Source organism: Gordonia sp. SMJS1 (assembly GCF_029866425.1).
In the GTDB taxonomy this organism is placed as follows: Bacteria; Actinomycetota; Actinomycetes; order Mycobacteriales; family Mycobacteriaceae; genus Gordonia; species Gordonia hongkongensis.
Map to the genome: position 1 here is coordinate 1033958 of NZ_CP123381.1, position 57671 is coordinate 1091628.

Here is a 57671-nt window from a genome sequence, read left to right on the forward strand (position 1 = left end):
CCCGCTTGGTTCACGTGATCTTCAGTTTCCACGCACCCAGCAATTCCGAAGTGAGTTCGCGCGACAGCTTGATCGAGTCGGCGTCCTCATTGTCTACCGCCGAATCGAACTCCCGAAGACGCTGCGTCCCCAACGCTCGTCGGAGTGTGGTCGTCGTCCGTGATCGCAATCCGCGTTGCGCCCGAACAAGCTGGTAGCGACCGGAGTCCCGGTGGGGAATCGGACCGGCCGCCGCAGCATAGGTGACGACCGGAGCCGACACCTCTCCGGAAGAAGAGAGGAACAGCGCTGTGTTCATCGAGAATCCGGCATCGTCATCCTGTAGCTGCATCGCCCAAGTCTGGAACTTCGGGATCTGTTCGACGCTTTCCTCTATTTCTCGGCGTTCTTCGTCGGTCAGATCGTCGTCGACGGTGTGCACTAGAATGCCGTTAGGTCGGATGCCCTTGACAAGCGCGGTTTCCGCAAACGTCCCCGTCACACCGGGCACTGCAGCCCGGGCGTTTTCGTCCCACACGCGCCGCAGCTCGTCAAGGCGTGCCGCGCTGATAGGGTCCGCGTCTCGCAGCGTGTCTTCGACAAATGTGCGTGCTTCTCTGACGACGGTCTTTTGATCTGTCAGGATCATTGCCTCTGACGATCGTTGGGAGTTCGCCGAAGCATTGGCAGAGCCTACGATGGCCCACTCCGCAGTGACGAAGACCTTCGCATGCAGCTCAGCCAGAGAACGGACGTCCACCCCTCTCGACTGCAGAGTGTGGATGGCTGCAGGAGACGTTGCGTGGGACGCGACCGCCTCTCTGCTCGCATTGATGACGAGCTTGTCGCCGGCAGCCAAATGTCTCAGGAGATGCGGTCCATCGATGCCCAGGAAGGCAACCGCGCCCCTGCGTGGCCCACGCCGGCGCAGTGTGGTCGAGATCTTCGGCCAGGGCTTGTCGCCAAGGAACTGAACCGTCACGCATCCGACTGTGCCACAAGGTGCACGTCGGGGGTGCAGGGTTTCGCAGAGCGCTACACCTCGGGGGCGATTCGCGCAGCGAAATCGCCCCCGTCGGCATATCGAAGCCGGCCTTCAGCCGCCCGCGCACTTGTTCTGTGTCAGAACGGTGGCGGGTTGTTTCGGTCCCACTCGACTTGTTGTCGACGATGGGTGTCGGTGCGGTGGGCGCGTTCGTCGGTGAGTCGTTGCCGCGCTGGATGATCGGGTGGCTGGGTCTTCAACGACGCGAACAGGTCTCGCCCGGTGTACGGGTTGCCCAGGTAGGTGTGGCCGGTGGGGGCTTCGAACCACACGGCGAGGTACTCGTCCTGGGAGTCGCGCCACCTGCCAAAGGTTTTGATGCGGTGGTGGAACCGGCACAACGGTTTCAGGTTGCGCTCGCTGGTTTTCCCGCCGTGGTCGGGGTTGGTGTGATCGAACGGGTGGGTGTGGTCGAGGTCGACGGTCCACACCGGTTGGTTGCAACCGGGAAAGGTACAGCACAATTCGCCGGCGCGGACGAGTGCCTGCAGTTTCTTGCTCGGCACGTAGGTGCGGGCGGCTGCCGCGGCCCGGGCGTCGGCGTCGGCCGGGTCGGTGCGTACCCCGGTGGTGATGAAGGTGTGAACCGCGTCGGCGAAGAGTCGGCGCATGGTGGGGGCGTCGATCAGCCCGTGGCCGTCGAGCAAGCCGGGTTCGTTGTCGAGCCCGACCAGCGTCGTCAGGTTGCCCACGATGTGGTAGGTCGGTCGGGGTGCGCGGCAACTGGTGCAGGTGCACGTGCAGTCGCCGGTCGGCTCCGGGACCGGCGCGTTGTCGTCGGGTTCGGTTGCGGCGGTGTCGGTCACGTCCGGTACAGCAACGGGGGTGAGCTCGGGGTCGGGTGTTGCCGCTTGGGCGGGTTCGGGGGTGTCGAGGTTCTGCTCGGCTGGTGGGGGTGTGCAGTCGGCGCACCGGCAGTCCAGGGTTTGTCTGCCGTGGGCGAGGGCGATGAGGGCGTCGGCGCGGCGCTGGGGCATGGTGCGCGGGTCGCCGGTGTGCACGCCGGTGGCCATGGCGGTCAGTTGGGCGTTGAGGGCGGCGGCGTCGGTGTGGGGGAAGTGTCCGGTGATGCGCGACTGGCCGGGTTGGTGTCGGTCGGGCCGGATGTTGATTCCGCGATCCCGTTCGGCCTGGTTGTTGCGGCGCTTGACTGCATCAGGTGCATGCCTGTGCACGATCTGGTCGACCAGTGCGGTGAACCGGGTGGTGGACATGGGGTCGCGCGCCAGGATTGCCTCGGCCAACGCGGCGTCCACCGTAGGCATGGTGGCGTTGTCGACGAAGTCGGTGCGTTTGAGTGCGATCAGGAATCGGTCGCGGTCGATTCGTCCGCAGGCCAGGGTGGTGCCGGTCAGCGGAAGTCGGTACCGCATGGCGTCGCCGGTGCGGATGAGGTCGCGGGCTTCGGCGGGGGTGAGGTTCAGGGCGGCGCCGAGTTCGGCGGTGGCTTGTTCGAATCCATTGGGCCCGAACTGTTCATACGGGTCCGCACCGGTAACTGCTTGTGCTGTCCTCTCGAGCAGTTCGTCGATGGAACCTGCCTCGCCGGAGTGAATCGCACTGCGGTGCAGTAGGTATTATTCTTCGCTTTGTTCGTGGAGCAGGCTGGCGGTGATCAGTGTGCGGCAGGTGTTGGCGGCGTTCATCGATGCCGAATAGACGGCGGTGCTGATCAGGGCTTCGGGCGAGAGGCCGGCGAGTGATCCGAACACGTCGACACCCTCGTCGGGGAGATCCCCGCCGGGGTCGATGGTGCCGAACTCGAATGCCATGACACCACCATACGAAAGGGGTCTGACAAAACCTGTCGGCACGATTTCGGCGGATCATCAGGCACGAGAACTACTTTCGGTAGTAGACGCTGGGTCAGCGATGGTGGATTGCGCGTCGCGCGACCTCGATGGCCGTCGGGCTCAGCGTCACCCCTCGGAGTCCCCGTTCCGGGGACGAGACGGCTTCGAGGAACTCGTGGATTCCGTTGTCGAGGTCGTAGAGGTCGTTACTTCGTGGAGTCGGGCGCGTCCGTGCCCTGCCAGCGATACGCGGTGAGCAGCGCGCCGATCGTCTCGAGGGGCATCTCGTCGCCGGGTTCGGAGGCGGCGGCGAAGAAGAGCATCAGCAGGCTCGCGTCCTCGGTGAACCCATCCATCTTCTGGTTCAGCAGCCGGTCGGCGAGATGGTCGGCCAGTGCCTGCGGATCGTCGGCGAGTTTCGTTCCGACTCGGGTCGGCAGTAGGCGGCCTTTGTGCTTGCGTAACAGCCCCATCCGAAGCAGGGACTCACGGAAGTACAGCACCGGTGTGCTCTGGACTTCTCGGTTCTTGGCGCCGATGAAGTACTTCATCGTCGGCAACACCTTCGACGCCGCGACCACGTCGGCTGGTTTCAGGTAGCCAGCGGAGGTGAGTGTGAAGCCTTCATCGCGCGCGCGGCGCAGGAACCACAGGTAGGGGAGCAGGTCGGCTTCGAGCTGGTCGCCCGTCGCAATCGTCGATGAGGCTGCCAACCGCGTTGCGCTCGCCGTAACGGCTCCGGAATCGTCGAGAGGTTGAACCCGGTACAGCAGGTCGCCGAGCCGTGCATCGATTCCGGCATCGACGAGCGAGAGGATGGGGTCACTGAGTGCGGCGTTCACCTCGCCGATGTCGAAATGCGCGGGGTCGTCGACGACCTCGGCGAGTGACTCCGCGTCGGTGATGCCGCCACAATCCTCCGGAGGCGCAGCACGCCGACCGTCGACGCACCGGGCCCACGGTGTGTCCTCCGACGCCTCGTGAACGCTTTCGACCTGGGCTGTCAGTTCCCAGCTGTCGCCGTAGTCGTAGACGTAGCGCAGGACGTCACCTGGTTCGTGGAGCGTCTCGTCGAGGCGAACCTCGGCGACGGGTGTGCCCACCTCCTCGCCTTCCCGAGCGTCGAACGGGCACAGGAACAGTTCACTCCTGCGGTCGAATGGGCTGCCGCCCAGGGCAAATCGATAGAGGTGGTAGTCCAGCCACCCGAACGCCGCTTGAATGATCCGGTGCAGGTCCTCCAGGGAGATATCCGAGCGGACGTCGAGGCGGCGCCAGATGGGGGGTCGCGCGTCGTCGAGATCCACGCGGATGCGGAACACCACGGTCTCGGCGAGCGGTTCCTTGCGCTGACGAATCGACGGTGGCCGCTCGAACCTGTCCGCGGCGGCAGCGCTGAGCTGGTTCAACAGCGTGGGGAGTTCGTTCGGTTGCAGGCCGGCAAGCATCGCCTCGAACTGGCGACGCAGTCCCTCGGCATCGGACGATTCGTGGCCAGGATCGTGCATGCTGCCCAGCGTAGGCCAGGCCCCGTTTCCCGCGGTGTCCGTTTCCCTCCCGCTTACCAGGTCCGGCAAGCGGGAGGGAAACAGTCGGGCGGGAGGGGAGCCGCCCCGCGGGGAAGTGTTTACGCGTACGCCGGCCGGAACGTCAGCCGGGCGTTCTGGGCTTTGGCGGCGTCGCGGAAGTTCTTCATCGCGCGTTCCATGTGGAAGCCGTTGGTGACGATGAGCGCGCCGGTTCCGCCCATCCGTTTCAGCATCGCCACCGTGTTCTGGGCGTTCTGCACCGTCGAGGTCGACGCGACCTCGTTCACCATCTGCCACGGCGGGATTCCGCGCCGGATCAGTCCGAGGTTCATGAACTGGGCCTCGGTGACGGGCAGCCAGTGGGTGTCGCCACCGGAGACGATCATGCGGTTGAACGGGTGCTTCTTGCCGAGGTTCGCCGCGACGTCGAGACGACGCTTGAGGACATCCGGAGTTTGCCCGAGAACGCCGAACTTGGCGCCGAGTACGACGATGTACCGGGTCCCCGGACTCTGCCAGAGGAAGTTGCTGTTGGGGGTCCCGAGTTCGGAGCTACCGAGGTCGACGCTGCCGAAATCGGTACTGATCGCGGCGTTCTCGACCTACGCCACCGGTTCGGAGGGTGCGACGGCGACCGCCACCGAGGCGGCAGTTGCGATTGCGGCCGCGGCTGCCGCGGTCGTGAGGGTTCTACGACGCATGGTGACCGAGTGTAGGGATCAGTACGGTCGTACAGGTATCGGGTTGATAACACCTGCATCACTAGTCACATACGTAACATGACCCTTCGTGGCTCGTCGCTTGCGCTCCTCGCACCTCAGGGAGCGGAGGGAGGACGCAGCTCGCACCGGATCAGAAGGTGTCAGGTGAGCGCGATGTACTTCACCGAGAGATACTCGTCGATTCCTTCGCTGCCGCCCTCGCGGCCGATGCCGGACTGCTTGATGCCGCCGAATGGTGCTGCTGCATCGGAGATCACGCCGCGGTTCACCCCGACCATGCCCGAGTCCAGGCGGCTCGCGACGCGCATGCAGCGCTCCAGGTCGCGACTGTAGAAGTACGCCGCCAGGCCGTATTCGGTCGAATTCGCGGCCTCGATCCCCGCGGATTCGTCGTCGAAGGTGCTGATCACCGCGACGGGCCCGAAGATCTCCTCACGTGTCACCGGTGCGTACGGGTCGACGTTGTCGAGAACCGTTGCGGGATAGAAGAAACCCCGACCTTCCGGACGTTCGCCGCCCAGTCGCACACGGGCACCGTCGGCCACGGCCTGCTCGACCGCCTCGGCGACCTTGTCCCGCTGATCCGCGTTCACAAGCGGCCCGAGACTCACCCCGTCGGAGTAACCCGGCCCCATACGGACCTCCGACATCTTCGCCACGAGTTTCTCGGTGAATTCCTCGGCGACGCCCGCCTGCACCAGGAAACGGTTGGCGGCGGTGCAGGCCTCGCCCCCGTTGCGCATCTTGGCGGCGAACGCGCCCTCGACCGCGGCGTCGACGTCGGCGTCGTCGAAGACCAGGAACGGGGCGTTGCCGCCGAGTTCCATCGACGTGCGCAGGACGCGATCGGCGGCCTGGCCGAGCAAGCTGCGACCCACCGGCGTCGACCCGGTGAAGCTGATCTTGCGGATGCGATCGTCGGTGATCAGCGTCGACGACACGTCGCCGCTCGACGTGGTGGGCAGCACCGACAGCACACCGGGCGGGAGGCCGGCCTCGGCGAACGCCTCGGCGAGCGCCAGCATCGTCAGCGGCGTCTCGCGGGCCGGCTTCACGAGCATCACGTTGCCCGCGGCGAGCGCGGGTCCGATCTTGCGCGTCCCCATCGCGAGCGGGAAGTTCCACGGGGTGATGGCGAGACACGGCCCGACGGGTTGGTGGGCCACCAGGATGCGCCCGTTGCCGGCCGGCGCCGGACTGAACCGGCCCCCGATCCGGACGGCTTCCTCGGCGAACCACCGCAAGAACTCGAGTCCGTAGGTCGTCTCGGCTCGGCTGTCGGGGAGGGCGCGGCCGAGTTCGAGCGTCATCAGCATCGCGATGTCGTCGGCGCGGTCGGTCAGCAACTGGAAGGTCCGACGGAGTATCTCGCCACGCTCGCGTGGCGCGGTGGCCGCCCAGTCCGCGGACGCGGCGACGGCGGAATCGAGAGCGCGGCGGGCATCGGCGACCCCCGCGTCGGCGACCGAGACGAGCGACTCCTCGGTCGCGGCGTCGTAGACCTCGAAGGTCCCGCCGTCGGCCGCGGGTGTGGACCGGCCGTCGATCCAGAGCCCGGTCGGCACACCGTCGAGTACGGCCTGCGGGTCGAGAATCTCCTTGTCGCTCATGCGCATTCACATCCTCGTGACTCGGCTGCGGGACTCCGCGCGGAGCGGCGATCCCCTCGGCGAACCACGCTACTCGCGTGGGCGGGCGGCCGGTCGGTGGTTGCCGACGGGCTTCACCGGACGCAGGATGGCGACATGACGGCACGCAGGTTCGACGATCGACGTCCACGGCGGCTCATCCGGTCCGGGCTCGTGCTGCTCGCGGCGGGAGCGGTCCTCGCCGGCTGTGCACAGTCGACGCAGAACGACGCCCAGTCGACGGAAACACCTGCACAGTCGACGGAAACACCTGCACAGTCGACGCGAACGCCTGCACAGTCGACGGCGTTCGTGAACCTCGGCGACAGCTTCAGCGCCGGGACCGGCGTGCGGCCACTGCAGGAGGACTCGCCGATCTACTGCCTGCGGTCGTCGAGGAACTACGCGCACGTCGTCGCGGCGGACGAGGACTTCGACCTCACCGACGTCAGCTGCGCGGGCGCCGACACCGACGACTTCCGCGAGTCGCAGCACCAGGGCGTGCCGCCCCAGCTCGACGCCCTCGACGGCGACACCGACGTGGTCACGATGATGATCGGCGGCAACGACGAGGAGACGTACGGTCGCGCGATCCGGCTCTGCGGCGAACTGGCCGACGCCGACCGCACCGGCTCGCCGTGCACGGACCGTTACGGACGGGCGCTGATCGAGCCGGTCGCCACCGACATCTATCCCGCCGTGCGCCAAGCCCTGCGCGACGTCCGGGACCGCGCGCCGAACGCGCGCGTCCTGCTCGTCGGCTATCCCTGGCTGGTCCCGCCGACCGCCGGCTGCTATCCCGAGATGCGACTCGCCGCCGGGGACGTATCGATGATCCGCGAGCTCCAGACCGCGCTCAACACGTACGGGCGGCGCGCGGCCGAGGACGAGGGCGTCGAGTTCGTCGACATGTCACAGGTGTCCGAGGGTCACGACGCGTGTGCCGGCGCGCAGCGCTGGATCGAGCCGATGACCACCTCGGGACCCGGCGCGGTGCATCCCAACGAGGCGGGTCAGGCGGCGATCGCCGAGCAGGTGCGCACCGCGCTCGCGAGCTGACCGGGTCCGGTTCCAGCCGGGTCGCACCCCCTCCCACCAGCGAGGATTTGGGTCCCCCGGTGCCGTTTGGAACACTGTAGGCCGTGACCCCTTCCGCTGCTGCCACGCCCGCTCCCGGCACGGCCGCCTCCGCCGCGCTGTTCACCCGCGCGACGCAGGCCATCCCGGGCGGCGTCAACTCCCCGGTGCGCGCGTTCTCCGCGGTCGGCGGGACCCCTCGCTTCATCGCCTCGGCGTCCGGATGCCGGCTGACCGACGCCGACGGCAACGACTACGTCGACCTCGTGAGCTCCTGGGGTCCGATGATCCTGGGGCACGCGCACCCGGCCGTCGTCGAGGCGGTGCGTGAGGCGGCCACCGGCGGCCTGTCGTTCGGCGCCCCGACCGAGGCCGAGATCGAACTCGCCGAGGAGATCATCGGCCGCGTCGACCCCGTCGAGCGTGTCCGGCTGGTGAACTCCGGCACCGAGGCGACGATGTCGGCGATCCGCCTGGCCCGCGGGTACACGGGCCGGTCCAAGATCATCAAGTTCGCCGGCTGCTACCACGGTCACGTCGACGCACTGCTGGCCGCGGCCGGCTCCGGCGTCGCCACGCTCGGCCTGCCGACGAGCCCCGGCGTCACCGGTGCGTCGGCACACGACACCCTCGTGCTGCCCTACAACGACCTCACCGCCGTCGCCGACGCCTTCGCCGAGTTCGGCGACGACATCGCCGCCGTCATCACCGAGGCGGCGGCCGGGAACATGGGCGCGGTCGCGCCGGTCGAGGGATTCAACGCCGGACTCCGCGACCTGACGCGCCGCCACGGCGCGCTGCTGATCATGGACGAGGTCATGACCGGGTTCCGGGTGAGCCCGAGTGGCTGGTACGGACTCGAGGGCGTGGCCGGTGACCTCTACACCTTCGGCAAGGTCATGAGCGGAGGTCTGCCCGCGGCGGCGTTCGGCGGCCGTGCGGACGTCATGGAACGTCTCGCGCCGACCGGGCCGGTGTACCAGGCGGGCACGCTGTCGGGGAATCCCGTCGCCGTCGCCGCCGGCCTCGCCACCCTGCGCAACGCCGACGTCGAGGTCTACCGCACGCTCGACGCGAACGCCGACCGGCTCGCGACCGTGCTGCACGAGGCCCTCTCCGCGGCCGGGGTGGCCCACCGCGTGCAGAAGGCGGGCAGCCTGCTGAGTGTGTTCTTCACTACCGACCCGGAGATCCCGATCTTCGACTACGACGGCGTCGCCGCCACCGAGACCTGGCGGTTTGCGCCATTCTTCCACGCCCTGCTCGAGCGTGGCGTGTACGCGCCGCCGAGCGCCTACGAAGCCTGGTTTGTGTCCGCGGCGCTGGACGAGGATGCTTTCTCGCAGATCGCCGATGCGCTGCCCGCGGCAGCGCAGGCGGCCGCGACCGCAGCCACCCCGGGGGACAACGCCTGATGCACACGATCGTCCACATGATGCGCCACGGAGAGGTCGACAACCCCGACGGCATCCTGTACGGCCGTCTCCCCGGCTTCCGCCTCTCCGGCGACGGCCAGGCGCAGGCCCGTAAGGTCGCCGACACCCTCGCCGACCACGACGTCAAGGCCGTGTTCGCCTCGCCGCTGCAGCGCGCGCAGGAGACCGCCACCCCGATCGCCGCCGCGCACGGCATCCCGATCCTCACCAACGACGACCTCATCGAAGCCGACAACGTCTTCGAGGGTCTCAAGGTCTCCGTCGGCGACGGTGCGCTGAGCAAGCCCCGGCACTGGCCCAAACTCCGCGACCCGTTCACGCCGTCGTGGGGCGAGCCCTACATCCAGCTCGCGCACCGCATGCTGGCCGCGGCGAACAAGGCCCGCGACGCCGCCCGCGGTCACGAAGCCGTCTGCGTCAGCCACCAACTGCCCGTGTACACGTTGCGCCGGTTCCTCGAAGGTCAGCGCCTCTGGCACGACCCGCGTCGCCGCCAGTGCTCGCTGGCCTCGCTGACCAGCCTCATCTACGACGACGACGCCCTCGTCGACATCATCTACTCCGAGCCGGCCGGTCCTCGGACCCACTGGCCACCGGTGCGTGAAGAAAGCCTGACGTAGTGCGCAAGTTCCTCCTGCCGACGATGTTGTCGGCCCTGATCCTGCTGGTCGCCGGATGCAGCACCGGCGACGACGCGGTCGCGCAGGGGAACACCTTCCAGTTCGTGTCACCGGGCGGGCAGACCGTCATCACCTACGCGCCCGACGAGCGCAAGCCGATCGCCGAACTCGCCGGCGAGGACCTCGTCACCGAGCAGCCGCTGTCGCTGTCCGACGAGCGGTTCGCGGACAAGGTCGTCGTCGTCAACGTGTGGGGTTCATGGTGCGGACCCTGCCGCGGTGAGGCCGACGACCTCGAGCGCGTCTACGAACGCAATCGCGCCGACGGGGTGGAATTCCTCGGCATCAACCTGCGCGACGACCGGGAGTCCGCCAAGGACTTCGTGCTCGACCGCAAGGTCGGGTTCCCGTCGATCTACGACTTCCCGGGGATGTCACTGGCCGCTCTGACCACGCCCACCTCGGTGGTGCCGACGACGATCGTCCTCGATCGTGAGCACCGTCCGGCGGCGGTGTTCCTCAAGGCGGTCTCCGACAACGAGCTCGACGAGGTCGTCAAGCGCGTCGCGGCCGAGCCGGCGGGGTCGATGTGATGGACCCCACCACCCTGGTGCTCGCCTCCTCGATCGGCGACACCTTCGCCGACACCGTCTCCAGCGGACCGCTGCTGCTCGCCTTCGCCGCCTGCCTGCTCGCCGGGCTCGTGTCCTTCGCCTCCCCGTGCGTCGTGCCCCTCGTCCCGGGCTACCTGTCCTACCTCGCGGGTCTCGTCGGGGCCGAGGCGCCCGCGGTGAAGGTGGGGGAGAGCGCCAAGAGCGGCCGGTCGCGGGTCGCGCTGGCCGCCGGCCTGTTCGTCCTCGGCTTCACCGTCGTCTTCGTCGCCGCCACCGCCACCGTCCTCGGCGTGACCAGTACCTTCGTGTTGAATCGCGAACTGCTGCAACGCATCGGCGGGGTCGTGACCATCGCCATGGGACTGGTGTTCATCGGTCTCATCCCGGCGTTGCAGCGGGAGGTCCGCTTCGAGCCGCGGCGGGTCTCCAACATCGTCGGGGCGCCGCTGCTCGGAGCGGTCTTCGCACTCGGCTGGACGCCGTGCCTCGGGCCGACCCTCGCGGCGGTGATCGCGACCGTCAGCGGGACCGAGGGGTCGACGGCGGCCAAGGGCGTGACCCTCATCGTCGCGTACTGCCTCGGCCTGGGCCTGCCCTTCGTGATCCTGGCGTTCTCCTCGGCCTGGGCCCTGCGCAGTCTCGGCTGGCTCCGCCGGAACGCCCGCACGATCCAGGTGATCGGGGGCGTCCTGCTGATCGGGGTCGGCGTCGCCCTCCTGACCGGCTGGTGGGACCAGTTCATCGTCTGGGTCCAGGTCCGCTTCGTCACCGACACCCAACTACCGATCTGAGTGCTGTCCTGATGACCGATGTGACCGACCGCCCGCAGGTGGACACCCCCGAGCCGGCCCCGAAGCCCCACTGGGCCCGCCGCCGGGTGCTGTGGCCGCTGCGCAACCTGTGGCGTTCGCTGACCTCGATGCGGACCGCGCTGATCCTGCTGTTCCTGCTCGCCCTCGCCGCGATCCCGGGTGCCCTGCTCCCGCAGCGCGAGCTCAACGAGCAGAAGACCCTGGAGTACATCGCCGCCCGCGGTCAGCTCGGCGTGTGGATGGACCGCCTGCAGCTCTTCGACGTCTTCTCCAGCGCCTGGTTCACCGCGATCTACGTCCTGCTCTTCATCTCCCTCGTCGGCTGCCTGACGCCGCGCATGGTCGAGCACTTCCACAGCCTGCGCGCGAAACCCGTTGCCGCACCGCGCAACCTGTCGCGCTTGCCGCGGCACGTGACCCACACCGTCGACGGGGATCCGGAGACGGTCGCCCGACGGATCGACGGCCGGTTGCGCGGGTGGCGTCGCGAGGTCGTGGTCCGCGAGCCGAGCAAGGCGTATCCGGACGGGTGCGTCGAGGTCTCGGCGGAGAAGGGCTACCTGCGCGAGTTCGGCAACCTGGTGTTCCACTTCGCGCTGCTGGCGCTGCTGGTGTCGATCGCGCTGGGCAAGATGTACGGCTACGAGGGCACCCGCAGCCTCGTCGCCGACGGCGAACAGGGACTGTGCAACACCTCGACCGCGGTCTACGACTCGTTCCGCGCCGGCAACCTGGTCGACGGCACCGACCTGTCGCCGTTCTGCTTCCGCGTCGACGACTTCTCGGCGACCTTCCTGCCCAGCGGTCAGCCCGACATGTACGACGCCACCATCCGGTACGCCGCGGGCAGTGACGGCAGCGTGGGCAACCTCGGCGATCCCGCCGGCTGGGACACCGCGTCGGTGCGCGTCAACGAACCGCTTCGCGTCGCGGGCGACCGGGTCTACGTCCTCGGCAACGGTTTCGCGCCGACGTTCACGGTGACCTTCCCCAACGGGGAGAAGCGCACGCAGACCACCCCGTTCGTGCCGGACGAGCTCCAGACGATGCTCTCCTCGGGCGCGGCCCGTTTCGACACCCCGGCGGGTCTGTACCCCGACGCCGACGACCGCCGGAAGAACCAGATCGCGCTGGAGGGCCTGTTCGCGCCCACCGCGTCGTTCCACGGCTCGCTGCTGACGTCGTCGTCGCCGACCCCCGACGACCCCTTCGTCGCGATCCGGATCTTCAAGGGCGACACCGGTCTGGACACCGGCAGACCGCAGAACGTCTACTCGCTCGATCAGGACCTCGTCGAACAGGGCCGCCTCCAACGTCAGGCGCAGGTCAACCTCGCGGTCGGCCAGAGCCACACCCTCGCCGACGGCACGACGGTGACCTTCGACGGCTACGAGCGGTGGGTGTCGGTCCAGGTCTCGCACGACCCCGCCCAGATCTGGGTGCTGGTGAGCTCGATCGTCATGCTCGGCGGTCTGCTGGTGTCGCTGCTGATCCGCCGCCGCCGCATCTGGGCCCGCCTGGTCCCGGTGCCGGCTGCGAGCGCTCATGCCGACGGCGATGGCCAGGACACCGATGGCCCGGACACCGATGGCCCGGACACTGGGCAACGACGTACTGTAGTAGAAATCGCCGGGCTGGCGCGTACCGATCAGGCCGGTTGGGGTGAGGGCTTCGACGAGCAGGCGGCCGAGCTGGTGGCCGACGACGCCGACGGACCTGCCTCGCGGCGGACGACCCGGCGGCTCTAGCGGCCGGCGAAAGGAAGCACATGAACACCGACGCTCCGGCGATGCCGATCGACGAGACCCTCGCGCGGTACTCGGACCTGCTCTACGGCACGGCCATGACGGTCTACGTCGTCGCGGTCATCTTGTTCCTGGGCGCCCTCGCCGCGGTCCGCGGCCGACGCCTCGAGCAGAAGCAGCTGGTCAACGCCGGGGCGAACGGAACCGACACGCGGGTGCCCGGGCGGGTCGACGAGTCGTCGCGCCGGACCCTGGGCGAGAAGCTCGGCAACATGGCGCTCCCGGTCGTCGTCGTCGGCCTCGCCGCGCACATCGGTTCGATCGTGCTCCGCGGCATCGCGACCGACCGTGCGCCCTGGGGCAACATGTACGAGTTCATCTCGATGACGTGTGCCGCGGGCGTGCTCGCCGCCCTGATCATCCTGCGCAAGCGCGAGCACCGCCCGCTGCTCTCGTTCGTGCTGTTGCCCGTCATCCTGCTGATGTTCATCGCCGGTCGCTGGCTCTACACCCAGGCCGCACCCGTCGTCCCGGCCCTGAAGTCCTACTGGCTCGCCGTGCACGTCTCGATCATCTCGGTGTCCTCGGGCATCCTGCTGGTGTCCGGTGTGGCTAGCATCCTCTACCTGATCAAGATGCGGTGGGCTCCGACCTCGTCCGACGACTCCGCCACAACCGCGACCCGTCCGGGTCTGGGCGGCGCAGTCCGTCGGGTCGTCGAACATCTGCCGTCCGTCGAGCAACTCGACCGCCTGGCCTACAAGTGCGTCGTGATCGGCTTCCCGCTGTTCGGCCTCGGGGTGATCTGCGGTGCCATCTGGGCCGAGGCGGCCTGGGGCCGATTCTGGGGCTGGGACCCCAAGGAGACGGTGTCCTTCATCGCCTGGGTGATCTACGCGGCCTATCTGCACGCACGCGCGACGGCGGGCTGGCGCAGCAATGCCGCGGCCTGGATCAACGTCGCCGGATTCGTGGCGATGCTGTTCAACCTGTTCATCATCAACCTGGTCGTCTCGGGGCTGCACTCCTACGCCGGTCTGTGAGTACCGCCCGGTCGTGAGGCCCGCCGGCGGAAACCGTCAGCCGGACGCCTCGCTCGGGGAGTTCTCCTCCGCCCGCTTGGCGATCGCCTGGGCTTTGACCAGTTTGAGCAGGTCGATGAGTGCGTCGATGGTGTCCGGGCACAGCGAACCCATGTCGATGCCGGACAGGTGGCTCCCGGTGACCTGGAGCATCTCGACGTAATTCTGTTGCTGCCGAACGCGTTCGAGGTCTTCGTCGGGGTTGGACAGGAAATAGGTGACGCTGACGTCGAAGGCGCGAGCGATGGCCTCGACGGTGCGGAACGACGGCGTGCGGGCCTTGCCGGTGCGTAGCTGGGAGATGTACGCGTCGGACAGCGAGTAGCCGAGACGGTTGGCCTTCTCGGCGATCTTCTTGCCGGTATATCGGATGCCGTTCTCGTCACGGCTGTGTTCGAAGAGGTATCCGATCTTCTCGGCGAAGCTCAGGTCGTCATCGGTCGACGCCCCTCGCGGAGATCGTCCCGGGTTCAACGGCGCCTTCTCTCGGTCCGGCCATCGGGGAGTCGATGGTGAAGTGGACAATACCCTACCCACGGGTATGTTCCGCAGAGACGTTCTGAACCTGGTCTCAGCTTTTCGGCCGCGCGTCACGCCTCAGATCTCATCACCGTCGGTGCCGTTGGTGCCGCGGGTGCGATTGTCCAGGTCGCGCAGGAAATCGGGGTCGTCGTCGGGGCCGAGCGGGCCGCGGGGACGGGATCGACGCGGGCCGGGCGAAGGGGTGTCGCCGGACTCGTCGGAGTGGGGCCCGAAGGCGCGCCACATGAGGAAACCGATGGCCAGCAGACCCAGAACGGCGAACAGATAGATCATGACAACCTCCCGACGACCAGCGTACGTGAGACGCCTGAGAGGTCAGGGCGAAAGCCGACCTGACCCGCACTTCTCCACTGATCGGATGAGGTCCGGCCGGGCGTCGGGTCGTCGGGAGAACTACAGGGCCGCCGGGTCAGTGGGCGCGGCGGTTGAGCAAGGCTACGACGTCCTCCTCGCGGAAGCGTCGGTGGCCGCCTGGGGTGCGGATCGAGCCGAGGATGCCGGAGCTCGCCCAGCGGGCGACCGTCTTGGGATTCACGTTGAACATCGCGGCGACCTGGCCGGGGGTCAACGTGTGCTGGCTGGCCAGTCCCGGGGTGATGTAGGTCGTGGGCGGTGCGGTCTCGATGCTGGTCATGATTCCCCCTGTGCGTGTTGGAGTGCTCGGTCGGTGCGCCGAGATGGCGAAGCGGCTCTGCACGGTGGTGGACGAGTTCCTTATGAATACACGCAAATCGCCCAGGTACTCGAACCGTCAGTGGGAGGTAAAGAGCATGCAAAGGCCCGCGACCTGCGGGAGCGCCGAGACCGCCCAGTACGCTGAGGGGGTGAGTGAAACGCCCGACCCCACCCCCGGCAAGAAGGCCACGCCCGACGCGGCCACCCGCGAGACCACGGCCGGCGACGCCACGCCGCAGGCGAGTGGACGCCCGATGACCCTGGCGTTCGCCCTGTTCGCATACACGTTCGCGCGTCTGCTGCTCGTCACCGCGGTCGTGGTGATCATCATGGTCGGCGGCAACCTGGTCGGCGTCGAGGTGCCGTTCCTCGTGGCGGCGGTGTTCGGGGTGCTGATCGCGCTCCCGCTCGGCATGGTCCTGTTCAAGACCCTGCGTCTGAAGGTCAACAGCGAGATCGCGGCACTGGAGGCCGGTCGCCGTTCCAAGCACGACGACCTGCAGGCCCGGCTCCGCGGCGAGAAGTGAGTTCGGCGACCCGTGGAACCCACGCGAGTCGTCGACCGTCGCGCTGATCGGGCCTGGACCCAGAACGCCGTCCGCCTCATCGAGGCCGACGGCCGGCGCAGTGCCGACACCCATCTCCTCCGCGTCGCGCTGCCCGCATGGTCCCGTTGGACCGTCGCCGACGGCGACACGAGCCGCGAGGTCGGCGTGGACCTCTATGTCAAGGACGAGTCGACCCATCCGACGGGGTCGCTGAAGCACCGGCTCGCGCGCTCGCTGTTCCTCTATGCGCTGTGCAACGGGTGGGTCGTCGAGGGCACGCCGGTGATCGAGGCGTCGTCGGGGTCGACGGCGGTGAGCGAGGCCTACTTCGCCGAGCTGATCGGCGTCCCGTTCATCGCGGTGATGGCACGGAGCACGTCCCCGGCGAAGACGGCACTCATCGAACGCCACGGCGGGCGGTGTCATTTCGTCGAGCACCCCGGTGAGGTCTATGCCGAGGCGTTGCGTCTCGAGTCCGAACTCGGTGGCCACTTCATCGACCAGTTCACGATGGCCGAACGGGCCACCGATTGGCGCGGCAACAACAACATCGCCGAGTCGATCTTCGCCCAGCTGGCCGAGGAGGAACACCCGATCCCCACCTGGATCGTCGTGGGGGCGGGTACCGGCGGTACATCGGCGACCCTCGGACGGTATGTGCGCTACCGGCGCCACGACACCTGGCTGGCCGTCGTCGACCCGGAGAACTCGGTGTTCCTGCCGGCCTACGCGTCGGCGGACGGCACGCTGACCGCCCAGACCGGCTCGCGCATCGAGGGCATCGGCCGGCCGCGGGTCGAGCCGTCGTTCATCTCGCAGGTCATCGACCGCATGATCGGGGTGCCCGATGCGGCGTCGATCGCGACCGCGCGGCGCGTGAGCGACCTCCTGGGTCGTCGGGTCGGTGGCTCCACCGGCACCAACATGTGGGGGGCCTTCTCGCTCGTCGCCGAGATGGTCGCCGCGCGCACGCCCGGCAGCATCGTCACCCTGTTGTGTGACTCGGGTGACCGGTACGCGACGACCTACTTCGACGACGACTGGCTCGCCGCCGGTTCGTTCGACCTCGGCCCCGCCGAGACGGTGCTCGACCAGTTCCTCGCCACCGGTCGCTGGACCGCCTGAGACCCGGGCCGGTCGCCGCGGGTGGGTTACGATCCGGGAGTGTCGATGGAACCCGGGCGGACGCCCGGCACCGGAAGTGCCCTGGTGGAAGCGGTCGATCTGGTGCGCGAGTACCAGATGGGCGAGGAACGGGTTCGCGCCCTCGACGGTCTGAACCTGTCCATCGACGGCGGTCAGTTCGTCTCGGTGGTCGGCCCGTCGGGAGCGGGCAAGAGCACCCTGCTGCACGTACTCGGAGCTCTCGACACCCCGACGTCGGGCCGGATCAGCATCGACGGTGTCGACCTCGGGGCACTCGACGACACCGCCGCCTCCGAGTTCCGGCGCAACCGCGTCGGGTTCATCTTCCAGTTCTTCAACCTCGTGCCGACGATGTCGGCGTGGGAGAACGTCGCGCTGCCGCGACTGCTCGACAACCAGTCGCTCCGCAAGGCGAAACCCCGTGCCGTGGAACTGCTTGCGCGGGTCGGACTCGGCGACCGGGTCGACCATCGGCCCTCGGAGCTGTCCGGCGGCCAGATGCAGCGCGTCGCGATCGCCCGCTCGCTCATCATGGACCCGACGATCCTGCTCGCCGACGAACCGACCGGCAACCTGGACTCCAAGACGGGTGAGGCGGTACTCGAACTGCTCTCCGAGGTCGCCCACGACACCCCCGATCGGCTGGTGGTGATGGTGACCCACGACCCGAAGGCCGCCGCGGTCGCCGACACCACCATCACGGTCCGCGACGGGAAGATCGCCTAGTGGCGCGACGGGGTTCTCGGGCCGCCGCCCTAGCCGCCGGTCTGACCCGCATCCGCCTGCTGAACCTGCGCGAGATCCGTACCCACCGGCTGCGCCTGCTCACCTCGCTGGCGGTGGTGGTCGTGTCGTCGGCGTTGCTGATCGCGGTGCTCGGGACCTACGGGTCGGCGTCGGAGTCGGTGCGGGACTTCAACAATGCGGTGTCGGGGGTCGCCGACATCGAGGTCGCCGGCATCACCGACACCGGCGTCGACGAGTCGCTGGCCGGCGAGATCCGTCGCGACGTCGACGCGGCGGCGGCCGTCGTGCCGATGATCCGCGGGTCGGTCGTCGTCGACGGTTCGGCCGTGCCGCTGCTCGGCTCCGATCAACGCGTCACCCAGCTCTCGGGCAGTCTGCGCGGCGCCCTGCAGCAGGGGCAGGCCGGGACCGGTCCGGGGACCGTCGACCTGGACCGACTGCGCACCGGCGTGTTCGTCGGCCCGGGACTCGGGCTCGACCGCGGAGACCGATTGACCGTCAACGGGATCGAGGTCGAGGTCCTCGAGGTCGTCGGCAACGAGCAGGCCGCCGGTCTCAACAACGGCCGCTTTCTCTTCGCCTACGTCGACCTCGCGCAGCGGCTCGTCGGACTCGAGGGCCGGCTCGACTCGATCCTCATCGTGACCGAGCCCGGCGCCGATCTGTCCGCCGTGCGCTCGCAGGTGCAGGGCATCGTGGACGGCCGCGCGGTGGTGGTCGATCCGGACTTCCGCGCCAAGCAGGCCGAGGTCGCGAGTTCGGTGACCCGCGATGCGACCCTGCTGGTCTCGCTCGTGTCGCTGGTGATCGCCGCCTTCCTGGTGTTCAACACGATGAACATGGCGGTGGCGTCGCGGCGGAGGTCGCTGGCGATGATCCGGGCGTTGGGCGCCAAGCGGTCTCACCTCGTCGGGGACATGCTCGGCGAGGCCGCGCTGATGGGTTTCGTCGGCGGCGTACTCGGCATCCCCCTCGGAATCCTGGCCGGGCGGGCGGTGATCAGCAGCCTGCCCGAACCCCCGGCCGATTCCGTCGGCACCGTCATCAACTACCACCTGCCCGGGTACGCGCCCGCGGCGGCGGTGATCGCCTGCGTGGTCGCGTGTGTCGCGGCGACGACGCTGGCCGCGCGGGCGGTGTTCGCGGTCTCGCCGGTGGAGGCGATGGCTCCGGTCGAGGTGTCGGACTCCGCCGCGCGGCGTGGTCCCGCGGTGGTGATCGCCGCGGTGCTCGGGGTCGCCGGCCTGATCGCGTCGTGGGTGGTCGTGGCAACCGTGCCGGGCCGCCCGGCCATCGTGGCCGGCGTCTTCTATCTGGTCGGCGCGCTGCTGCTGTGCTTCGCGCTGTCGAAACCGCTGGCCTGGGCGGTGGTTCGGGTGGCGCGCTGGTTCGGTGGCCCCGGACAGCTCGCCTCGGTGAACAGCGAGCGCGCCCCGCGGCGCGCGTGGGCGACGCTGATGACGGTCGCGGTGGCCATCGCGGTCGGCATGGGGACGTCGGGAGCACTGGACAACCTCGTCTCGTCGATGTCGAAATCGCTCGACGGACTGGGGGATCCGGACTTCTACGTGTCGTCGACGTCGGCCGCGAGCCTGCCCCTGGGTCCGATCCTGCCGCCCTCGGTGGCCGAACGCGTTGCGGCGGTTCCCGGGGTCACCGAGGTCGTCGGTGGTCAGTGGGCCGCGGTCAACATCGGCGAGAGCAAAGCGAATGTGCAAGGGCTCGAGCCGGGTTCGCGCGCACCGTTCATGCGCAAGGCGTCGCCGGAAGCGGTGGCGAGCGTCCTCGCCGGCGACGGCATCCTGATGTCGAACGTGCTGGCCCGCGCATTGGGCGTGGGCACGGGCGACACGGTGGAACTCGCGACCCCCAACGGTCCGCGGCAGACGGTCGTGCGCGACACCGTCGACTATGTCTCCCTCGACTCCGGTGTGGCGGCCATGTCGCAGGAGTTGCTGGGGGAGTGGTTCGATCGCGACGGCGACACCTACCTGCAGGTGATCACCTCGCCCGATGCCGACCCGGAGCAGGTCCGCCGGGACCTCGAGGCGCTCGTCGACGGCGTCCCGACGACGGGCAACAAGCCCATCAGTGTCTACAGCGGTGCCGAGGCCCTCGCGGCCACCCAGGCCACTGTCGAGCAGGCGGGCGCGTTCGCGGTCGCCATCCAGTGGATCGTCGCCGGTGCGGCCGCGATCGCACTGCTCAACACGCTGCTGCTGTCGGTCCTCGAACGACGCCGCGAACTGGGCGTCCTGCGGGCGATGGGGGCCTCCCGCCGGTTCGTCTCGCGGACGGTGCTCGCCGAGGCGGGAGCGGTCGCCCTGGTCGGGTCGGTCCTCGGCGTCGCCCTCGGTGCCGCCATGCATCTGCTCAGCAACCAGATCCTGACCATCACGACGTCCCTGACGGTGCTGTACTCGCCACGGCCGTCGGCCCTGCTCTTCGTGACCATCGCCGTGGCTCTCTGCCTGATCGGTGCGTTCGTCCCCGCGGTCCGGGCCGGGCGGATGAACATCAGCGAGTCGATCCAGAACGAGTAGTCCGCTCGCGGCGGCGCGATCGAATCAGATGTGCCATGCCCCGCTTGTCAATAATTCTTGACATAGCGGAGATGTCAACATAACCTGACATCATGCACGACGACCACAGCACCGACACCGCACCCGACGCATCGAGCGCCGAGCTGGCCGGAGACGCCGCGAGCGGCGATCCGGCGAGGGGCCTGGCCGCGGTACGCGCCCTGCGCACCCTGGCCGACCGGCTCGAGGACGTGCAGGTGGCCAACGCCCGTGCCCACGGGTGGAGCTGGCAGGCGATCGCAGAAGTGCTGCAGATCAGCCGACAGGCCGTGCATCAGAAGCACTCACAACGTGAGGCCCGCGCGAGTGGGCCAGAAGGAGACACAGATGTTCGAGCGAATCAGTCGCGATGACAAGATGCTGCTGGCTTTCGCCACGCAGGAGGCCGGCGACCTGGGTCACCGGCAACTCGGCAATGACCACCTGATCCTGGGCATGCTCTGCAACGCCCGCAGCCCGTTGTTCGCGCTGCTGGCCGATCAGGGGTTGACGCTGACGTCGGCCCGGGAGGTGGTCCGGAAGTACCACGGCGAGCACGCGGAACGGTCCGACACCGCGGAGACCGCCGACGACGAGTCGGCCCGCGAACGCTACGAGGAGGATCGAAAAGCCCTGCGCAGCATCGGAATCGACCTCGACAAGGTCCGGGAAGCGGTGCGCGGTCGCTTCGGTGAGGACCTGTCCGATGGCTGGGGCGAGCGTGCCGAGCGCGGCCCCCGAGGACGTGGTCACGGGCGTCGGGGGCACCGGCACCATGGTCGCGGTCGCGGACCCCGGCCGGATTGCGGCCCACAGGGTCTCGGGCCAGAGGGTTTCGGACCAGAGGGTTTCGGACCGGAGGGTTTCGGACCGGGTGGTTTCGGGCCAGGAGGTTTCGGGCTGGGTGGTTTCGGACCGGGCGGACCGTTCGGCGGCGAGGGGCCCTGGGAGCCGGGTCGCGGCCGGCGCGGACCGCGGGGCCGGGGCGCCCGTCCGCGTTTCGCGAACGACACCCGGACGGTGTTCGGCCGGGCCATGGAGATCGCGCGGGAACGGGGTGACCGGCGCCTCCGCGCGGAGTACCTGTTGCTGGGCATCATCGACACCGCCGACGACGCGTCGCGGGCGCTGATCGAATCCGCCACCACGGCCGACGAACTCCGCGCCGCGGTCGTGGCGAGCCTGCCCGACGTCGAGGCGCAGGTCTGATCGTCGGCGCAGGTCTGGCGTCGAGGTCCGTCAGGTGAGCGCGAGCGCGACCGCCGTGACGACCGCCCAGGCGAGCATCGCCTTCCCGGTCGTCCCGATCGACGGGATCAGTCCCGGTCCGGCCGCCCCGGTCCGGACCGGGGCGTAGGCCTGCCACAGCAGCGGGAACGTCACCAGTCCGAGCAGCGCCCAGGGGGTCGCGAAGGCCAGGACCACGCTGATCGCGAGCGGGGTCAGGAGAAGCACGGCGAACAGAAACCGGGTCCGGGCGTCACCGAGTCGCACGGCGAGGGTGATCTTGCCGGATTCGGTGTCGCTGGGGATGTCTCGGAGGTTGTTGACGACCAGCACGCTGCTCGAGATCGCACCGATCCCGATCGCGCCGGCCAGTCCGACCCAATCGATGCGACCGGCGGAGACGAACTGGGTGCCGAGGACGGCCACGAGCCCGAAGAAGGTGAACACCGCGACCTCGCCCCAGCCGGCGTAGCCGTATGGGCGTTTGCCGCCGGTGTAGAACCAGGCGCCGGCGATGCAGATCGCGCCGACCAGCACGAGCCACCACGCCGTCGCGATGGCGAGGACGAGCCCGCAGACCGCGCCGATCCCGAAGCACAGGAACGCGGCGGTCTTCACGGCCTTCGGCGAGGCGGCGCCCGACCCGACCAGGCGCATCGGACCGACCCGGTCGTCGTCGGTCCCCCGCACGCCGTCGGAGTAGTCGTTGGCGAAGTTCACGCCGATGATGAACGCGACGGCCACCGCCAGCGCGAGTACGGACTTCCACCATGTGACGTCGCCGGAGTGCAGCGCCGCGCCGACACCGACCACGACCGGCGCGATCGCGTTGGGGAGCGTGCGCGGACGAGCGCCCTGGATCCACTGCGAGGGGGTAGCCACGGGGTTCATCGTGTCACGGCCGCGCGCGCGAGTCGGCGGCTGCCCGGCAGGTGTGAAACTTCGTAGCGCCTGGCGCGACGACACACTACATCTGCGGCGACCGTCGAGCGATGGAACCGGTTGCGGCGCAGGTGCGTCTGAAGGTCATGCATCTTCCGCCGGACTTTCGGGCGCTCGCCCTCGAGCAGGACGGCGTGTTCACCGCTGCCGATGCCCGCGAACACGGCATCAACCGGTCGGCGGTGCACCGTCGGGTGCGGGCCGGCGAGTGGGTATCGGTGCATCCTCGTGTCTATCGGCTCGCCGACCACCCCGAGACCGACCGCACGCGAATCCGGACCGCGACGCTGGCCGTCGGCACTCACGGGGTCCTCTCGGGACTCGCTGCCGCATGGTGGCATGGGATCGTCGAAGCCCCACCCGCCTTGCCCACGGTCACCGCTCTCCGCGGCCGCCACGGTCATCCGGTGACGGGAGTCCGGATTCTCAACCGCGCTCTCGCCGACGCCGACGTGCTGACCCGGGACGGGCTACCGGTCACCGGGGTCGCGTTGTCGGTTTTGGAGGGTGCGGTAGAGGGCGGCATCGAGGTCATCGATTCCGCGCTGCAGCAGCGGCGCACCACGGTCGAGCGTCTCGTCGAGGCCTACGAGCGGCGACGCCGTTGCGTCGGCGCGGCGGACATGGGTCCGATGGTCGAGCTGCTGGAATCGGGTGCGCGGTCGGCCGCCGAGCGGCTCGCTGTCACGATCCTCCGGACCGCGGGTATCGAAGGGTGGGTGGCGAACCATCCGGCCTGCGGGTACGAGATCGACTTCGCCTTCCTCGACCGGATGGTGGCGGTGGAGATCGACGGGTTCGCTTTCCACCGCGACGCGGAGACGTTTCAGCGCGACCGTACCCGACGCAATGCGCTCATCGCGGCGGGTTGGACGGTGCTGAACTACACCTGGGGTGACCTCCGCGACCGAGCGGACTACGTCGCTACGTCGATCTCCCAGGCACTTGCGACCGCCGCCTGAACTGCAGCTGTCGCACATCGTTGCGCCAGGCGCGACGACACACTACATCTGCGCACCGAAGCGGGCCCGCAACGCGCGTCGGTCGTACTTGCCGGGTCCGCGGAGGGGGAGGGCGTCGAGTTCGACGACCCGCCTGGGGGCCGCGTACTTGTCGAGCCGCTCGGTGACCGAATCGCGAATGCGGTTGACGTCGAGGCGTTCTCCGGGACGGACGACGACGAATGCGGTGACCACCTCGCCGAGCCGGTCGTCGGGGAGTCCGACGACGACGCATTCGGCGACCGCCGGGTCGTCGGCGATGACGGCCTCGACGACCTGCGGTACGACGGTCAGCCCGCCGGTCGAGATGGCCTCGTCGGCGCGGCCGACGATCGAGAGCAGTCCGGCGTCGTCGACGCGGCCGAGGTCGTCGGTGCGGAACCAGCCCGGCTCGGCGAAGGCCGGATGGTCGGGCAGATTGCGATAGCCGGAGGCGACGACCGGACCGCCGAGCAGTACGCGCCCGACGCCGTCGGGTGCCGGATCGGCGATGCGGGCCGCGACGCCGTCGAGGGGTCGCCCGTCGTAGACGCACCCTCCGGCGGTCTCGCTCATCCCGTATGTCGCGACGACCGGGAGACCTTCGTCGACCGCTCTGTCCCACAACGGTTTCGGGGTGGCCGCACCGCCGACGAGGATGGCGTCGAGCTCCCGCGAGGCGGCGGTCGCGGCGGGCTGGTCGAGAACCTTGACGAGCTGGGTGGGCACCAGCGAGGTGTATCGCCGCGGACCTTCGAAGTCGCGTACGGCGCGGGCGTAGACCTCGGGATCGAAACCGGCCCGCATGTCCAGGACCACCGGCGTCTGCCCGGCGGTCAGCGCCCGGAGCAGGACCTGCAGGCCGGCGATGTGGTGCGGTGCCAGCGCGAGCAGCCAATTGCCCGGCCCGCCCAGATGATCGGCGGTGGCCTGCGACGACGCGGCGAGGGTCGCGGGAGAGTGCTGCGCGCCCTTGGGGGTGCCCGTCGACCCCGACGTCGAGACGACGAGGGACACGGGGTCGTCGATCGGTGCGTCGACCTGCAGCGCCGAGGCGAGTTCGGTTGCGGCGCGGGCGTTGTCGGGCACGGGCAGGAAGGCCGAGGAACCGTCGAGGATCGCCCGGAGGTCGTCGACGTGGTCGAGCACGGCGGCGGTCGACGGCAGCGGCAGGGTTCGCAGGGTCCTCAGGACGGGTCCCCATCGGTCGGACGGCCCCCATCAGGATCGGGGTCGTCGCTGAACGGCCATCCGCGGGCGACGAGGTGTGCGCGTACCCGCGCGATGTCGTCCTCGTGCGGCAGTTCATGGGTGTAGTGGGTGATCTTCACCGCCGCGTCGATCCGCGATATCGGTTCGGGTGGTGGCGGGGACTCGCGGGCCAGCTCCGCCGACACCTGGCTCACCTCGTCGTCGGTCAGCTGCCGGCGCAGCAGCGCCACGAGCGGTATGTAGTCGTTGTGCGGGACGCCGTCGGGGTAGCCGGCGCGCAACCACTCCACGACCTTCTGCAGAAGTGTCGGGCGGTCCACGGGGTGTCTCCGATCAGAAGCGGGGACGATCACTTGTAGCCGAACGGGAAGATCTTGACGCCGGTGTGGTAGAAGATCGTCTGCCGGGTGATCCAGAGGATCCCGACGACGATCACCAGGATGACGACGCCGAAGATGAGATACGCCACGGGCTTCAGCGCGGGATGCGGATCGGAGGTCGTTCCGTCGGCGGCGACGGAACCCTCGGCGAGGGACCGCAGACGCAACCCGACTGCGAACAGCGCGGGCAGTCCCGCTCCCAGTACCAGTCCGACGATGAGGACTTTGCCGATGGCCTCGAACGTCTCCATTCTCAAGCGCTCCTCTCCGGGTCGTGCTGCACGATGATCTCGGCCGGGATGACCGGCGGCAGCGGGAGGGTTGTGTCGTCCGTCTCGGTGGCGACCGCTTCCTCCCACTCCTCGCCCGCGAGGGCCTCGCCCTCCCAGGCGTCGTTGACGTTCTCGTGGTCGACCTTGTTCTCCTGCGCGCGCCAGTACATGTAGCCCGACGCGACCACCAGGATCGCGAAGATGATGAGGGCCCCGGTGACGTCGCCGAACAGGTGCGCGATGAAGTAGCAGGCGGCACCGACCGCGCCGGCGGCGGGCAGGGTCGTCACCCAGGCGACGGCCATCCGGCCGGCGACCGACCAGCGGACCTGGGCGCCTTTGCGGCCGACCCCCGAACCCAGGATGGAGCCGGTCGCGACCTGGGTGGTAGAGAGCGCCATGCCCGCGGCACTCGAGGTGAGGATGATGGCGGCCGACGACGCCTCGGCGGCCATGCCCTGCGGCGAGGTGATCTCGACAAGCCCCTTGCCGAGGGTGCGGATGATCCGCCAGCCGCCCAGGTAGGTGCCGATCGCGATGGCCGCGGCGCAGCTGAACACCACCCAGAAGGGGAGTCCGTGGCTGACGCTCGACGCCTCGAGGTGTCCGGTGGCGATGAGGGCCATCGCGATGACACCCATCGTCTTCTGGGCGTCTCCGGTGCCGTGGGCCAGCGAGACCAGCGATGCGGTGGCGACCTGCCCGTAGCGGAAGCCGTCCTCCTTCTGCCGGTCGGCGATCCGGCGGGTGATCGCGAAGACCAGCCAGGTTCCGCACGCCGCGACCAGACAGGCGATGACCGGTGCGGCCAGCGCGGGGATGAGGATCTTGGAGGTGATCCCGGACCAGTTGATCCCGCTGACACCGATCGCGGCCAGGCCCGAACCGATCAGCCCGCCGAACAGGGCGTGGGACGAACTCGAGGGCAGCCCGAACAGCCAGGTGAAGAGATTCCACAGGATGCCGCCGATCAGGCCCGCGAAGATGATGAGCAGCGCCGTCGTCGCCGACAAGCCGGCCACCAGCTCCCCGGCGTCGGGTCCCGAGGTCTGCTGGATGTTCAGCACGTCCTTGGTGATGGTCGCCGCGACCTCCACGGACAGGAAGGCGCCGACCAGGTTGAGCACCGCCGACAGCCCGACCGCGACCTTCGGCTTCAGGGCGCCGGTGGCGATCGACGTCGCCATCGCGTTGCCGGTGTCGTGGAAGCCGTTGGTGAAGTCGAAGCCGAGGGCTGTGACCACCAACAGCACCAGGATCAGCATCTCGCCGCTCATGGTGACGATTGTGGGACCTACCGCCCCCATTTACCTAAACATCGGGCACAGTTCCGGTGCGCGGGGTCCCCGGCCGGCCGACCTATCGAACGTTCAACAGACCCTCGGAAACCGGTCGCCGCTGTGGAAGAATCCGTCGGCATGACATCGATGAAGCTGGGCATGCCGATCAACTACGCGGGCGACTTCCGCGAGACCATCAACAACCTCGCGGACTTCGAAGCCGCGGGCGTGCAGCGCATCGCGGTTCCGGAGGCCTACAGCTTCGACGCCGTCTCGCAGCTGGGGTACATCGCGGCCAAGACCGAGACGATGGAACTGCAGACCGCGATCCTGCCCATGTACTCGCGGACGCCCACCAACCTGGCGATGACCGCGGCCGGCCTCGACTACATCAGTGGCGGTCGCGCGGTGCTCGGTATCGGCGCATCCGGTCCGCAGGTGATCGAGGGATTCCACGGCGTCAAGTACGACTACCCGCTGGGACGCGCCCGCGAGCACGCCGAGATCTGCCGGATGGTCTGGCGCCGCGAGAAGCTGAACTACCAGGGCAAGCACTACACGCTGCCGCTCGACGAGGAGCACGGCGGCTCGGGACTGGGCAAGTCCCTGAAGATCATCAATCACCCCGTACGCGACAACATCCCGTTGCTCCTGGCCGCCATCGGCCCGAAGAACATCGAGTTGGCCGCCGAGATGTTCGACGAGCTGCAGCCGATCCTGTTCCACCCGGAGCAGATCGACGCTGCCTTCGGTGAGTCGCTGGCGGCGGGCAAGGCCAAGCGCGATCCGTCGCTGGGGGATCTGGGCATTGTCGTCCAGGCCACCGCACGCATCTCCGACGACGCCGAGCAGATCGACAACGCCAAGCAACTCGTGCGCCATCATGCCGCCCTGTACATCGGCGGGATGGGCGCCCGCGGGAAGAACTTCTACAACCAGCTCGCCATCCGCTACGGCTACGCCGACGAGGCGAAGCTGATCCAGGACCTCTACCTCGACGGCAAGAAGATGGAGGCCGCGGCCGCGGTCCCCGAGGACCTCGTCACGTCGATGTCGCTGATCGGTTCCAAGGCCCAGGTGGCCGAGCGGGTCGCGGCGTTCCGGGAGGCCGGTGTCACGTGCGTCCTGGCCTCGCCCACCGCGCCGACCCACGCCGAGCGCGTCACCGAGGTCGAGCACCTGCGCGACATCTTCGGGGGCTGATCGCGCGATCGGCGATTGTTGTCCGGAAAACGACGGCCCGTGTACGCACGGCCGTCGTTTTCCTTTCTCGGTCATTTGCTCCTCGGGTGCAATTCCGAGACATTTCACTACACTTCGACGATGTTCTGCCGACCGTGAATTCGGGTGTGCATTCACGGTGTGTCCGAATCCCGTCGCAGGTCGCGCGAAATACCATTCCGTTCACATCGATTAGCGTCAGTAACGGCGTTCCCCCCGAGTTGTGAGGCGACAACCCGTCCCATAGGCTCTTGTCATCCGCTCGGCGCGCATCGGTTTCACGCCGAGCGGCCGTTGCGATGACAGTGTCGGGAAATGGCCGTTCGCCCCGGTGACGCGTCGATGATGAGAATCACCACGCGACCGGCGGCAACGGATCGGCGTGACAAGAGGACGGCACATGGTGAGTGGTGAGGCAAGGCGTTGAATTCGACGACGCCCGTGTTTCGATCTCGCGGCCGACGCATGCTTTTTTCATGCACGGCTGGGTGTGGCATGGCATTTCTGGGACCGGGGGGATCAGACGGTCGGCCCGGCCCGTGAGCCCCGTTCTCCCCGGCCGCACGCGTAGAGGCCGGGTCGTCGTATGAGCGATTCGTCCAAGCGCGAGTTCGTGGCCCCGTCGGGTCCCTCCGACCCCGACGCCCCGCGTCGTTTCACCCTCAGCGCGGCCCAGCGATCGCTGTGGTTCACCCAGCAGGCGGCGCTCGATGTGCCGATCAACGTCGCCCAGTACGTCGAGATCGACGGTCCCATCGACGCCGAGCTCTTCGTGCGGGCGACCAGCACGGTGGTGCAGCGCGCGCAGTTCACCCAGCTCCGGTTCGTCGACACCGAGGACGGGCTGGTCGGCGTGTACGACCCCGCCCTGCACTACTGGGCCGACATCATCGATCTCCGTGACCGGCCGGACCCGCGCGCCGTCGCCGAGGAGATGATGGCGCAGGACTATTCGCGACCCCTCGACCCCCGGGTGGACCGGACCGCACGCGGGTGCCTGTTCCGGCTGTCCGACGACAAGGCGCTGGTCTACAACCGCGGTCATCACCTGCTCTCGGACGGGATGGGCGGCAAGGACCGGATGGTCGAGGCCCTCGCGGCCTATCACGCGGCGGTCACCGGCGAGCCCGCGCCGCCCCAGAAGCCGGTCGACCTGGACCTTCCGGCCCGCGCCGACGCCGAGTATCGCCAGTCGAAGCGCTTCGCCACCGACCGCGCGTACTGGCGGGAGAACATGGCGGGCGTGGGGATCGCCGCGACCCTGGCGCACCGCCCGGGGCGTCCCGCAGCCGTTGCCAGACGCGTCGCCTCCGCGGTGCCCGCCGACACGATGGCGCGGTTACGTGCTGCCGCACAACGCGGTTCGACGATCCTGCCCAACGTTCTCGTCGCCGCCTTCGCGGCCTATCTGGGCCGCGCGGCCGCGCAGGGCGACGAGGTGATCTTCCAGTTCCCGGTCGCCGCGCGCACGACCGCGGCGCTGCGTGCCACCCCGCTCCCGGTCGCCAACATCGTGCCGCTGCGCACCGGGGTCACCGGATCGGGCAGCGTCGCCGACGCGCTCGCGTCCACCCAGGCCGCGCTCATGGGCGCGCTGCGGCACCAGCGCTACCGCGGCGAGGACATCTGGGCCGACCTCGCCGCCGACGAATCCTCCGGGGCGACACCGCGCACGGCGGCTCAGGAACGCTCCGGCCCGATGCTCAACCTGATGCTGTTCGACCGCGAATTCCCCTGCGGCGAAGCACGAGCCACGTTTCACATCCTGACCGTCGGCCCAGCCGACGACCTGACGATCAACATCTACCCGGTACCCGGCGAGGATCAGGATTCCTCGCTGATGATCGGCGTCGAGGCGAACCCCAACCGATACGACGACGCGGAGGTCGCCGAACACCACGGGCAGTTCCTGTCGATGCTCGACACGTTCGCCGATGCGCTCCTCCGGGCGCCGGACACCCGCGTCGACGACCTGCCGCTGCGTTTCTCCGACACCTCGGCCGGAGAGGCGCGTGAGCTGCCGGCGAACGAGGCGCCGGATGCGGGCACCGTCTGGACGGCCCTCACCGACGTCGCGCTGCGCCACCGGCGTGATCCCGCCGTCGAGATCTCTGGAACATCTTCGGACGCAACGCTTCTGACCTTCGAACAGCTGCACGCGCGGGCTCGCGATCTCGGCGCCCGGTTGCGCACGCTCGGAGCGCGACCCGGCTCGGCGGTCGGCGTCCTGGTCGGGTCAAACGCGGACCGGGTGCTGTCGTGGTGGGCCGTCGCGGCGACGGGGGCCGCCGTGATCCTGCTCGATCCCGCAGCACCGCACTCGGTGTCGCCGGATGTCCCGGGGGTGTCCGGCGTGCTGGTGATCGCCGACGACGATGCGGACGTGCCGGCCGGCGTCCGCGCGGAGGACGTGCACACGCTGTCCGGACTGACCGGGGTCGCGCCGTCGGCGGAGCCCGCGTCGTCCCGTTCGGAGGACACCGCCTGCTTCGCCGTCGGCGCCGAGGGTCTCGTCGCACTCCCGCAGCGGGCCGTGGCCGCGCTCATCGTTGACGGCCTGTTCGCGCCGGAATCATTCGGCCACAACACATCCGACGCGGAACACGGACAGCTCGCGGTCACGGCGCCGATGGCCTCCTGGGCGGCCCACCTCGAGATCGTCGCCGGTGCCGCCCACGGGTTGCGGCTCGTCGAGCCCGACGCCGCCGGAGTGACGCACCGGATCGTGCCCTCCGGGCTGCTTGTGGACGACCCGGGGCACGGCGCCGCGACGACGGTGCTGATCGTCGACGCCGGCGCCGCGCCGGCGCCGGCCGTCCGATACGCCGCCGGCCGCGATGTGCGGACCGGCTACAGCCCTCGGGGCGTGCTGGGCCCCTACACCCCAGCGAACCGGGTCCGTCCCGACCAGCCGATCGACCGGCCACTCCCGAGTGGACACCCGCGCGACGGCGTCGGCATCGCGATCCTCGACCACCGTCTACGACCCCTGCCGCCCGGCATCGCCGGCGACGTGTACGTCGTGGGAAGCGTTGTGCCACAGTACTTCGCCGGAAACGGAATGCGTACGTCGACGACGCTCGTCGCCTGTCCGTGGCATCCCGGCCGGCGCATGCTGGTCACCGGCGACCGCGGGCACCTCGAACCGGGGACGGGACTTCTCGTCATCGATCACCGCGCCGGCGAGATCGTCGAGATCGACGGCATCCGAGTCGATCTCGCACTGCTCGAACGTGCCGCCACGGAGGTCCCCGGTGTGGCGGCCGCGACCGCGACCGTGCTCGGGGACGGGCTCGGGCTCGGACTCGTGCCCGCCCGTTCCGCGTCGTCGGCGGCGACCGGACCGACTTATCCGCAACGGATTCGGGCGGCGGTTCGACGCCGGGTCAATGCGGAACTCCCGGCGGTGCTATGGCTCCGCCGGGTCACGATCCTGGATGCGGTACCGCTCGACGGGTTCGGCGGCGTCGACCGGTCTGCCGCCGCCGGGTTGATCGCCGCGGCGCCCGAAACGCCCGCCGCGCGCCGCCGTCCGTCGACGCCGATCGAACGCGCCGTTGCCGACGCGGTGACGTCCGTCCTCGGCGTGCCCGACCCGTCCCTGGACGACGAACTGGTCCAGCTCGGTGCCACGTCACTGGGATTCATGCAACTGGCCACGCACCTCGGTGACACCCTGCAGGTCGTCGTCAGCGTGCGCGATCTCGGCGATGTCACGACCCTCGCCGAACTCGCCGCCGTCCTCGAGGCCTCCGCGCCGCGCCGCGCCGCGCCGGGTGATTCCGCGGGCACCGTCCGCTACCGGCCGACCCGCGCGCAGCAGGAGATCTGGCTCCTCAATCGCGCCGACCGGCAGGCGACCGTCTATCACCTGCCGGTGCATGTCGTTCTCGCCGACGGAATCTCGGCCGACGTCGTCCGCGCCGCACTCATCGACGTCGCGGCGCGGCACGAAGCGCTGCGGACCGTGTACCCCGACAACGGCGGGGAGCCGGTCGCGGTCGTCCGCAGAGTCGACGAGGCGCGGGTGGCCGCGCCGATGACCGCGGCCACCCTCGACGCCACCGGCATCGACCTCGCCGTCGCGGCCCCCTTCGACCTGACAGTGGACCTGCCGTGGCGTGCGGTCGTCGACGAGACCGGCGAACGGACCGAGCTCGTTCTCGTCGCCCACCACATCGCGATCGACGAGTGGTCGCTGCACATCGTCGTCGACGACTTCGCGCATGCACTGCGTGCTCGTCTCGACGGTTCCACTCCGGTGTGGACCGAGGACGCGGTGGCCTTCAGTGCCGCGCTGTCCGCGCGTCCGACCGCGGTGGATGCGGCGGCCGAGGTTCATTGGGCGAAGACGTTGCGGGAGGCCCCTTCTCGCATCGTGCTGCCGGAGCCGGCGCAACCGGTGCCGGCGGGACTCACCTCCGGTCCGGCGACCGTCCTGCGACGTGACATCGACCGTGGGGCCCGGGACCGTGCCGCTGCTCGTGCACGCGACTACGGGACGACGCTCAACACGATGCTGTGCGTGGCGCTCTCGGCCGTACTGGCCGAGTACTCGGATTCCGACGACTTCGTGTTGTCGGTGCCGGTCTCAGGACGATTCACCACCGAGGAACTACGCCCGGTCGGCATGTTCGTCGAGACGGTACCGGTGCGGATCACCGGGGTGCGGCGCCGCAGCGTTGCGGAGGCCCTCGCCCGCGTGGGCGCGGACCTGACGGCGGCGATCACCCACGCCGACGCGGCACCGACGGGGCTCGCCGATGTCATCTTCGCCTATCACGCCTCCCGGCCCGACGTCGCCGACCCGGCGGTGTTCGCCGAGGTCCAGACCTTGGCCGCCGGCCAGGCGCGAACCGCGTTGGAATTAACCGTCTTCGACGAGCCGGACGGGTTGTCGGTCTCGCTGACCGTCGCCGAACGCCGGGTCGACCCGATGGCTGCCGGCCACCTGCTCGACCGTTTCGTCGAGACGGTCGCCGCGCTCGGTGTCGCGACGCCCGACTCGGTCGTCGCGGGGTGCATCCCGGTTCCCGCCGCCCGGGCGCTCTCCGACCGCAGCCGCCGGACCACTCCCGTCGACCCGATCGATGCCCTGCGACGCCGTGCGCAGGCGAAGCCGGACGCCGCCGCGGTGATCGCCGACGACGCGATTCTGACCTACCGGGATCTGCTCGGTCGCGCCGAGTACCTCGCGAACACGTTGCGGGAGAACGGGGTACAACCGGGCGACCGAGTCGCGCTGTCGCTGCCCCGGAGCGCCGAGGCCGTGATCGCGATCGCCGCGGTGCTCTTGGCCGACGCGGTGTACGTGCCCATCGAACCCGACGATCCGCCGTCGAGGACGGAGCTGATCGTCGACGCCACCGCTCCCGTCGCGGTCATCGAAGCCGGGCCGGCGGTGCGCGCCGTCGCGACGGGCGAACGTGCACAACCGGTTCCGGGTGGCGCCTACGTGATCCACACCTCCGGCTCCACCGGTGTCCCGAAAGCCGTCCTGGTGACCCGCGCGAATCTGGCGGCGATGCTCGGCGCCGCGCTGCACACGATCGCCGCGTCCGACGACGACGTGTGGAGCTGGGTCCACTCCTACGCGTTCGACTTCTCCGTCTGGGAGATACTGGGGCCGTTGGCCTCCGGTGGTGCCGTGGTCGTACTGGAGCGCGCCACTGTGCTCGACCCGCGCTTGCTGGCGGCGGCGATCGACCGGTACGGGGTCACCGTCTGCTCGCAGACCCCGACGGCGTTCGGCAACCTCATCGACCCGACGGTGGCGGCCGTCGCCCCGGACGCCGGATCAACCGCGTTGCGCGCCGTCGTCTTCGGTGGCGAACCGTTGTCGCCGGGGCTGTTACGGGAGTGGTCGGCCGCGCATCCGGACGTCCGGTTGGTCAACATGTACGGCATCACCGAGACGACCGTGCACCTCACTGCGGTCGACGTCGATGTCGACGACGCCCGGAGCGACATCGGTGTCCCGCTGGACGGCGTCTCGACGGCGATCCTGGGCCGCGACCTACGCCCGGTTCCGGTGGGCGCCATCGGCGAACTGTACGTGAGCGGCGACCAGGTCACGCTCGGCTATCACAATGCCCCGGCCACGACCGCCTCGCGGTTCGTCGCCGACCCGCGCGGCACCGGCCGCCGAATGTACCGCACCGGCGACCGCGTACGCGAGATCGCCGGCGGCCGCATGGTCTATCTCGGCCGCAGTGACGACCAGGTCCAGATCCGCGGGCACCGCATCGAACTCGGTGAGATCGCGTCGGTGCTGCGCGAGCACCCCGGCGTCGGTGACGCGCGCGTGCTCCTCGACCCGGGCAGCCGCCGCGGCGAGGAACGGCTGCTCGCATTCGTCACCGAGGACGGCCTCGCCGACTTCGATGTGCTGGACGCCCTCTCCGCCGAGCAGATCCTCGTGTCCTGTGCGAACAGGCTCCCGGCGCACATGATCCCGGCGCGACTCGCGATCGTCGACGGCTGGCCGATGACCCCGACCGGCAAACTCGACCGCCACCGGCTCACGGGGCTGCTGCCCGAGGTGCCGACGGGACCGACCCGAGCACTGACACCGGCCGAGCAGACCGTCGCCGACGCCATGCGCGCGGTGACCGGCACGGACGCCGTGCTCGCCGCGGACACCAACTTCTTCGCGACCGGAGGAACATCACTGTCGGCAGCGCGACTCGCGGCCACGCTGACGGGCACGCGCGGCCATGTCTCCGTCGCCGATGTGTTCGCCCACCCGACGGTGGCCGCACTCGCCGCGCACATCGAGTCCGCGGCGAGTTCGGGACGCACGATCGCCGACGGCTCCCGGACCGGTCTCGCCGACTTCGCAGCCGCTGACGGGGTGGATCTGCCGCTCACCCCCGAGCAGATGGATCTGTGGCTCCGATGGCGCACCGAGCCGGACTTCACCGGGTATCTGATGCCGCTCGCCCTCCCCGTCGACGCCGGCCCCGACGGGCTGCGCCGTGCCCTGCTCGAGATCGTGACGCGGCACGACGCGTTGTGCACCGTGTTCCCCTCGGGTCCCGACGGCCCGGTGCAGCGTCGCCGACCCGACTCCCATGTCGCGGGTGAACTGAGAGCGCAACTGGCGCAGACGGTCTCGGTCGCAGACATCGACTCGGTCGACGCCGCGCTGCGTGCGCTGCACACGCCGATCGACCTGGCCGCCGAACTGCCCTGGCGGGTACGGATCTGCGCGGTGGACGGGCAGACCTGGCTTCTCGTCGTCGCGCACCACATCGCGGTCGACGGCGAGTCGTTCGGCATCCTGTTCGCAGAGCTGCGATCCGCGCTGTCCGGGACCCTCCCGGCGCCCGCCGACGTCGACTACCAGGAGTACTCGGCGTGGCGAGCCGGGTCGCTGGCCGCCCGGCGGACCGAGCTCGTCGCGCACTGGGTCTCGGCGTTCGATCGGGCCGTCGAACCGCTGCGCCTGCCCGAACTGAACCCGGCGGCCCCGCATCCGTCCGCGCCGGAACGGGCGGTGGTGCACCGTGCGCACCGGACGCTCGACCGCGCCGAGACCGGAGCACTCGACGAACTGGCGGTGGCCAGACACAGCACGCCGTTCATCGTCGTGCACACCGCGCTCGCGGCGGTGCTGACAAGGCAGTCCGACGCCGAGGTGGTCACGATCGGCACCGCTCTGTCCGGGCGGATCGACCAGCGCCTGGTCTCCGTGCCGGGGCTGTTCGCCCGTGCCGTACCCCTGCACACCCCGATCGACGTCGACCTGCCGTTCGTCGATCTCCTGGCCTCGGTCACCGCGGTCGACCTCGGCGCGTTCGCGCACGCCGACCTCCCGCTCACCGAGATCACCGAGATCGCCGATCCCGGTCGGGTCAAGGCGGGCACCCCGCTGTTCGAGGTCTCCCTCGGCGCCGTCCCGGACGAGCTGGTGGCGGCGAGTCCGGCTGCGGCAGCGGATGTCCCGTCGGACGCGAGTCCCTTCGGGGGAGTGCCGCTGTTCGGTGTGGACGTGTCGATGTACCGCCGGGACGGTGCACTGCATCTGATGATGACGTGCACGGATGCGGTGGCGAGTGCCGCGAGACTGGACGCGCTGTGCGACCTCGTCGTCGAGACGATACGGCGCGGGGTGCGCGAACCGAACCGGACGATCGCGGCGCTGCTCGCCCCGTCGGACTCGACGTCGGTTTCGGAAGCCGCGCCGGAGAACCGGATTCGCGAGTTCGAGACGCTCGACGATCTGCTGACCGGTGGGCTCGCTGACGATCCGGATGCGATCGCGATCGTCGACCGACGCCATCCGGTGCCCGGGCCGGGTGTCTCGCTCACCAATTCCGACCTCGACCGGCTCGCGACGTTCACGGCTCGCACGCTCATCGACGCGGGCATCGGTCCGGGGGACGTGGTGGTCGCCCTGCTGCCTCGCTCGGTCTTCGGCGTGCTCGCCACGGTCGCGGTCGCCCGCGCAGGAGCGGCGTTCGTGAACGTCGATCCGGCCGACCCAGCGGGGCGCCGGCAGATGATCATCGAGCGGTGCCGACCGCGTGCCGTTGTCACCCTCGCGGCGACCGTGGAGTCCGTGACCGGCGGCATCCCGGTGCTCGCCCTCGACGAGTTGCTCGCCCGCCATGCCGATTCCGGTGCGAGCACGTCGGATTCGCCGCCGTTCGACGCCGCCGAGCGGGTGCGCCCGCTGTCGGTGGACGACGTCGCCTACATCACGTTCACCTCGGGGACGACCGGACTGCCCAAGGGTGTCCAGGTGACCCATCGGGGCCTCACGGACTGGGCGCACGACACCGTGTCCCGATTGCGGCTCGACTCGTCGGACGCGGTGTTGCACACGTATGCAACCGGATTCGACGCACACCTGATGGGGCTCGTGCCCCCGCGGGTTGCCGGCGCCACGATCGTCGTGTGCCCGCCCGATGTCATCGCCGCGGACGAGCTCGCCGAGTTCGTCGACGCCGAACGGGTCAGCGTCCTGCTGACCACCCCGTCGGTGCTCGCGACCCTGCGACCCGACGAACTCCCCGGTGTTCGTCACGTGGCGGTCGGCGGTGAACCCCTCGGCGCCGGGCTGGTCCGGGAGTGGACGGCCGGCCACACGCTGAGCAACGAGTACGGCCCGACCGAGGCCACCGTCGCGGTCAGCAGTGCGCGGTACACCGCAACTCCGAGCGGGCCCGTTCACATCGGCGCTCCGCTGCCGGGTGTGGGGATGTATGTGCTCGACGGTGCGCTGCGGCCGGTGCCCGACCATACGGTCGGTGAACTGTACCTCTCCGGGAACTGCCTTGCTCGTGGGTATCTCGACGACCCGGTGACGACGGCCGGGGCGTTCGTCCCCGATCCGTTCAGCACCGACCCGCTTCTCGCCGGCGGGCGGATGTACCGGACCGGTGACCTCGTCCACCGTCGTCCCGACGGCACGTTCGTGATCCACGGTCGCACCGACGATCAGGTGAAGATCCGCGGCGTGCGGCTGGAGCCGGGTGAGGTCGATGCGGCGCTGTCGGGGCTGCCCGGCGTGGCGACCTCGGTGACCGCGACGCGGACCACCCCGGCGGGCGAGAAGATCCTCGTGTCGTGGGTCGTGGTCGACGGAGACGATGCGGAAGTGGCCGACCTGCCTCGTCAGCTCGCGCACCTGTTGCCGCGCAGCATGATCCCGAGTGCGATCGTCGGTGTCCCGGCGTTGCCGTTCGGACGCAACGGGAAGATCGACGTGGCGGCGCTGCCCGATCCCGATTTCGCCGGTGCGGCAGCGGGTTCGGATGTCCGCCCCGGGCGGCCGCCGTCGGGGGCCACCGAGGAACTGGTGACCGCGGTGTGGGCGGAGGTCCTCGACCGTCCCGTCCGGTCGCTGGACGCCGATTCCGATTTCTTCACCGAGGGCGGTACCTCGCTGTCGGCCACGCAGGTGACGTCGAGGCTGACGGCGGCGACCGGTGTGGACATCGGGGTCCGCGAGATCTTCGAGGCACGCACGGTCGCCGCAGTCGCGCGACGTGTCGACGAACTGCTGGCCGGCGCCGGGAGCGGAGCGGGCGGGCCGAGTGATACCGGGCCGAAAGACACCGGCGCGGTACCCGCCCGACTGCCGGTCCCGGAGTTCTTGCCGCTCGCATATCCGCAGCGCCGCATGTGGATTCACCATCAGTTCGATCCGCGTTCGACGGCTTACCATGTTCCGCTCGTGCTGCGGATGAGCGGCCGTGTCGACCTCGCCCGCCTGCGGAAGGCGGTCGACGAGGTGGTCGCGGCTCATGCCGTCCTCCGGACCGTCCACCCGGACTCGCCGTCGGGTCCACGGCAGCGCCGGATCGAGCATCGGAGTCCGGTGCTACGGCATCGCCTCGTCGACGCCGCGACGGGTCCCGAGGGTCTCCGTCGGGACATCGACGACTTCCTGCGGCGGCCGTTCGATCTGGAGTCCGAGACCGGGTTCCGGGCCGCGGTCTTCGAGCTCGACTCGGCGGAGGAGCCGCACACCCATCTGGCGGTGGTCCTGCATCACGTCGCGATCGACGGGTGGTCGATCCGGGTGCTGCTCACGGACCTGCTCCGTGCCTACGACGGCCAGCGGCTCTCGGTCCCCGCCGACGAGGCGTTCACCTACGCCGACTTCACCCAGTGGCAGATCGCCCGTCTCGGCGACCCGTCCGATCCGCGCAGCAGGTACGCACGGCAACTGCGTTTCTGGACGTCGACGCTCGCCGAAGCCCCCGGCCCGCTCCGGTTGCCGGGCACCGCGGACACCGGCGGGCGGCCGCGCGACGCTGCCGCCGGGCGGTTGTCGGCGTCGATCGTCGGCACGGATTCACTGCACCAGACCGCGAAAGCGATGTCGGCGAGTGTGTTCCAGGTGGCGCACGCCGCGCTCGCGACGGTGTTGGGCCGGTGGACCGGTGAGTGGGACCTGCTGATCGGCGTACCGGTGCACGGCCGGCACGCGCCGGAGTGGGAGTCGGTGGTCGGCATGTTCGTCAACACCGTGGCCCTGCGGACACGGCTGCATCCGGGGCTCCCGATCCGCGAGGCCGTCGTGCGGGCTCGCGATGCCGCCCTGGCCGCCCAACCGCACAGTGAGGTCCCCTATGAGGACGTCGCCCGTATGGTCCGTCCCGACGGCCGGGAGGCCGGGGACCCGCTGATCTCGGTACTGCTGGTCAACCAGGACGTCGTGCCCCAGTCCTCCGGCGAGGTGGTGCTGGGCGGAGCGTCGGCGGGTGGCCCGGGTCCCGAGGCGGATGCCGTGATCGCCAGGCTGGTCCCGGAGTACACCGAGACCGTGGACGCCAAGTTCGACGTCGAGGTCGTGCTCGCCGAACGCGATGACGAGTTGCACATCACGGTGGTGCACTCCGCCGCCGTCCCGACCGTGGTCGCGCAGGCGCTTCTCGACGACTTCCGCAGATCGGTCGTCGCGGCGGCAACCGATGCCGATCAGCCGTTCCCGGAGGTCGACGGACCGGACGTCGACGTCATTGCGGCCGAACGAGTATCGGGCACCGCGGTGGCGCCGGCTGGTGCCGGGGCGTCGTCGCATGCGGTGTCCTGGGCTCCACTCGTCGCGTCGATCGCCGACGCGATGGCCGAGGTGCTGGAGGTCTCACCGGGTTCGGTGGGGGACACCGACGACTTCTTCACGATGGGCGGTACCTCGCTCTCGGCCACACGGGTGACCTCCGCGCTGGGGCGCCGGCTCGGCGTCCGCGTGCCCACCCGGTTGCTCTTCGAGAACCCCAACCCGGTCGCGCTCGCACGGGCGGTGACCGAACTCCCCGCGGAGGGGACGGATGCGGGAGGCGGCGCGCCGGCCGGCCCGTCGGAGTCCGACCTCGGCGACCTCCCACTCGCCCCGACGCAGCGCCGGATGTGGGTGGGCGCGCAGATGCTCGGAGCGGTGCCGATCTACGCCGTGCCCGCGGTGGTGCCCGTGCCGCCCGGAACCGACGAGTCTGCGGTCATCGGCGCGGTCGAGGCCCTCGTCGACCGCCATCCCGCGCTCCGTACCCGCTACCTCGCGACGCCTGACGTTCCCCGGCAGCGTGTTCTCGACGCCTGGCGCCCGTCCCTGCGGCGGGTGGGTGCGGCCGAGCTCACGACGCCCGCGGGGATCGGGATGCTCGGGGAGGCCTTCGATCTCACCGGTGAGCCACCGGTCCGGGTGTGGCTGGTCACCGGCGACGATCAGGTGACCCCGGTGGCGGTCGTGGTGATCGCGCACCACATCACCATGGACGGTGAATCCGCCGGCATCGTGCAGCGTGAGCTCGCGTCGCTGCTGGCGGGTCACGACCTCGGCCCGGCGCCGACGGGTTTCGCGGCGGTCGCCCGGCAGATGGCGGCCGACGACGAGCGATCCCGGGTTGCCCTGGTGGACTTCTGGCGGCGCGCGCTCGAGGGGCACAGCGGCGAGCTCGACCTCGCCCAGCGCCGCCCCGTCGTTCGGGACCTGCGGACCTCGACGACCGAGTATCTGCTGGAAGATGCGGTCGGACAGGCGATTCCGGCGGCCGCGCGCCGGGCGTCGGCGAGCGAGTTCCACATCCTGCACGCGGCGCTGGTGCTGGCCCTCGCGGTGCAGTCGGGGTCCGATGACATCGCGCTGGCCACGCCCGCCTCGATGCGCCGCGACTCCGACACCGCCGGCACGGTCGGCATGCTCATCTCCACCGTCGTGTTACGCACCCGGATTCGCCCCGGCATGACCGTCGGCGAGCTGATCACGGCGGTCCGCGACGACGACCTGGCGGCGCTCGATCATGCTGCGATCGCCTTCGACGATGTGGTCGCCCTGATCGATCCGCCGCGCGTCCCCGGGCGGCATCCGCTGGTACAGGTGGCGTTCTCGATGGCCGATCCGGAGATGCCCGGGCCCGACCCGGCAGACACCGGCGCGTCGACGTGGATGTCGCCGCGCAGCGAGTTCGACATCCACGTCGAGGCGGTGCCCGACGCCGGCGGCTGGCGGTTGCGCGTCCACCACGGCCGGGAACTGTTCGACGAGGGCACGATCCGCGCTCTCGGCGAGCGAGTGGTCGCCGCGGTCGCCGCCGTCGTGGGGGAGCCGTCACGTCGTCTCGCGGCCATCGAGCCGCTGACCGGCGCCGAACGACGCTTCGTCGCCGACCGAGCGCGGGCGTCATCGACCACGGGGGCCGAACCGCTGCTGGCCGAGCTCTTCACGTCGGCTGTCGAGGCGTACGGCGACCGTCCCGGCATCGCCGACGAGCACCGGTCCCTGACCTACCGCGAATTCGACGGGTGGGTCTCGGTGACCGCCCGCGCGATGCGACGTCGAGGGCTCGGTGCCGGCGACGCGGTGGCCGTCGTGGTGCCGCGGTCGATCGAGTCGGTCGTCGCGATCTGGGCGGTCAGCCGGATCGGCGCGGTGTGCGTACCGGTCGACGTCACCTACCCGACGGCCCGGATCGACCACGTGGTCGCCGGCGCGTCCGCGAGTGTGATCACGCCCGCCGACATCCCCGCCCAACCGACGGAACCGGTTGTGTCCGAACCGGTCACATCGGTGTCGCGCGACGCGCTGGCCTACGTCATCACCACGTCGGGTACCACCGGGACCCCGAACATCGTCGGGGTCACCCATCGCGGTGTACACCGCGTGGCCTCGCTCGGCGACGTCGAACCAGACGACCGCGTCGGGATGGCCATCAGTCCGGGATTCGACGCCACGTTCCACGACATGCTGTTGCCACTCGCCGCCGGCGCGACCCTCGTGGTGGTCCCGGCCGGGATCACCGGCGGGGACGACCTCGCCCGGTTCCTCGACCGCACCGGGGTCAGCGTCTTCACGGCGACGCCTTCGGTCGTCCGCACACTGCGACCGGCGGCGATCGGTGCGCTGCGCCTGGTGTACATCGGCGGCGAGGCACTCTCGGCCGATCTGGCCGCGGTGTGGTCGGAACATGCCCAGGTTCTCAACATCTACGGCCCCACCGAGACGACGGTGACCGTGTCCACCAGTGCATTCCGGCGCGGCGACCCGATCCGACTGGGGCATCCGCGCCCGGGCATCGGCGCCGAGGTGCTCGACGCCCAGCTGCGCCACGTCCCGCCGGGTGTCGTCGGCGAGTTGTACATCGGCGGAACCGGGGTCGCCCGTGGCTATCTCGGTGATCCGGCGCTCACCGCTGCGACGTTCGTCGCCGGCGCCGACGGCGTGCGCCGCTACCGCACCGGGGACCTGGTGCGGTGGGATCGCGACACCGGCGAGCTGGTCTACGTCGGCCGGGCGGACCGTCAGGTCAAGATCCGGGGTCAGCGAGTGGAACCCGCCGAGATCGACGCGGTGATCGTGCGGGCGGGCGCCGAGCGCTCGGTGACCGTCCTGCGGCCGGGCCCGGTCGGACCAGCGCTCGTGTCCTATGTGGTGGCACCGTCGGTGCCGGCCACCGAGCTCCGGGCCGCGTGCCGGTCGTCGCTGCCGCGGCACATGGTGCCTAGCCGGGTCGTCGTGCTCGACGACCTGCCGCTCAGCGGCGCGGGCAAGATCGACGTACGCCGACTGCCCGAACCGGCCTGGTCGGAGTCCGTGCGCGAACCGGGAACCGCCACCGAGGCAGCGGTTCTCGACGCCTTCCGGGCCGTGCTGGGTGACGCGGCGGCCGGTCCGCACGCGGGCGCAGACGGTGCCGGGACACCCATCGGCATGGACGACGACTTCTTCGCCGCCGGTGGGCATTCGCTCGCCCTGCTGCAGTTGCGGGACGAACTGGCCCGCCGGACGGGCCGGGTCGTCGACGCGGCGGAACTCTTCGGTCATCGCACCCCGGCCGAGATCGCCCGGCTGCTCGACGACCCGGAAGGCGGCGTTAGCGGCCGACGCGTCGTGCCGCTGTCGCCCGGCACCGGCCGACGACCCGAGGTCTGGTGTGTGCACACCGCGACCGGGATCGTCGAACCGTTCCGGGCGCTGGGCGAGTCCCTGCCGTCGGCGTCGGTGTTCGGCCTGCAACTGCCCGAACTCGTACTCGCCGAGCGGGATCTGCCGACGACGATCGAGGGCATCGCGGCACTGCACGTCGAGGCCATCCGGGCGACCCAGCCGCAGGGACCGTATCGGGTCGTCGGCTGGTCCGTCGGCGGTGTCGTCGCCCACGAGATCGCGCGCCGGCTCGTCGAACTCGGCGAAGAGGTCGCGCTGCTGGTGCTGCTCGACGCGCGGACGCCGGCCGAACTGACCACTGTGGACGACGCTGAGCTGCGAGCCGCCGATCACCCCCTGCGTGCCCTGGCCGAGCAGCACGACCCCGACGCACTGCGGCGGTTCGAGGACCGGACGAGGGGCCTGGCCGCGGCGGCGCGCTCCTACGACCTGCGTCCGGTGGCCGCCGGTAAGGTGCTCTACGTTGCGGCGCAGGACAACCCGGACCCGGACGCCTGGAGGCGTGCGGTCGATCCGGCCGGACGGGCCGTCGTCGACGTGCTGCACGCCGGCACGACGCACGCAGAGCTGGGGCATCCGGACGTATTGGCGCGGGTTGCCCGCAGAATCGAGGAGGAATGGTGACCGGATCCGAAGCGGCGACGCCGCAGATGTCGATCCTGTTCGTGTGCACGGGCAACATCTGTCGTTCACCGATCGGCGAACGCGTGCTGACCGGCCTCGCCGGCCGGGCGGGTGTCCCCGTGACGTCGTCGAGCGCCGGTGTCGGAGCGCTCAACGGGCAGCCCATCCATCCGCACGCCTCCGCCGTCCTGGTCGAGAACGGTTACGACGCATCGGGGTTCGAGTCCCGGTATCTGCGTCCGCCGATGCTCACCGAGGCCGACCTCGTGCTGTGCATGAGCCGCGAACACCGTGCCGCCGCGCAGCAGATGGCCCCGGCACGCTGGAAGCGGGTGTTCACGCTGACCGAGTTCGCCGCACTCTGCGACCTCGGCCCGCTGCCGGAGATCATCGCCGGACGCGGACGTCTCGATCCGAACTCGGACCTGCTCGACATCGTCGACCCGATGGGCCGTCCGCGCGAGGACTTCGACCGGGTCTTCGCCGAGGTCGAACCGAAGGTCGGGGCGTTGGTCACGTGGCTGGCGGCGCCGGGAGCGAAGCGAGCGGGCCAATCGTCCGCCGAGCAGGCCTCCGCCACTCGAGCGGGCCGGCACGCGACGGGGGAGAGCCGATGATCCGGCGACTGGCGGGTAACCGCGTCGTCCAGGTCGTCGCGGTGTTGCTGCTGCTCGTCGCCGCCGCACTGATCTGGCTGGCGTATTCGGCATTTCAGGTCCGCGACGATCTGGAATCGGTGCGCGCGGATGCGAGCAGGGCGCGGGCGTTGATGCTCGACGGCGATCAGGCCGGCGCCCGTCAGGCGGCCGAGGCGGCGTCGGTGCGGGCCGAGGACGCCCAGGACCGTGCGAACGGTTTGCTGTGGTCGGCTGCTGCGGCGGTGCCGGTCGTCGGATCGCCGCTGAAGTCGGTGCAGCAGATGAGCGATGCCGTCGCGGCGCTCTCGGCCGACGTGCTGGTGCCGGCTGCCGACCTCGCCACCGTGCTCCACCCGAATCGCCTGCGCACGGGCAACACCGTGAACCTGGCACTGCTGCGGGATGCGCAGCCGGAGCTGAAGGCGGTCGCGGAGCAGTCGGCTGCGGTGGCCGCCCAGGTCTCGGCGATCGAACCGAGTTGGCTGGGCGTCGTGGCCGATGCCCGGGATCAGCTCGCCGAGCAGGTCGAGGCTGCCGACTCGACGGTGCAGGCGACGAGCATCGCGGCCGAACTCGTCCCGTCGATGCTCGGCGCCGACGGTCCGCGCAACTACTTCATGGCGTTCCAGACACCGTCCGAGGCACGTGGCACCGGCGGCCTCGTCGGTGGTTTCGCGGTACTGAACGCGACCGGGGGCCGGGTGACCATCCCCGAGCTCGGTGCGAATTCGGAGTTCCGCGACCCGGCCACCCCGCAGATCAACCTCGGCCCCGAGTACGACGCGATCTACTCCTACTACCGCCCTTACACCGACTTCCGGAACGGCAACCTCAGCGCCCACTTCCCCGACGCCGCGCAGATCTGGCTGGCGAACTGGCGCGCCCAGACCGACCGCCAACTCGACGGGGCGATCGCGCTGGATCCGATCGCGCTGAAGTATGTTCTCGAGGTCGTCGGCCCGGTGTCGGTGGGGCGGGAGAAGATCACCGCCGACAACGTCGTCCCGATCACGCTGTCGACGGCCTACCAGCGCTTCGCCGACGACAACGCCGCGCGAAAGGACTACCTGCAGGCCATCTCTCAGGCCGTGGTGAACAAACTCGTCACGTCCGGCGGCAGCACGCGGGATCTGCTCGAGGCGCTCGGCCGTGGCGTGCACGAGCGGCGGATCATGGTGTACAGCACCGATGCCGAGGATCAGAAGATCCTCGAGTCGACGAAGCTGGGTCACCAGATCTCCGACACGTCGTCGCCTTATCTGCAGGTGGCCATCGGCAATGCGTCCGGAACGAAGCTGGACTATTTCCTGCGGCGCGAGATCAGCTACACCTCGGGCGGGTGCGAGGGTGACACCAGGGAGTCGACGATCACGGTGAAGCTCACCAACACCCTCGACACCACGGACACCACCGACTACGTCGCCGGCAACCTCGGGACCGAACTGTCGGTGAAGAAGGGAACCAACCTCGCCAACGTCGAGTTCCTGGCGACGAAGGGCGCGGTCCTCAAGGAGATGACCCTCGGCGAGGGCGGGGCCTTCTACGTCGAGCAGGCCCTGCACGGTCGGCCGTACTACTCGACCCGCGTGGGCATCGCACCGGGCCAAACCGCCACCATCGTGCTGAAGATCGACGAGCCGACCTCGGCACACGGGGACGCCGAGGTCCCGATCCAGCCGCTCGTCGACGACCCGACCGTCACCGTCGACGTCCCTGCGTGTGGGCCGGAGAACTGAGCACCCGGAGCTTGCGGAGGGCGCGTCAGCCCCTGCTCCCTGAGGAGCGTCCGGAGCTTGCGGAGGGCGCGTCACGAAGGGTCTTAGCAACTCGTCTCGCCAAGACCCTTCGTGACGCTCGCAAGCTCGCTCCCCAGGGAGCGGAGGGGGACGCTCGCAAGCTCGCTCCCCAGGGAGCGGATGGGGACGCTCGCAACCTGGCTCCTCAGCTCAGGGAGCAGGGGGGGAAGCTCGCTCCCAGAGCGGAGTTCTCTCGTGGTCCCGACGGCCCGTCCCCGGCCGACGATCTGACCGGGAACAGAGCCGATTGGGGCGTCACTGTGGAGTTGTCAAGGGACAGATGCGATCCCGGGCGTTGGCCGGGTGCGAAAAGGTGCTGCGCGAAAGTGTGTGTCGGAGGGCCGGTCAGGCGGCGTCGTCGAGGCGCATGGTGCGTCGGTTGTATGCGGGTAGCGGTCGGCGTTGCGGATCGATCGACACGGGCGGTACGAGCCAGGGGTGGCGGTCGAAACCCATCACGATGTCCCACCCGTGGTGGTGGACCTGTGTGTGGCAGCGCTGGCAGAGCAGGCAGCCGTTGTCGAGATCGGTGGGTCCGCCGTCGGCCCACGGCCTGATGTGATGCACCTGCGTATGGGACGGCGGTGCACCACATTTGATGCAGCACTCGTCGCGGACGATGATCGCTTTGCGTAAGTGTGACGGATACAACCGGCGGGTGTGACCCATCTGAAGCGGTACGCCTTCGCTGTCGAGGATGATCTCGGTGAGCGAGCCGTCGCACGACACCTGTTTGGCGGTGGCATGGCTGACCGTCCCGGTCCACGGCAGCGTTGCGAGGTCTCCGGTCGCGGGGATGGTCAGCATCAGTTGCGTGCGTGGGCTTCCGACGGTGTTGATGCTCGCGCCGATCGCGGCTTGGTCGAGGATCAGTTCGAAGGCGTCGGCGCGGCGTTGCTCGGCGGTGCGACGGTCCTCGGCGCCGTCGGGTTCGGGCCGTGGGCAGGTCCGTTCGTCGATCATGGCCAGGAACTTCTCGCTCACGACCTGGGTGAGGTCGGCGCGGATCTCGACGCGTCCGTCGTCGGTGGTGTGCGTGTTTACCGCATTGAAAGATGGGTCGTCGGCGGCGGGGACACCGGTGTCGGCGGCGTCGGCGAGTGTGTTGCCGATAGTCCGCGCATGCTTGAACACGTCTGTCGGTGTTGCGCCCGAGAGTGCTTGGGCAATCAGTTCGATCTCATAGCGGGAGCGCTCATCCTCGGAAAGCGCTTCACCACAACGCTTGTCGATCTCGTTCATGCCTCGGACGATGGCATCGACGATCTCGCTCGACAGTCGCCCGTCGGCAGCGTGACGCGCCACAGCGGGCAGAGTGGGCAGGACGTCGACACTGCGCATGGTGCGAAGAGCGGCGGCCGGTGCATGTCCTGACTCGATCAGCAGTCTCTTGGTGGTGCTACCGGCCTTCTGGGCGATGCCTATTTCGTCGAGTTGTGCTGCGTGCGAGACGATCTGATGATCGGCGAGGTTGCGGATCAGGCGCCACGTGTCAAGGGCGTCGAATGTTGCTCTGCCCGTGGGATCGTCGGCGGGTTGGGCGGTCTCGACGAGCTGATCGAGGAGCGTGGTGAGCTCTGGCATGAGTCCAAGGTACAGGAACATGGGTTCGATTTCGAGGAGTTTCCACAGGCTCGGAAATCGCGAAACTGTCTACTGTGCAGCATGTTTCGGTGATTGTGCCTCGATCGTCGTCAGTAATCTAATCCTGTCACACACGTACCGTATTCTGTCCCAGAACGGTAGATGTGCTGCTGACCAACGACTGTCGTGCGACCGAATGTCGCGCGTCGTCCTGCTGCAGAGGTATCTGCTTGTCCAGGAAGTGGTCGATTACTCCTGAGCGCAGGCCCTGCTCGTCGGGTGATTGATGGTGGACGGGCCGGTCACCGAGGTGGCACGGGAACTCGACGTCCACGAGATCGCAAGGTGCCGCCCGACCGAGGCGTCGGGTGAGTGCGCGGAACGGACCAGACTGCGTGCCGAGCTCGTCGAGAAGGGCCGTGATGTCGCGCTACGGAAGGAAAATTTCGGCGTACTATGCGGTGCGGCATCATCGGTGATTCGTTTCGAGCTCATCGCCGCGGAGTGCGCCGACCACCATGTCATGAAATGCTGTGCGCCTCCTTTTGCTTCGCGGCCTGGATTTTCTGCTTGTGCAGATCGGCAACGCCGCGTCGAGTTGACGCCACGACAGCGGCGGCGCCGCGATCTGGAAGTGTCTGGCGCACTGGCAGGCCACGCGACGCACCTACGGTTCACCGCGTACTACTGCCGCACGCCGAGGCGGGTGCGGTCTCTCAGCTCGATTCGGCGGCGTCGTTCGCACCGGACCTGGTTGGCCGCCAGTTCGATCCGGGCATCGGCGGGGTCGACCCGCTGAAGAATGATCGCCCACATCTAACCCTGGTCTACGTCAGACGAGCGACGCTGGTCGTTACCCGCCCTCAATGAATGCCCTGTGCGTTCGAGACTCTCGGGCACGCGGCTCAGTAGTAGTACGGGTAATCGTCCCAGCGCGGGTCGCGCTTCTCGAGGAACGCGTCACGTCCTTCGACGGCTTCGTCGGTCATGTAGGCCAGGCGGGTCGCCTCACCGGCGAACACCTGCTGGCCCATGAGGCCGTCGTCGGTGAGGTTGAACGCGAACTTCAGCATGCGCTGGGCCGTCGGCGACTTGCTGTTGATCCGGCGCGCCCAGTCGATGGCGGTGGCCTCCAGCTCGGCGTGCGGGGCGACGCGGTTGACCGCGCCCATCCGGTGCATGGTCTCGGCGTCGTAGGCCTCCCCGAGGAAGAAGATCTCGCGCGCGAACTTCTGCCCGACCTGCTTGGCGAGGTAGGCGCTGCCGTAACCGGCGTCGAAGGAACCCACATCGGCGTCGGTCTGCTTGAACCGGGCGTGCTCGGCCGAGGCGAGGGTCAGGTCGCACACGACGTGCAGCGAATGCCCGCCGCCGGCCGCCCAGCCGTTGACGACCGCGATCACGACCTTGGGCATCGTCCGGATCAGGCGCTGGACCTCCAGGATGTGCAACCGCCCGCCCTCGGCCTTCACCCGCGCCGCGTCGACCGTCTCGGCGCCGGCCGCCGCGACGTCGTCGTCGTGTGTCGTGGCGTACTGATAACCGCTACGCCCGCGGATGCGCTGATCGCCGCCGCTGCAGAACGCCCACCCGCCGTCCTTGGGGCTCGGGCCGTTGCCGGTCAGCAGGATCGTGCCGACGTCGGGCGACCGCCGCGCATGGTCGAGGACCCGGTACAGCTCGTCGACCGTGTGCGGGCGGAAGGCGTTGCGGACCTCGGGACGGTCGAATGCGACGCGCACGATCCCGTACTCGCGGCCCTCAGCGACGTGGCGGTGATAGGTGATGTCGGTCAGGTCGTCGAAGCCGGGCACCACCGCCCACGATGCCGGGTCGAAGGGTTGGCCGGAGGGTCCCTGGGTGTCGGGCGTCGCACTCATGGGGTCAGCCTATCGACGCGGCGACCGGGCGCTTCGCACGCCTGCAAGCGGCGGATTGGTCGGAAGAGGTCACGAAGTCGTGACGGGTTCGACGCGGATTGCATTCAACCATTGGATGCCTGCCGGTCTTCGGTTCGAACATCACCGAAATCTCAGTTTCGGATGCTTAGCTGTCCGTATGGCTGTATGGGGGTGGATTCTGATCCTCGGGGGCGCGTGGTGTGTCGTGTCCGCGGCGGTCGCGGTGATCGTCGGGAGGGCGGTCCGGATCCGAGACGAGAAGGAACGCGGTCCGCGTGGCGTGCCGGACTACATACCCGAGTCCACGCGCCGGCTGGCCCGGGGCGGGGTGTGTGTGGATCTCGCCGACCGCCGTCGGACCGATCGGCACACCGACACCGACACCGACTAGGGCGCGGCACCGCCGGCTCTTATACGGTTGGTCGGTGAGCGAAGCGAACGATCGCGCCGTCGAGACCGTCGACGAGGACCCGCACGAGGGTGGTTTCCGGGCCCATGCGGCCATCACCACCGACCGCGGCGGACCCCGCTACGGCGAGTTCAGTGAGCAGGTCCGCCTGCTGATGGACAACGCCCGCTACGCCTGTCCCGACGACGAGCTCGTCGACGAACTCATCGAGTCACTGAGGGCGCTCAACGACCGGCTCGCCGATTCCCGGATCGACGAGTGGCACTCACCGGCGGGGACCCGCATCGACCTCCCGTCGCGCGGCAACATCACCCTGCCGCCGTATGTGGTCACCGAGGTGAACGACAACGGGGTCGTCGCCGAACTGACGTTCCGCGATTTCCACCTCGGCGGGAACAACGCCGCGCACGGCGGTCATGTCGCGGTCGCCTTCGACGACGTGGGCGGCTTCGCGTCGGCGGTCGCGATCCAGCATGTCAGCCGGACCGCGTACCTGACCGTGCAATACCGGTCGATCACACCGCTGAACACGCCGCTGCGAATCCACGCCTGGGCGGACCGGATCGAGGGGCGCAAGGTCTTCATCAAGGGCACCCTGCACGACGGCGACCGCCTCTGTGCGGAGATGGACGCCCTGTTCATCAAGCTCAACCCAGGTCAGGCCTGACCAGCACTCGTCGGCGGGCGCACGGGTAGACGACGGCTCACCTCCGCCGGCGCATCCGTGCGCGACAGTCGCAGCACGATGGTCGGCGCCTCGCCGGCGTCGAGCGGCCACGTCTCGAGCATCTCGCGGCGCAGGGCGGCCAGTTCGTCGCCGTGATTGCTCGACAGTGTTCGCGCGGTCGCGTCGTCCCCGGCGTAGAGAAACGTCGGTGTCATGGGGTGAACCGCGAAGCCGAGACGCTCGGCGGCCACCCACAGCTGCTGCGCGACGATCCCACCGCGGAGGTAATCGGCGGGGGTCGTGCCCTGCTGCACCAAGACCAGGATCGCCGACGACGACGCGGCCCGGGCGCCGGCATCGGCACCGAGTGCGGCACCGCCACCCCATTCGTCGAGCAACGCCATGACATCGGCACGCCGCAACACGTCGAGCATCCCCGCCATTGCCGCCGGTAGGTCGAGCGAGGCGACGTCGATGCCCTCGGCGGCGGCCGGATCGGTGGTGAGCTCGGCGAACATCTCCCGGTGCAGTTCGGGCGTCAGGAACCGGGCGCGATCCGATCGGGCGATGATTGAGGCATATCGGTCGATGTCCGCGCGGTCGTCGAGCGCCACCAACCGGGTCCGATCACTCGTGGCGGCATCGTGCAGTCGGACGAGATCGGAGGCCGACAGCGGTGATCCGTCCCCGACTCCACGTCGCGTGCCGCGGGCGAGCAACGCGTCGAGTTCGGTCTCCGCGTCCGCAGAGCGCGACCCGGTGTCGATGCCCTTGAGGCGTGCCCGGCCGGCCAGCGTGTCGGCCGCGTCGACGATCTCGATGTCGTCGAGCACCCCGCGCGCGACGGCCGCGACCTGCGCGTTGTACAGGGCGGCGCCGACCGCCACCGCAGATGCCCGGTGCTCGACGTCGAGGGTCGAGGTGCGGGTGCGGTCCAGGACGATCGTGACGGCGTCGTCGTCGGCGATGATCTGCCAGGGCTGCTGGTTCCCGGCGGACGGCGCCCGGCTCGCGGCGTACACGACGAGTTCGCGATCGGTCATCGCCTCGACGGCGGGCTGCACCTGCGGACGGATCGGTTCGGCGTCGGCCGGTGGTTGTGCTGCGGATATGGGGGTATGGGTGTCGATCGGGTCCTCGAGGCCGTCAAGCCAGGCGTCCCGGTCGAATCGGACGCGACCGGACGGCAGGGACTTGCCTTGCACGAGGCGGCGGACGGCCGCGGCCACGGTGGCGCCGCCCAGGAGGACGTCGCCGCCGAGCTGCGGCCAGGCGGTGACCGTGTGCCCGAGCTCGATGGCTGACGCCGCCATCGGCGCGGTCACCTTCGTCGGCTCGAGTACCCGGACGGCGAGCGGGGTGAGCGACGCGCGGTCGAGTCCGACGAGATCTTCGATGCGCAGGTCGCCGGCCAGGCCGTGGAAAAGGGGCCGATCCGGTTCGAGGTCGAATCTCTCGACATCGAGGGTTCCACCGTCACTCGTCTCCATGAGAACCGGAATTCCTCGCTCGCGACATTTCTGGCGAACGAGGACCTTTACATCGAAGGAATCACATTCTTCGACGACGAGATCCAGGCCGTCGAGGAATTCATCGATGTTCTCGATTGTTATGCCGTCCACATGTACGACGGTGGTGAGATAGGGATCGATCTCGGAAATGCGTCGAGCGGCGATCACGGCCTTGTTGTCGTGAATATCCATGAGGGTCGCCGGAATTCGATTCATATTCGTGAGTTCGAGATCGTCGAAATCGGCAAGACGTAATTCGCCGGTAAGGCCTTCGAGTGCGAGCGTGAGTGATATCGCGTGTCCCACACTCAAACCGACGACACCGATCCGGAGCTCGCCCGCAGCGTCTTGCTGCGACGCGGTCAGTTTGTGCCGGTTGCGGTCGAGCCGGAGGCGCCGGAACGTGCGCGGACCGGGGATCTTGACGAGGGCGTTACGCCAGGGAAAGTGCGCGTAACGAGGTGTCTCGTCCCGGAGAGCGGGCTCGGCGGGCGGGAGGAGTTCATCGAGCGCGCGGGCGGCGCCGGCCGTGATGTCGGACACAGTGAGGGACGGTTCGGCGGTCAACGCGGCGGGTAGTTCGTCCGGGAAGTAGAGGGTGGCGGCGGCATCCGGCGGCGTGTGCATAAGCCCATGGTGTCGCACGGGATTGCACGACGCCAACCGTCAAAGCGACGGTCGGGCAAAAAGAACTGCGCTTGTGGGAGTGCATAAATGTGGCCTTGTGGCAGCATTACACGCGGGGTCGGGGGAGATCTCGTCTCTAAATTTACTAATTCCTGGAAGGCAATACTGCGATGAATAAGGTGTCAGTCACCAATGATCAGGTTCGCACCGGGATGTTGCGATCGATCGCACCCGAAACCGGGGCGGAGTACTCGGTGGTCGTGGCGAGCCCGCGGTCGGAGCCCGAACTGTGGCGTGAGTACCTCGCCGGCGCGGACGCGTCGTACCACCGCCACGGGTGCGCGGCCGCACTCGAGTACGACGAGGTCGCCGGCGGCGAGGGCACCGCGATGTTCTTCGCGGTGCTCGACAGCGAGGGCAAGGTTGTCGGCGGACTACGGGTCCAACCCCGGTTGGAGGCGGCTGCGCAGTCGCACGCGCTGGTCGAATGGGCGGGTCAGCCCGGTCAGGTGCAGCTCGTCAACGCCATCGAAGAACGCCTGCACGACGGCATCGTCGAGGTCAAGACGGCCTGGGTGGACGAGCGATCGGCGATCGCGGGGTCGGTGGCCGGTCAGTTGTCGCGGTTGGGGCTGGTCATCATGGAGATGTCCGGGGTCGAGGCCATGATGGCGACCGCGGCCGACCACGTTCTGCGCCGTTGGCAATCCGGTGGTGGACGCCTCGACGAGTCGGTGTCCGCGACGCCGTTCCCCGACGACCGGTACCGCACCCGGCTCATGTGGTGGGACCGCGCCCGGCTCGACACCCTCACCAGCCCGGAGACCTGGCGTCGGATGCGCCGGGAGGCCGACGCACTCCAGGCCGCGACGACTCAGCGCCCGCTGGTCCGGCTGTCGATGTCGACGAAGTCGGCCGGGCGTCGGTAGAAGACCTCGTACAGGCTCGCCGACGGCGGAGACACCGTCCGCTCGGCGTCGGCGGCATGTGCGCTCGGCGCGCCGTCGTTCCAGGTCACCGCGTCGATGGATTTGATGACCGTGGTGTCCCGGCCGTTCTCCTTCGCCTGATACACGCAGGCGTCGGCCTGACCCAGGAGGTTGCCGATCACGTCGTCGGTCGAATAGGCGGTGTCGAACCGGCCGGAGACCAGCGGGTCGCCGGCGACGCGCAGCGGCGCGCAGACGCCGCCGACGCTGATGGTGACCGGCGCTGCCGCGGCGACGGCGGCCCGTAGGCGTTCGGCGCTGAGCCACAGTTCGTCCGCGTCGTGGAGACGTGGAACATGAGGAACTCCTCGCCGCCGTAGCGGCACACCTCCGAACCGACGGGGGCGTGCTCGCGGATGGCGGCCGATGCCGCCAGCAGCACGCCGTCACCGGCGAGGTGGCCGTACTGGTCGTTGATCTTCTTGAAGTGGTCGACGTCGAGCAGCAGGATGCCGATCCATCCGGTGGACGATCGCGCGGCCGAGAGGAGCTGCGATGCGCGAATCAGGAAGCCGCGCCGGTTCAGCAGGCCGGTCAGCGGGTCGATCCCGACCAGGCGGGTCTGCTGATCGAGCACGGCCTCCATCGACTTGCGCAACGCGACGACCAGGAAGACCGGCACCACGATCAGGCCGAGCATCGCGCCGAAGCTGATCAGGTACTCCGGCAGCGAGGGCGTCGTCACCGCGAGGACGGTTGCCGCACAGACGACCGCCAGCGCCAGATGGGACAGGATGAGTCGGGTGGTCGCCGAGATCGCGCCGATCGCCGGGATGACCGCGACGATGGCGAGGACGAGCGTCGACGATCGTGGCGAGGCCAGGATCATCGAGGTGCCGAAGATGCCCACGATCCCCAACCCGCCCAGGAACGCGAACTCGAGATCGGTCAGCCGGGCGCGGATGGCCGTCACCGCGAAGACGACCGCGATGAACGACCAGATGGTGAGCAGGATGGGCATGCCGCCCGGGTACAGCGTCTCGGGCGCGAGCACGCTGATGACCGGCAGCGGGATGACACCGCCGGTGCTGATCAGTGTCGCCATCGACCGGGCGTCGTAGCGCCGGAGCACCCTCCTGATCAACGACATCTACCACGACCGCTTTCCGTCGGCGGCTGTGGAGACAGCCGCTTGTTTGCCGAGATTCGCATTGATGCCACTGCGACTGCATTGGCGGAAACCACGTAATCTTTCGTGTCCTACGCATAGGCAATGAAAGCACCTTACCAGCAGTTTTGCCGCACCTCGCGGAATCGTTAGCAGCGCTGCCGAGAATAGTGGCGAATCGCCGGCCGCGCCGGTCCCAGATTTTGTGAACATCTGTCAAAAGAAATCGATGTCTCGACCCGGGCCCACGAAAAATTGCACACGGTTTCGACGGACTGCCGCGGCGCGCAATTGTGAGAACGGTCATGACGGTCGGGCCCGGTCCGGGCGGGGCGACTCGACCTTCTTCCCGGGAGCGCGCCGGCTGAGTAGTATCTGCGCGGTAGAGAACTGCGGCGCCCCCGGCGTCGCCCTGGGGGGATCGGACCAGCGAATGACGTCGTGTTGACGTTCGGCACCTCGGTGATCGCGGTGTCGGTCGACCCGTACCACCGAGCCGTGGTCGCCTACGGCTACGAGGCGTCGGCCGCGGCCGCCGAGCGCTTCATCGAACAGGTGCTCATGCCCATCAGTCCGCGGGCGCGTTTCTAGCGGCGATCGGACTTCTACTGGCTCATCCACCTTCCCTGGACCGGCGCCGTGACGACGAGAGCGGACGCAACGCACTGATCGAGGCGGCCCGCACCAAGCTCGGTGCGCACACCGTGAGTGACGGGGAGCGCAGCTGGTTCCTCGACGTCTGCATGGGCGTCGCCGTCGGAGATGTGCACCTCGCCGCCGAGTCCGAGGACGATCTGGTCCGCCACGCCGACGCCGCCCTGTGCATCGCGCTGAGCAGCCGCACCGCCGTCGCATTCGCATCGCCGACGACGCTGCGCCACATCCGGGCCGAGGTCGACCTCGCGGGTTGGCTCACCAGATCGGTCGAGCGCGACTTCTCCGTCTTCTACCAGCCGATCGTCGCGGTACCCGACCGGCGGGTCGTCGGTTACGAGTCGCTGCTCCGGTGGCACACCGAGTCCGGCGTGCTGGCTCCGGACGCGTTCCTGTCTGTGGCCGAGGGGATCTCGCTGCTCGCCCCCATCGGACGGCACGCCATTGGCGAGGCCATCCGGGACCTGTCGGGGGAGATCACCCGGCACGTCGGGCCGAGCACGTTCGTCTCCCTCAACCTGTCCGGGCAGCAGTTGTGGGACGACGGGCTCGTCTCGTACGTCCACGGCCTGATCGACGGTCACGGTGTCGAGCCGTCGAGGGTCTGGGTCGAGGTGCGGGAGGACTAGGCGATCCGGGTCGACACCTCCGCGTCGCGGGCGATCGACGCGCTCCACGAACTCGGCTGCACGATCTGCATCGACGACCTGGGGGCCGGGTTCTCGGCCCTGCGCTACGTCCGCGATCTCCCGGTCGACGTCCTGAAGGTCGATCGGACGCTCATCGCGCAACTGGCCGACAGCTCGCCCGATCGCGCCGTCGTCCGCGCGATCGGTGAGATGGCCGCCGCCACCGGGGTGAAGATGGTCGCCGAGGGGATCGAATCCGAGGCGTTGCTCCCGATGCTCGAGGAGTTCGGGTTCGACTACGCCCAGGGCTTCCTGTTCGGCCGCCCGGCGCCGCTCGTCGAACTGTTCGGGTCTGACCGTTAGCGAGGCTCGGTGCCCGATTCCGTTGTTGCGCAGCGTATTGCTCCTTGGGGTGCGAAGCGCCGATCCTGCTCCCTGAGGTGCGAGCGAAGCGAGCCTCGAAGGGCGTGGTGAACATTTCTTGCCAGGCCCTTCGTGGCTCGTCGCTATCGCTCCTCGCACCTCAGGGAGCAGAGAGAGACGGCACCGCTTTACCCGACAGACCAACGGTTCTGCGGTTCGTTCGGACTAGGGAGCGGGATGATTCGTCGTCGATGGCACCCCCCTTCGACATGCGGCTGTTTCCTCAAATGTGTTGCGGCTCCAGACGATCAATTCATGTGACCGTACTGGTCTCGATCGCCTGTGGTCGGCCGGCGACTCCACCTCGATCCGCCGCGGCTTGGCCTTCTCGGCGACCGGGATGGTCACGGTGAGAACGCCGTTGTCGTAGCGCGCCGAGATGGCCGCGCTGTCGATGGCGTCGCCGAGAGTCAGTTGGCGGCGGTAGGTTCCGGAGAATCGTTCGCTCGTCAGCCACTGCACGCCCTCGTCGGACGGCGTGCTCCGCTGGGCGGAGAGGGTGAGGACCCCGTTGTCGACGCTGACGTCGATGGAGCCGGGATCGGCGCCGGGCAGATCGGCGATGAGCAGGTAGTGGTCCTCGACCTTGTACAGGTCCAGGGGCATGAAGCGGGGAGTGCGGGCAGTTCCGGCCGCTGAACCGGTCATCATGCCTCGGGTCCAGGCATCCATGTCGGAGAAGGGATCGAAACGAAGCACAGCAGTTCACCTCCTGATTCTCAAGGCTGCTCGCCACCCGTTAGACGAGCAGTTCATCGCTGTACTGCCAACGAAGATAGCACCGGATCCGGCACTCGTCTAGCACTCTGGAGGTGAGAGTGCCAGATTTTTCCGGGGCCCGAAGACGACGCCGCCCGACCGCGAGTTCGACTGTGCCGGAGTGGGTCCGGTCTGCGCCGGCGTGGCTGCCGGAGGGTCGAACGACGCGATCGGGCGGGGTCGGGTCAGGGTCAGTCGGTGAGCTCGGTGGCGTCGATGCTGAACCCGGCGTTGCGGAGACGGTCGATGAGAGCGTCGCCCATCGCCACGGCGGTCGTCAGCACTCCGGCCCGCTTGGGCAGGTGGTCGCGGTCGAGGGCCAATGCCAGCGCGCTCTCGGCGAGCATCACCGCGGTGGCCTTGTAACCGGGATCGCCCTGGGCGCGCATCCGGGCCTTGTAGCGTCGTCCGGTGGTCGTCCGCGTGAACGTGTCGACCACGAAGTAACCGTTCTCGCGGGCCTTTTCGCTGGGTCCGTCACCGGGCTTCGGCAACACGCGGTCGAGGACACGTCGCGTGGGGCCGAAACTCATCGCTCCCATGAACGCGCCGGTGCCGACCGCGACGGCGCCGGCGATCAGGGTCGACACCGCGGGGACGCCGCCGACGCTCATCGTCTCCGCGTAGTGGAAGTCCT

Annotated in this window: 41 protein-coding genes and 3 pseudogenes (1 of these 44 cut by a window edge); 23 read left to right on the plus strand and 21 right to left on the minus strand. The window is 69.1% G+C overall.

What is annotated here, in order from left to right; all coding sequences use genetic code 11:
• Positions 1-10: 10 nt before the first annotated feature.
• From QAD21_RS04750 to QAD21_RS04775, 6 genes are all read right to left on the minus strand, one after another.
• Positions 11-961 (minus strand): phospholipase D-like domain-containing protein, encoded by a 951-nt coding sequence (locus QAD21_RS04750; RefSeq protein WP_280360577.1) that lies wholly within the window; start codon positions 959-961, stop codon positions 11-13.
• A gap of 140 nt (positions 962-1101) precedes the next feature.
• Complete coding sequence (locus QAD21_RS04755; protein ID WP_348534515.1) at positions 1102-2595, minus strand: DUF222 domain-containing protein; 1494 nt, start codon at positions 2593-2595, stop codon at positions 1102-1104.
• A 6-nt stretch (positions 2596-2601) separates the two neighbouring features.
• A complete protein-coding gene (locus tag QAD21_RS04760; RefSeq protein ID WP_280360578.1) occupies positions 2602-2796 on the minus strand; it encodes a hypothetical protein in 195 nt (64 codons plus the stop codon).
• Between the two features lie 227 nt (positions 2797-3023).
• Positions 3024-4325 (minus strand): plasmid pRiA4b ORF-3 family protein, encoded by a 1302-nt coding sequence (locus tag QAD21_RS04765; protein WP_280360579.1) that lies wholly within the window; start codon positions 4323-4325, stop codon positions 3024-3026.
• A 119-nt stretch (positions 4326-4444) separates the two neighbouring features.
• Positions 4445-4933 carry a YdcF family protein gene (locus QAD21_RS04770; RefSeq protein ID WP_247452056.1) on the minus strand — a complete coding sequence of 163 codons (489 nt, stop codon included), beginning with the start codon at positions 4931-4933 and terminating at the stop codon, positions 4445-4447.
• A gap of 275 nt (positions 4934-5208) precedes the next feature.
• Entirely contained in the window at positions 5209-6678 is a 1470-nt protein-coding gene (locus tag QAD21_RS04775) for an NAD-dependent succinate-semialdehyde dehydrogenase (RefSeq protein WP_280360580.1), read from the minus strand.
• 135 nt (positions 6679-6813) lie between these two features.
• Here QAD21_RS04775 and QAD21_RS04780 point away from each other — a divergent pair, with 135 nt between their 5' ends.
• The 7 genes and pseudogenes from QAD21_RS04780 (at position 6814) to ccsB (ending at position 14043) form a co-directional block, all read left to right on the plus strand.
• Positions 6814-7755: an SGNH/GDSL hydrolase family protein gene (locus QAD21_RS04780; protein WP_280360581.1), complete on the plus strand. Its 942-nt coding sequence runs from the start codon at positions 6814-6816 to the stop codon at positions 7753-7755.
• A gap of 83 nt (positions 7756-7838) precedes the next feature.
• The gene (hemL, locus tag QAD21_RS04785) at positions 7839-9188 is read left to right on the plus strand and encodes a glutamate-1-semialdehyde 2,1-aminomutase (RefSeq protein ID WP_165630522.1); all 1350 of its coding nucleotides are present in this window, start codon (positions 7839-7841) and stop codon (positions 9186-9188) included.
• Positions 9188-9813 (plus strand): annotated as a pseudogene (locus tag QAD21_RS04790) (histidine phosphatase family protein). The gene hemL and the pseudogene QAD21_RS04790 overlap by 1 nt, the downstream one beginning before the upstream one ends.
• 15 nt (positions 9814-9828) lie before the next feature.
• Positions 9829-10422, plus strand: a complete 594-nt coding sequence (locus QAD21_RS04795; RefSeq protein ID WP_165630521.1) for a TlpA disulfide reductase family protein — start codon at positions 9829-9831, stop codon at positions 10420-10422.
• Positions 10422-11234 carry a cytochrome c biogenesis CcdA family protein gene (locus tag QAD21_RS04800; protein WP_065629218.1) on the plus strand — a complete coding sequence of 271 codons (813 nt, stop codon included), beginning with the start codon at positions 10422-10424 and terminating at the stop codon, positions 11232-11234. Before QAD21_RS04795 ends, QAD21_RS04800 begins: the two co-directional genes overlap by 1 nt.
• Positions 11235-11245: 11 nt before the next feature.
• Complete coding sequence (locus tag QAD21_RS04805) at positions 11246-13003, plus strand: cytochrome c biogenesis protein ResB (protein ID WP_205333500.1); 1758 nt, start codon at positions 11246-11248, stop codon at positions 13001-13003.
• Between the two features lie 20 nt (positions 13004-13023).
• Positions 13024-14043, plus strand: coding sequence for a c-type cytochrome biogenesis protein CcsB (ccsB, locus tag QAD21_RS04810; RefSeq protein ID WP_165630519.1), 1020 nt, complete (start codon positions 13024-13026; stop codon positions 14041-14043).
• Positions 14044-14079: 36 nt separating this feature from the next.
• On the opposite strand, the gene QAD21_RS04815 is transcribed toward ccsB, so the two are convergent.
• The 3 genes from QAD21_RS04815 to QAD21_RS04825 all read right to left on the minus strand — a co-directional run bounded on the left by QAD21_RS04815 (position 14080) and on the right by QAD21_RS04825 (position 15259).
• Complete coding sequence (locus QAD21_RS04815) at positions 14080-14556, minus strand: helix-turn-helix transcriptional regulator (protein WP_058252664.1); 477 nt, start codon at positions 14554-14556, stop codon at positions 14080-14082.
• A 123-nt stretch (positions 14557-14679) separates the two neighbouring features.
• Positions 14680-14898: a hypothetical protein gene (locus tag QAD21_RS04820; RefSeq protein WP_058252665.1), complete on the minus strand. Its 219-nt coding sequence runs from the start codon at positions 14896-14898 to the stop codon at positions 14680-14682.
• A gap of 136 nt (positions 14899-15034) precedes the next feature.
• Positions 15035-15259: a BldC family transcriptional regulator gene (locus QAD21_RS04825; RefSeq protein ID WP_058252666.1), complete on the minus strand. Its 225-nt coding sequence runs from the start codon at positions 15257-15259 to the stop codon at positions 15035-15037.
• Between the two features lie 295 nt (positions 15260-15554).
• Between QAD21_RS04825 and QAD21_RS04830 the strand changes: the two genes are divergently transcribed.
• The 6 genes from QAD21_RS04830 to QAD21_RS04855 all read left to right on the plus strand — a co-directional run bounded on the left by QAD21_RS04830 (position 15555) and on the right by QAD21_RS04855 (position 21511).
• Complete coding sequence (locus QAD21_RS04830; protein WP_223258954.1) at positions 15555-15827, plus strand: DUF4229 domain-containing protein; 273 nt, start codon at positions 15555-15557, stop codon at positions 15825-15827.
• Positions 15828-15839: 12 nt separating this feature from the next.
• Positions 15840-16973 (plus strand): PLP-dependent cysteine synthase family protein, encoded by a 1134-nt coding sequence (locus tag QAD21_RS04835; RefSeq protein WP_065629221.1) that lies wholly within the window; start codon positions 15840-15842, stop codon positions 16971-16973.
• A 45-nt stretch (positions 16974-17018) separates the two neighbouring features.
• On the plus strand, positions 17019-17720 hold the full coding sequence (locus QAD21_RS04840) for an ABC transporter ATP-binding protein (protein ID WP_058252685.1): 702 nt from the start codon (positions 17019-17021) through the stop codon (positions 17718-17720).
• Positions 17720-20284 (plus strand): FtsX-like permease family protein, encoded by a 2565-nt coding sequence (locus tag QAD21_RS04845; RefSeq protein WP_058252669.1) that lies wholly within the window; start codon positions 17720-17722, stop codon positions 20282-20284. The genes QAD21_RS04840 and QAD21_RS04845 overlap by 1 nt, the downstream gene beginning before the upstream one ends.
• 92 nt (positions 20285-20376) lie before the next feature.
• Entirely contained in the window at positions 20377-20676 is a 300-nt protein-coding gene (locus QAD21_RS04850) for a hypothetical protein (RefSeq protein WP_058252670.1), read from the plus strand.
• The gene (locus tag QAD21_RS04855; protein ID WP_058252671.1) at positions 20651-21511 is read left to right on the plus strand and encodes a Clp protease N-terminal domain-containing protein; all 861 of its coding nucleotides are present in this window, start codon (positions 20651-20653) and stop codon (positions 21509-21511) included. Before QAD21_RS04850 ends, QAD21_RS04855 begins: the two co-directional genes overlap by 26 nt.
• Before the next feature lie 30 nt (positions 21512-21541).
• Here the strand turns inward: QAD21_RS04855 and QAD21_RS04860 are convergent, their stop codons facing one another.
• On the minus strand, positions 21542-22411 hold the full coding sequence (locus tag QAD21_RS04860; protein ID WP_058252686.1) for a 1,4-dihydroxy-2-naphthoate polyprenyltransferase: 870 nt from the start codon (positions 22409-22411) through the stop codon (positions 21542-21544).
• A gap of 146 nt (positions 22412-22557) precedes the next feature.
• On the opposite strand from QAD21_RS04860, the gene QAD21_RS04865 reads away from it, so the two are divergent.
• Positions 22558-23433 (plus strand): type IV toxin-antitoxin system AbiEi family antitoxin domain-containing protein, encoded by an 876-nt coding sequence (locus tag QAD21_RS04865; RefSeq protein ID WP_058252687.1) that lies wholly within the window; start codon positions 22558-22560, stop codon positions 23431-23433.
• A 42-nt stretch (positions 23434-23475) separates the two neighbouring features.
• On the opposite strand, the gene menE is transcribed toward QAD21_RS04865, so the two are convergent.
• From menE to QAD21_RS04885, 4 genes are read right to left on the minus strand one after another with little or no spacing between them, the layout of a single operon-like run.
• Positions 23476-24600: an o-succinylbenzoate--CoA ligase gene (gene menE, locus QAD21_RS04870; RefSeq protein ID WP_280360582.1), complete on the minus strand. Its 1125-nt coding sequence runs from the start codon at positions 24598-24600 to the stop codon at positions 23476-23478.
• 38 nt (positions 24601-24638) lie between these two features.
• Positions 24639-24983: a DUF3349 domain-containing protein gene (locus tag QAD21_RS04875; protein ID WP_078113028.1), complete on the minus strand. Its 345-nt coding sequence runs from the start codon at positions 24981-24983 to the stop codon at positions 24639-24641.
• A gap of 29 nt (positions 24984-25012) precedes the next feature.
• Complete coding sequence (locus tag QAD21_RS04880; RefSeq protein ID WP_280360583.1) at positions 25013-25294, minus strand: hypothetical protein; 282 nt, start codon at positions 25292-25294, stop codon at positions 25013-25015.
• A gap of 2 nt (positions 25295-25296) precedes the next feature.
• Positions 25297-26592 (minus strand): inorganic phosphate transporter, encoded by a 1296-nt coding sequence (locus QAD21_RS04885; protein WP_078113029.1) that lies wholly within the window; start codon positions 26590-26592, stop codon positions 25297-25299.
• A gap of 141 nt (positions 26593-26733) precedes the next feature.
• On the opposite strand from QAD21_RS04885, the gene QAD21_RS04890 reads away from it, so the two are divergent.
• The 4 genes from QAD21_RS04890 to QAD21_RS04905 all read left to right on the plus strand — a co-directional run bounded on the left by QAD21_RS04890 (position 26734) and on the right by QAD21_RS04905 (position 45713).
• Positions 26734-27798 (plus strand): LLM class F420-dependent oxidoreductase, encoded by a 1065-nt coding sequence (locus tag QAD21_RS04890; protein WP_078113072.1) that lies wholly within the window; start codon positions 26734-26736, stop codon positions 27796-27798.
• Between the two features lie 604 nt (positions 27799-28402).
• Positions 28403-43339: a non-ribosomal peptide synthetase gene (locus tag QAD21_RS04895; RefSeq protein ID WP_280360584.1), complete on the plus strand. Its 14937-nt coding sequence runs from the start codon at positions 28403-28405 to the stop codon at positions 43337-43339.
• The gene (locus QAD21_RS04900) at positions 43333-43956 is read left to right on the plus strand and encodes a low molecular weight protein-tyrosine-phosphatase (RefSeq protein ID WP_280360585.1); all 624 of its coding nucleotides are present in this window, start codon (positions 43333-43335) and stop codon (positions 43954-43956) included. Before QAD21_RS04895 ends, QAD21_RS04900 begins: the two co-directional genes overlap by 7 nt.
• The gene (locus tag QAD21_RS04905; protein WP_280360586.1) at positions 43953-45713 is read left to right on the plus strand and encodes a DUF4012 domain-containing protein; all 1761 of its coding nucleotides are present in this window, start codon (positions 43953-43955) and stop codon (positions 45711-45713) included. Before QAD21_RS04900 ends, QAD21_RS04905 begins: the two co-directional genes overlap by 4 nt.
• 405 nt (positions 45714-46118) lie before the next feature.
• On the opposite strand, the gene QAD21_RS04910 is transcribed toward QAD21_RS04905, so the two are convergent.
• Both QAD21_RS04910 and QAD21_RS04915 read right to left on the minus strand, forming a co-directional pair.
• Entirely contained in the window at positions 46119-47378 is a 1260-nt protein-coding gene (locus tag QAD21_RS04910) for an HNH endonuclease signature motif containing protein (RefSeq protein ID WP_280360587.1), read from the minus strand.
• 884 nt (positions 47379-48262) lie between these two features.
• Entirely contained in the window at positions 48263-49237 is a 975-nt protein-coding gene (locus QAD21_RS04915; protein WP_280360588.1) for a 1,4-dihydroxy-2-naphthoyl-CoA synthase, read from the minus strand.
• Between the two features lie 178 nt (positions 49238-49415).
• Between QAD21_RS04915 and QAD21_RS04920 the strand changes: the two genes are divergently transcribed.
• On the plus strand, positions 49416-49649 hold the full coding sequence (locus tag QAD21_RS04920) for a hypothetical protein (RefSeq protein ID WP_280360589.1): 234 nt from the start codon (positions 49416-49418) through the stop codon (positions 49647-49649).
• 34 nt (positions 49650-49683) lie between these two features.
• On the plus strand, positions 49684-50334 hold the full coding sequence (locus QAD21_RS04925) for a PaaI family thioesterase (RefSeq protein WP_280360590.1): 651 nt from the start codon (positions 49684-49686) through the stop codon (positions 50332-50334).
• Here the strand turns inward: QAD21_RS04925 and QAD21_RS04930 are convergent.
• On the minus strand, positions 50325-52472 hold the full coding sequence (locus QAD21_RS04930) for an Rv1355c family protein (RefSeq protein ID WP_280360591.1): 2148 nt from the start codon (positions 52470-52472) through the stop codon (positions 50325-50327). The two genes, QAD21_RS04925 and QAD21_RS04930, sit on opposite strands and share 10 nt — an antisense overlap.
• Positions 52473-52684: 212 nt before the next feature.
• Here QAD21_RS04930 and QAD21_RS04935 point away from each other — a divergent pair, with 212 nt between their 5' ends.
• Positions 52685-53401: a hypothetical protein gene (locus QAD21_RS04935; RefSeq protein WP_171011612.1), complete on the plus strand. Its 717-nt coding sequence runs from the start codon at positions 52685-52687 to the stop codon at positions 53399-53401.
• Here QAD21_RS04935 and QAD21_RS04940 read toward each other — a convergent pair.
• Complete coding sequence (locus QAD21_RS04940) at positions 53347-53583, minus strand: hypothetical protein (RefSeq protein ID WP_280360592.1); 237 nt, start codon at positions 53581-53583, stop codon at positions 53347-53349. The genes QAD21_RS04935 and QAD21_RS04940 overlap by 55 nt on opposite strands.
• On the minus strand, positions 53580-54551 hold the full coding sequence (locus QAD21_RS04945; RefSeq protein WP_280360593.1) for a diguanylate cyclase: 972 nt from the start codon (positions 54549-54551) through the stop codon (positions 53580-53582). Before QAD21_RS04945 ends, QAD21_RS04940 begins: the two co-directional genes overlap by 4 nt.
• 462 nt (positions 54552-55013) lie before the next feature.
• Between QAD21_RS04945 and QAD21_RS04950 the strand changes: the two genes are divergently transcribed.
• Complete coding sequence (locus tag QAD21_RS04950) at positions 55014-55160, plus strand: hypothetical protein (RefSeq protein ID WP_231742584.1); 147 nt, start codon at positions 55014-55016, stop codon at positions 55158-55160.
• Between the two features lie 152 nt (positions 55161-55312).
• A pseudogene (locus QAD21_RS04955) lies at positions 55313-56215 on the plus strand (EAL domain-containing protein).
• 313 nt (positions 56216-56528) lie between these two features.
• Here QAD21_RS04955 and QAD21_RS04960 read toward each other — a convergent pair.
• A pseudogene (locus QAD21_RS04960) lies at positions 56529-56974 on the minus strand (Hsp20/alpha crystallin family protein).
• A 251-nt stretch (positions 56975-57225) separates the two neighbouring features.
• Positions 57226-57671 carry the 3' portion of a saccharopine dehydrogenase NADP-binding domain-containing protein gene (locus tag QAD21_RS04965; RefSeq protein ID WP_058253359.1) on the minus strand. The gene runs 847 nt beyond the window's last position, so 446 of the gene's 1293 nt are visible here — the last part of the coding sequence; the start codon falls outside the window, past its right edge; it ends in the stop codon at positions 57226-57228.

What these genes read in the sequence shown, in the direction of transcription:
- QAD21_RS04820 (WP_058252665.1), bottom strand. Translation starts at nt 14,898, where the DNA reads ATGATCTATCTGTTCGCCGTTCTGGGTCTGCTGGCCATCGGTTTCCTC.
- QAD21_RS04865 (WP_058252687.1), top strand. Translation starts at nt 22,558, where the DNA reads ATGCATCTTCCGCCGGACTTTCGGGCGCTCGCCCTCGAGCAGGACGGC.
- QAD21_RS04780 (WP_280360581.1), top strand. Translation starts at nt 6,814, where the DNA reads ATGACGGCACGCAGGTTCGACGATCGACGTCCACGGCGGCTCATCCGG.
- QAD21_RS04840 (WP_058252685.1), top strand. Translation starts at nt 17,019, where the DNA reads ATGGAACCCGGGCGGACGCCCGGCACCGGAAGTGCCCTGGTGGAAGCG.
- QAD21_RS04880 (WP_280360583.1), bottom strand. Translation starts at nt 25,294, where the DNA reads ATGGAGACGTTCGAGGCCATCGGCAAAGTCCTCATCGTCGGACTGGTA.
- QAD21_RS04885 (WP_078113029.1), bottom strand. Translation starts at nt 26,592, where the DNA reads ATGAGCGGCGAGATGCTGATCCTGGTGCTGTTGGTGGTCACAGCCCTC.
- QAD21_RS04895 (WP_280360584.1), top strand. Translation starts at nt 28,403, where the DNA reads ATGAGCGATTCGTCCAAGCGCGAGTTCGTGGCCCCGTCGGGTCCCTCC.
- QAD21_RS04905 (WP_280360586.1), top strand. Translation starts at nt 43,953, where the DNA reads ATGATCCGGCGACTGGCGGGTAACCGCGTCGTCCAGGTCGTCGCGGTG.
- QAD21_RS04760 (WP_280360578.1), bottom strand. Translation starts at nt 2,796, where the DNA reads ATGGCATTCGAGTTCGGCACCATCGACCCCGGCGGGGATCTCCCCGAC.
- QAD21_RS04830 (WP_223258954.1), top strand. Translation starts at nt 15,555, where the DNA reads ATGACCCTGGCGTTCGCCCTGTTCGCATACACGTTCGCGCGTCTGCTG.
- QAD21_RS04855 (WP_058252671.1), top strand. Translation starts at nt 20,651, where the DNA reads ATGTTCGAGCGAATCAGTCGCGATGACAAGATGCTGCTGGCTTTCGCC.
- QAD21_RS04800 (WP_065629218.1), top strand. Translation starts at nt 10,422, where the DNA reads ATGGACCCCACCACCCTGGTGCTCGCCTCCTCGATCGGCGACACCTTC.
- QAD21_RS04775 (WP_280360580.1), bottom strand. Translation starts at nt 6,678, where the DNA reads ATGAGCGACAAGGAGATTCTCGACCCGCAGGCCGTACTCGACGGTGTG.
- ccsB (WP_165630519.1), top strand. Translation starts at nt 13,024, where the DNA reads ATGAACACCGACGCTCCGGCGATGCCGATCGACGAGACCCTCGCGCGG.
- QAD21_RS04910 (WP_280360587.1), bottom strand. Translation starts at nt 47,378, where the DNA reads ATGTTCCTGTACCTTGGACTCATGCCAGAGCTCACCACGCTCCTCGAT.
- QAD21_RS04765 (WP_280360579.1), bottom strand. Translation starts at nt 4,325, where the DNA reads ATGCACGATCCTGGCCACGAATCGTCCGATGCCGAGGGACTGCGTCGC.
- QAD21_RS04825 (WP_058252666.1), bottom strand. Translation starts at nt 15,259, where the DNA reads ATGACCAGCATCGAGACCGCACCGCCCACGACCTACATCACCCCGGGA.
- QAD21_RS04935 (WP_171011612.1), top strand. Translation starts at nt 52,685, where the DNA reads ATGTTGCGATCGATCGCACCCGAAACCGGGGCGGAGTACTCGGTGGTC.
- QAD21_RS04915 (WP_280360588.1), bottom strand. Translation starts at nt 49,237, where the DNA reads ATGAGTGCGACGCCCGACACCCAGGGACCCTCCGGCCAACCCTTCGAC.
- QAD21_RS04890 (WP_078113072.1), top strand. Translation starts at nt 26,734, where the DNA reads ATGACATCGATGAAGCTGGGCATGCCGATCAACTACGCGGGCGACTTC.
- QAD21_RS04900 (WP_280360585.1), top strand. Translation starts at nt 43,333, where the DNA reads ATGGTGACCGGATCCGAAGCGGCGACGCCGCAGATGTCGATCCTGTTC.
- QAD21_RS04945 (WP_280360593.1), bottom strand. Translation starts at nt 54,551, where the DNA reads ATGTCGTTGATCAGGAGGGTGCTCCGGCGCTACGACGCCCGGTCGATG.
- QAD21_RS04805 (WP_205333500.1), top strand. Translation starts at nt 11,246, where the DNA reads ATGACCGATGTGACCGACCGCCCGCAGGTGGACACCCCCGAGCCGGCC.
- QAD21_RS04850 (WP_058252670.1), top strand. Translation starts at nt 20,377, where the DNA reads ATGCACGACGACCACAGCACCGACACCGCACCCGACGCATCGAGCGCC.
- QAD21_RS04930 (WP_280360591.1), bottom strand. Translation starts at nt 52,472, where the DNA reads ATGCACACGCCGCCGGATGCCGCCGCCACCCTCTACTTCCCGGACGAA.
- QAD21_RS04920 (WP_280360589.1), top strand. Translation starts at nt 49,416, where the DNA reads ATGGCTGTATGGGGGTGGATTCTGATCCTCGGGGGCGCGTGGTGTGTC.